48 protein-coding genes, 2 pseudogenes and 2 riboswitches (2 of these 52 running past the window's edge) are annotated in these 57332 nt (G+C 68.0%); of the genes and pseudogenes, 28 read left to right on the forward strand and 22 right to left on the reverse strand.

Going from position 1 to position 57332, the window contains the following annotated elements; all coding sequences use genetic code 11:
* Positions 1–277, forward strand: partial view of a YqiJ family protein gene (locus CDO81_RS20495; RefSeq protein WP_088485101.1) — the 3' portion only. The gene continues 350 nt to the left of window position 1, outside the view; the window shows 277 of its 627 coding nt (coding positions 351–627); the start codon falls outside the window, past its left edge; its stop codon occupies positions 275–277.
* 20 nt (positions 278–297) lie between these two features.
* Entirely contained in the window at positions 298–2001 is a 1704-nt protein-coding gene (locus tag CDO81_RS20500; RefSeq protein WP_088485102.1) for a flotillin family protein, read from the forward strand.
* A gap of 6 nt (positions 2002–2007) precedes the next feature.
* Here CDO81_RS20500 and CDO81_RS28435 read toward each other — a convergent pair whose 3' ends face one another.
* From CDO81_RS28435 to CDO81_RS20515, 3 genes are read right to left on the reverse strand one after another with little or no spacing between them, the layout of a single operon-like run.
* Positions 2008–3219: a hypothetical protein gene (locus tag CDO81_RS28435; protein WP_193466524.1), complete on the reverse strand. Its 1212-nt coding sequence runs from the start codon at positions 3217–3219 to the stop codon at positions 2008–2010.
* Between the two features lie 16 nt (positions 3220–3235).
* Positions 3236–3757, reverse strand: coding sequence for a hypothetical protein (locus CDO81_RS20510; RefSeq protein ID WP_088485104.1), 522 nt, complete (start codon positions 3755–3757; stop codon positions 3236–3238).
* A complete protein-coding gene (locus tag CDO81_RS20515) occupies positions 3754–4353 on the reverse strand; it encodes an RNA polymerase sigma factor (RefSeq protein ID WP_088485105.1) in 600 nt (199 codons plus the stop codon). Before CDO81_RS20515 ends, CDO81_RS20510 begins: the two co-directional genes overlap by 4 nt.
* A gap of 205 nt (positions 4354–4558) precedes the next feature.
* On the opposite strand from CDO81_RS20515, the gene CDO81_RS20520 reads away from it, so the two are divergent.
* The 5 genes from CDO81_RS20520 to CDO81_RS28530 all read left to right on the forward strand — a co-directional run bounded on the left by CDO81_RS20520 (position 4559) and on the right by CDO81_RS28530 (position 9709).
* Positions 4559–4834: a TFIIB-type zinc ribbon-containing protein gene (locus tag CDO81_RS20520; RefSeq protein WP_088485106.1), complete on the forward strand. Its 276-nt coding sequence runs from the start codon at positions 4559–4561 to the stop codon at positions 4832–4834.
* 31 nt (positions 4835–4865) lie between these two features.
* Positions 4866–5738 carry a protease HtpX gene (gene htpX, locus CDO81_RS20525; protein WP_088485107.1) on the forward strand — a complete coding sequence of 291 codons (873 nt, stop codon included), beginning with the start codon at positions 4866–4868 and terminating at the stop codon, positions 5736–5738.
* 67 nt (positions 5739–5805) lie between these two features.
* Positions 5806–6957, forward strand: coding sequence for a methionine aminotransferase (locus tag CDO81_RS20530; protein ID WP_088485108.1), 1152 nt, complete (start codon positions 5806–5808; stop codon positions 6955–6957).
* Positions 6958–7076: 119 nt separating this feature from the next.
* Positions 7077–8936 (forward strand): dihydroxy-acid dehydratase, encoded by a 1860-nt coding sequence (ilvD, locus tag CDO81_RS20535; RefSeq protein WP_088485109.1) that lies wholly within the window; start codon positions 7077–7079, stop codon positions 8934–8936.
* 377 nt (positions 8937–9313) lie between these two features.
* Positions 9314–9709 (forward strand): CAP domain-containing protein, encoded by a 396-nt coding sequence (locus CDO81_RS28530; protein WP_241517080.1) that lies wholly within the window; start codon positions 9314–9316, stop codon positions 9707–9709.
* A 3-nt stretch (positions 9710–9712) separates the two neighbouring features.
* Here CDO81_RS28530 and CDO81_RS20545 read toward each other — a convergent pair whose 3' ends face one another.
* Positions 9713–10561: a helix-turn-helix domain-containing protein gene (locus tag CDO81_RS20545; RefSeq protein ID WP_088485111.1), complete on the reverse strand. Its 849-nt coding sequence runs from the start codon at positions 10559–10561 to the stop codon at positions 9713–9715.
* A 13-nt stretch (positions 10562–10574) separates the two neighbouring features.
* Entirely contained in the window at positions 10575–11033 is a 459-nt protein-coding gene (locus CDO81_RS20550; protein WP_158218362.1) for a cupin domain-containing protein, read from the reverse strand.
* Positions 11034–11231: 198 nt separating this feature from the next.
* On the opposite strand from CDO81_RS20550, the gene CDO81_RS20555 reads away from it, so the two are divergent.
* Both CDO81_RS20555 and CDO81_RS20560 read left to right on the forward strand, forming a co-directional pair.
* The gene (locus tag CDO81_RS20555) at positions 11232–13370 is read left to right on the forward strand and encodes a prolyl oligopeptidase family serine peptidase (RefSeq protein ID WP_158218363.1); all 2139 of its coding nucleotides are present in this window, start codon (positions 11232–11234) and stop codon (positions 13368–13370) included.
* 58 nt (positions 13371–13428) lie between these two features.
* Positions 13429–14238 (forward strand): S1 family peptidase, encoded by an 810-nt coding sequence (locus CDO81_RS20560; RefSeq protein ID WP_088485113.1) that lies wholly within the window; start codon positions 13429–13431, stop codon positions 14236–14238.
* Between the two features lie 4 nt (positions 14239–14242).
* Here the strand turns inward: CDO81_RS20560 and CDO81_RS20565 are convergent, their stop codons facing one another.
* The 6 genes from CDO81_RS20565 to CDO81_RS20590 form a co-directional block, all read right to left on the reverse strand.
* Complete coding sequence (locus CDO81_RS20565) at positions 14243–15505, reverse strand: Zn-dependent hydrolase (RefSeq protein ID WP_088485114.1); 1263 nt, start codon at positions 15503–15505, stop codon at positions 14243–14245.
* Between the two features lie 118 nt (positions 15506–15623).
* Complete coding sequence (hydA, locus tag CDO81_RS20570) at positions 15624–17075, reverse strand: dihydropyrimidinase (RefSeq protein WP_088485115.1); 1452 nt, start codon at positions 17073–17075, stop codon at positions 15624–15626.
* On the reverse strand, positions 17072–18538 hold the full coding sequence (locus CDO81_RS20575) for an NCS1 family nucleobase:cation symporter-1 (protein WP_088485116.1): 1467 nt from the start codon (positions 18536–18538) through the stop codon (positions 17072–17074). Before CDO81_RS20575 ends, hydA begins: the two co-directional genes overlap by 4 nt.
* A 119-nt stretch (positions 18539–18657) precedes the next feature.
* A complete protein-coding gene (locus tag CDO81_RS20580) occupies positions 18658–20157 on the reverse strand; it encodes a CoA-acylating methylmalonate-semialdehyde dehydrogenase (RefSeq protein ID WP_088485117.1) in 1500 nt (499 codons plus the stop codon).
* 124 nt (positions 20158–20281) lie between these two features.
* Complete coding sequence (gene preA / locus CDO81_RS20585) at positions 20282–21589, reverse strand: NAD-dependent dihydropyrimidine dehydrogenase subunit PreA (protein WP_088485118.1); 1308 nt, start codon at positions 21587–21589, stop codon at positions 20282–20284.
* Positions 21582–22958, reverse strand: a complete 1377-nt coding sequence (locus CDO81_RS20590; protein WP_088485119.1) for an NAD(P)-dependent oxidoreductase — start codon at positions 22956–22958, stop codon at positions 21582–21584. The genes preA and CDO81_RS20590 overlap by 8 nt, the downstream gene beginning before the upstream one ends.
* Before the next feature lie 100 nt (positions 22959–23058).
* Between CDO81_RS20590 and CDO81_RS20595 the strand changes: the two genes are divergently transcribed.
* On the forward strand, positions 23059–23691 hold the full coding sequence (locus CDO81_RS20595; protein ID WP_241517081.1) for a TetR/AcrR family transcriptional regulator: 633 nt from the start codon (positions 23059–23061) through the stop codon (positions 23689–23691).
* 7 nt (positions 23692–23698) lie between these two features.
* Here CDO81_RS20595 and CDO81_RS20600 read toward each other — a convergent pair whose 3' ends face one another.
* Positions 23699–24907, reverse strand: coding sequence for an HD-GYP domain-containing protein (locus CDO81_RS20600; RefSeq protein ID WP_088485121.1), 1209 nt, complete (start codon positions 24905–24907; stop codon positions 23699–23701).
* Positions 24908–24982: 75 nt separating this feature from the next.
* A riboswitch (S-adenosyl-L-homocysteine riboswitch) is annotated at positions 24983–25049 on the forward strand.
* 22 nt (positions 25050–25071) lie between these two features.
* On the opposite strand from CDO81_RS20600, the gene metH reads away from it, so the two are divergent.
* Positions 25072–27768 (forward strand): methionine synthase, encoded by a 2697-nt coding sequence (metH, locus tag CDO81_RS20605; protein ID WP_088485122.1) that lies wholly within the window; start codon positions 25072–25074, stop codon positions 27766–27768.
* On the opposite strand, the gene CDO81_RS20610 is transcribed toward metH, so the two are convergent.
* Complete coding sequence (locus tag CDO81_RS20610) at positions 27765–30272, reverse strand: sensor histidine kinase (protein WP_158218364.1); 2508 nt, start codon at positions 30270–30272, stop codon at positions 27765–27767. The two genes, metH and CDO81_RS20610, sit on opposite strands and share 4 nt — an antisense overlap.
* Positions 30273–30520: 248 nt before the next feature.
* Here CDO81_RS20610 and CDO81_RS29165 point away from each other — a divergent pair, with 248 nt between their 5' ends.
* Positions 30521–31141 carry a glycine zipper 2TM domain-containing protein gene (locus CDO81_RS29165; RefSeq protein WP_088485124.1) on the forward strand — a complete coding sequence of 207 codons (621 nt, stop codon included), beginning with the start codon at positions 30521–30523 and terminating at the stop codon, positions 31139–31141.
* A gap of 103 nt (positions 31142–31244) precedes the next feature.
* On the forward strand, positions 31245–34421 hold the full coding sequence (locus CDO81_RS20620; RefSeq protein WP_088485125.1) for an EAL domain-containing protein: 3177 nt from the start codon (positions 31245–31247) through the stop codon (positions 34419–34421).
* Positions 34422–34425: 4 nt separating this feature from the next.
* Here CDO81_RS20620 and CDO81_RS20625 read toward each other — a convergent pair.
* A pseudogene (locus CDO81_RS20625) lies at positions 34426–35733 on the reverse strand (YifB family Mg chelatase-like AAA ATPase); the annotation flags it as partial.
* Positions 35734–35738: 5 nt separating this feature from the next.
* On the opposite strand from CDO81_RS20625, the gene CDO81_RS20630 reads away from it, so the two are divergent.
* The 5 genes from CDO81_RS20630 to CDO81_RS20650 all read left to right on the forward strand — a co-directional run bounded on the left by CDO81_RS20630 (position 35739) and on the right by CDO81_RS20650 (position 41129).
* On the forward strand, positions 35739–36617 hold the full coding sequence (locus CDO81_RS20630) for a TnsA endonuclease N-terminal domain-containing protein (protein ID WP_088485285.1): 879 nt from the start codon (positions 35739–35741) through the stop codon (positions 36615–36617).
* Positions 36577–38547, forward strand: coding sequence for a Mu transposase C-terminal domain-containing protein (locus CDO81_RS20635; RefSeq protein ID WP_144397331.1), 1971 nt, complete (start codon positions 36577–36579; stop codon positions 38545–38547). Before CDO81_RS20630 ends, CDO81_RS20635 begins: the two co-directional genes overlap by 41 nt.
* 156 nt (positions 38548–38703) lie before the next feature.
* The gene (locus CDO81_RS20640) at positions 38704–39549 is read left to right on the forward strand and encodes a TniB family NTP-binding protein (RefSeq protein ID WP_158218366.1); all 846 of its coding nucleotides are present in this window, start codon (positions 38704–38706) and stop codon (positions 39547–39549) included.
* Positions 39550–39637: 88 nt separating this feature from the next.
* Positions 39638–40819 carry a TniQ family protein gene (locus CDO81_RS20645; protein WP_088485129.1) on the forward strand — a complete coding sequence of 394 codons (1182 nt, stop codon included), beginning with the start codon at positions 39638–39640 and terminating at the stop codon, positions 40817–40819.
* Between the two features lie 85 nt (positions 40820–40904).
* Entirely contained in the window at positions 40905–41129 is a 225-nt protein-coding gene (locus tag CDO81_RS20650) for a hypothetical protein (RefSeq protein WP_088485130.1), read from the forward strand.
* A 185-nt stretch (positions 41130–41314) separates the two neighbouring features.
* Here the strand turns inward: CDO81_RS20650 and CDO81_RS20655 are convergent, their stop codons facing one another.
* Complete coding sequence (locus CDO81_RS20655; protein ID WP_088485131.1) at positions 41315–42415, reverse strand: nickel/cobalt efflux protein RcnA; 1101 nt, start codon at positions 42413–42415, stop codon at positions 41315–41317.
* Positions 42416–42500: 85 nt separating this feature from the next.
* Between CDO81_RS20655 and CDO81_RS20660 the strand changes: the two genes are divergently transcribed.
* Complete coding sequence (locus CDO81_RS20660; RefSeq protein WP_088485132.1) at positions 42501–42782, forward strand: metal/formaldehyde-sensitive transcriptional repressor; 282 nt, start codon at positions 42501–42503, stop codon at positions 42780–42782.
* A gap of 58 nt (positions 42783–42840) precedes the next feature.
* Positions 42841–43011: riboswitch (yybP-ykoY riboswitch) on the forward strand.
* Positions 43012–43015: 4 nt separating this feature from the next.
* Positions 43016–43593: pseudogene (locus CDO81_RS20665) on the forward strand (TMEM165/GDT1 family protein).
* 65 nt (positions 43594–43658) lie between these two features.
* Here CDO81_RS20665 and CDO81_RS20670 read toward each other — a convergent pair.
* Entirely contained in the window at positions 43659–43928 is a 270-nt protein-coding gene (locus CDO81_RS20670; protein ID WP_088485133.1) for a metal-sensing transcriptional repressor, read from the reverse strand.
* A gap of 313 nt (positions 43929–44241) precedes the next feature.
* Here CDO81_RS20670 and CDO81_RS28215 point away from each other — a divergent pair, with 313 nt between their 5' ends.
* From CDO81_RS28215 to CDO81_RS20690, 6 genes are all read left to right on the forward strand, one after another.
* Complete coding sequence (locus CDO81_RS28215; protein WP_158218367.1) at positions 44242–44412, forward strand: hypothetical protein; 171 nt, start codon at positions 44242–44244, stop codon at positions 44410–44412.
* A gap of 172 nt (positions 44413–44584) precedes the next feature.
* The gene (locus CDO81_RS28220; RefSeq protein WP_158218368.1) at positions 44585–44722 is read left to right on the forward strand and encodes a hypothetical protein; all 138 of its coding nucleotides are present in this window, start codon (positions 44585–44587) and stop codon (positions 44720–44722) included.
* Between the two features lie 22 nt (positions 44723–44744).
* The gene (locus CDO81_RS20675) at positions 44745–46418 is read left to right on the forward strand and encodes an Nramp family divalent metal transporter (RefSeq protein WP_088485134.1); all 1674 of its coding nucleotides are present in this window, start codon (positions 44745–44747) and stop codon (positions 46416–46418) included.
* Between the two features lie 83 nt (positions 46419–46501).
* Positions 46502–47902: a carbohydrate porin gene (locus tag CDO81_RS20680; protein WP_088485135.1), complete on the forward strand. Its 1401-nt coding sequence runs from the start codon at positions 46502–46504 to the stop codon at positions 47900–47902.
* A gap of 3 nt (positions 47903–47905) precedes the next feature.
* Positions 47906–48622 (forward strand): MgtC/SapB family protein, encoded by a 717-nt coding sequence (locus CDO81_RS20685; RefSeq protein WP_088485136.1) that lies wholly within the window; start codon positions 47906–47908, stop codon positions 48620–48622.
* 40 nt (positions 48623–48662) lie between these two features.
* Positions 48663–49610, forward strand: a complete 948-nt coding sequence (locus tag CDO81_RS20690) for a cation diffusion facilitator family transporter (protein WP_088485137.1) — start codon at positions 48663–48665, stop codon at positions 49608–49610.
* 93 nt (positions 49611–49703) lie between these two features.
* On the opposite strand, the gene CDO81_RS20695 is transcribed toward CDO81_RS20690, so the two are convergent.
* Both CDO81_RS20695 and CDO81_RS20700 read right to left on the reverse strand, forming a co-directional pair.
* The gene (locus CDO81_RS20695) at positions 49704–50216 is read right to left on the reverse strand and encodes a thermonuclease family protein (protein WP_088485138.1); all 513 of its coding nucleotides are present in this window, start codon (positions 50214–50216) and stop codon (positions 49704–49706) included.
* 139 nt (positions 50217–50355) lie between these two features.
* Positions 50356–51321, reverse strand: coding sequence for a site-specific integrase (locus tag CDO81_RS20700; RefSeq protein ID WP_144397332.1), 966 nt, complete (start codon positions 51319–51321; stop codon positions 50356–50358).
* Positions 51322–51394: 73 nt separating this feature from the next.
* On the opposite strand from CDO81_RS20700, the gene CDO81_RS20705 reads away from it, so the two are divergent.
* Positions 51395–52558, forward strand: a complete 1164-nt coding sequence (locus CDO81_RS20705) for a hypothetical protein (protein WP_088485140.1) — start codon at positions 51395–51397, stop codon at positions 52556–52558.
* A gap of 8 nt (positions 52559–52566) precedes the next feature.
* Here CDO81_RS20705 and CDO81_RS20710 read toward each other — a convergent pair whose 3' ends face one another.
* From CDO81_RS20710 to CDO81_RS20720, 3 genes are read right to left on the reverse strand one after another with little or no spacing between them, the layout of a single operon-like run.
* Positions 52567–53481 (reverse strand): hypothetical protein, encoded by a 915-nt coding sequence (locus tag CDO81_RS20710; protein ID WP_088485141.1) that lies wholly within the window; start codon positions 53479–53481, stop codon positions 52567–52569.
* Between the two features lie 10 nt (positions 53482–53491).
* Positions 53492–55486 (reverse strand): ORC-CDC6 family AAA ATPase, encoded by a 1995-nt coding sequence (locus CDO81_RS20715; protein ID WP_088485142.1) that lies wholly within the window; start codon positions 55484–55486, stop codon positions 53492–53494.
* A gap of 10 nt (positions 55487–55496) precedes the next feature.
* Positions 55497–56408, reverse strand: a complete 912-nt coding sequence (locus CDO81_RS20720) for a phosphoribosyltransferase-like protein (protein ID WP_088485143.1) — start codon at positions 56406–56408, stop codon at positions 55497–55499.
* Between the two features lie 232 nt (positions 56409–56640).
* Between CDO81_RS20720 and CDO81_RS20725 the strand changes: the two genes are divergently transcribed.
* The gene (locus tag CDO81_RS20725; RefSeq protein WP_144397333.1) at positions 56641–57096 is read left to right on the forward strand and encodes a hypothetical protein; all 456 of its coding nucleotides are present in this window, start codon (positions 56641–56643) and stop codon (positions 57094–57096) included.
* An 89-nt stretch (positions 57097–57185) separates the two neighbouring features.
* On the opposite strand, the gene CDO81_RS20730 is transcribed toward CDO81_RS20725, so the two are convergent.
* Positions 57186–57332, reverse strand: partial view of a DEAD/DEAH box helicase gene (locus tag CDO81_RS20730; RefSeq protein WP_088485145.1) — the 3' portion only. 2448 nt of this gene lie beyond the right edge of the window; the window shows 147 of its 2595 coding nt (coding positions 2449–2595); its start codon lies beyond the right edge, outside the window; the stop codon is at positions 57186–57188.

Below are 57332 nucleotides of genomic sequence, written 5' to 3' on the forward strand. Positions count from 1 at the left end.
GGGGAGCCTCGTGGCCCACATCATTCCGCGTGACGAGACCACGGCGGTGAGCGAGCAGTCGCTCGTCGGCCGTGGGGGCGTGGTGAGTGCCGGTGCGGCCCGGCGTGGCCTGGCCGCCCAGGCCCGGGTGCGCGACGCCCATGGCCGGATGCACTACCTGATGGTTGAGCCTGACTTCGACGAAGAGGTGTTCGAAGAAGGCGCGCAGATCCTTATCGTGCGCAAGCAGGGTGCGTTCTACCGCTGCATTGCGAACCCGCATCCGCATCTGATCTGAACCGAGGGAGAACGGAACACATGGAAAACATCATCGAGATCACCGGTATCGCCGGCATTGCACTGCTCGGCCTGCTGACGATCGGCTTCGTGTTTGCGCGGCTGTACAAGCGCAGCACCAAGGAGACCGCCTTCGTGCGCACCGGCCTGGGCGGCCAGAAGGTCATCATGGACGGCGGCGCCATCGTGCTGCCGGTCTTCCACGAGCGGGTGCTCGTGAACATGAACACGCTCAAGCTCGAAGTGCAGCGCCGCGAGCGCGAAAGCCTCATCACCAAGGACCGCATGCGCGTGGACGTGACGGCGGCCTTCTTCGTGCGTGTGAAGCAGACCGAGGAGGCCGTGAGCACCGCGGCGCAAACGCTCGGCGCCCGCACCATGAGCCCGAACGAGCTCAAGGCGCTGGTGGAAGACAAGTTCGTCGACAGCCTGCGCGCCACCGCCGCCACCATGACCATCCAGGAGCTGCAGGACAAGCGCCGCGACTTCGTGCAGGCGGTGCAGAACGCCGTGGCCGAAGACCTGGAGAAGAACGGCTTGGAGCTGGAGTCGGTGTCCCTCACCAGCCTGGACCAGACCGACAAGCAGTTCTTCAACCCCAACAACGCCTTTGACGCCGAAGGCCTGACCCGTCTGACCGAGCAGACCGAGGCGCGCCGCAAGCAGCGCAACGACGTCGAGCAGGACACCGAGGTGCAGGTGCGCACCAAGAACCTCGAAGCCTCGCGCCTGAAGCTCACCATCGAGAAGGACCAGGAGTTCGCCACGCTGGCCCAGAAGCGAGAGGTGGAAGTGGCCCGCGCCGAGCAGGTGGCGTTGATCGCTGCGCAGCAGGCCGAGCGCAACCGCGAGGCCGAGACGGTCAAGATCGAAGCCGAGCGGCAGGTGGGGCAGCGTCGCATCGAGGCCGAGCGCGAGATCAAGGCCGCCGAGATCGAGAAGAACCTCGTCATCCAGACGCGCGAGATCGAGCAGGAGCGCCAGGCCGAGCTCAAGCGCGCCGAGCAGCGCAAGCAGGTAGAGATCGCCCGCCAGGACACGCAGATCGCCATCGCCACCAAGTCGCGCGAGCAGTCGGAGGCCGATGCGGCTGCCAACCTGGCGCGCGCCGAAGCCGTGAAGGCCGAGGAAACGGTCAACACCGCCCGTCAGGTGGCGGTCGCCGAGCGTGAGAAGGCCATCCAGCTGATCGAGGCGACCAAGGACGCCGAGCAGAACGCGATCGCGGTCAAGGTCTCGGCCTCCGCCGAGAAGGAAGCCGCCATCGACCGTGCCGAGGCCCTGACCATCGAAGCCAAGGCCAAGCAGGCCGCCGCCCTGGCCGAAGCCGAAGGCCGCCGTGCGATCAACGAGGCCCTCAACACGCTGTCGGCCGCACAGATCGACCTGCAGGTGCGCACCCAGCTGCTGCAGCAGCTGCCGGCCATCCTGGCGCAGGCCGTCAAGCCGATGGAGCAGATCGACTCCATCCGCATCGTGCAAGTCAACGGCATGCCCGGCCAGGGCAGCGCCGAGGGCGGTGCTGCGACGGGTGGTGCCACCTTCCCCGAGCAGGTGATGAACTCGGCCCTGCAGTACCAGGTGGCCAAGCCCATCGTCGATGCCGTCATGCATGACGCCGGCTTGTCCAACCAGGGCATCACCGGCCTGGCGCAGAACCTCGCGACGATGTTCAAGCCGGCCACCCCGACGGTGGCGACACCGGCCGAATCACCGGCCGAATAAGGTCGTTCAGGACGCGGCCGGTGCGCTTGCCGCCGGCCGCGCGCTGCGGCGTGCGCCATCGCTGTAGTCAGCCGGCGGCTTCATCAGCGCCGGGTCGGGCTCGCCGCGGCGGATCTTTTCTAGCCGGTAGGTCTGCTCGCCCAGGCGCGGGTCGGCCTCGCGGCTTTGCACCGTCAGCATCAGCTCGGGGCTGCGCCAGACCTCACGCGTCGTGACCAGCGGCTTCTCGTTGCCGATGCGGCCGGCTTCGATCGTCCAGGTCGTGCGCTCCCCGGTGACCTTGACGCCGTCGATTTCGCGCGGCGCGAGCGCGGTGGTCGTGCCGCCCTCACGGGGCAGCACCAACGTGGGCAGCACGGGCAGCGGCGGCGCGGGCGGGGCTGGCAGGGCCATCGGGGCGGGGGGCGCCGGCGGCGCAGGCGGCGCGGCCATGGCCGGCATGGGCGGCAGATCGGGCAGCTCGCTGGCGCGGTAGACCCGCAGCTCGCGGCGCCGCTCCACGGCGCTGGCGCCGGGGGCGGCCGGCACGACCACCTCGCGCTCGATGACGATGCCCGGCTCACCCTGGCGGGCGGCTCCGGCCGCCTGACGGGCCCGCACCCGCTCGGCATCTGCGCTGCGCGCCTGCTCCGCCACGCGGGCGCCCCATTCCTTCCAACGCGCTGCCTGCTCCTTCATGCGCTCGCTCCAGTCGCGCATCGAAGCCTGCCAGGCGGCGTGGGCTTCGGCGTCGGCGCTGGCGGCCGTCCAGTTCACGCTGCCGCGCAGGCGCATCAGGCGCTTGTCGTCGGGGTAGAGCACCCAGGCCTGCCGGGCCACCGGGTCGTTCAGGTAGACGATGCGCGGGCCGCCTTCGCGCTGGATTTCGCGGCGGGTGCGGCCTTCGCCGTCGCGGCAGATCTGGCTCTGCGCGCGGCGCACGATGCGGTTGCCATCAGCCAGCGGCTGGATGTTCTCGTGCACCGCCGTTGCGCAATAGGGCGCGCCTTTGACGACGCGTTCGCCCTCCAGCTCGCGACCCGCAAAGGACAGGGCGGTGTCGGCCAGGGCGATCCGCACCGGCAGGTCGGCCAGCGCGGTCTGCACCTGTCGCTCGATGTCCCGACCGAGGTCACTGTCGGGTGCGGGGCTGGCGGCCCCGAGGCCGGGCAGGCCGGCGCAAGCCATCAGGGCCAGGCCGGCGCGAAGGTGAGAGAGGGGCAGGACGGGCAGGGTCATGGTGGGCTCCATGGGGTCAGTTCAGGATGCGGACGGCCAGCACCTGGCCGCTCGGGTTCACCAGCAGTTCGGCGCGAACGGTTTCATCCGCGCGGCTGGCGTCAAACGGGAGGCCCAGCCAGGCCAGACGCTCTCGCGGGAGCTCGGCGGGCTGCAGCCAGACGGGGGTCGGACGGTCACCCGCCAGCGCCGCGCGGAACTCGGCCTCGGGCACCACGGGGATGAAGCCGCTGCCCGGGCCATCGGCAGGGGCCGCGTGGGCGGTTTGGCTGCCGGGCGGGTCCAGCAGCAGCAGGGTGGTCAGCAGCACCGCGGCCGCCGCGCCAAGGGCGCCGCTGCCCCAAGCCAGGCGCCGGAACCAGCGAGGCTCGCCCGCGGGCTCTTCGTCCTGTGCGGTGGCCGTGCGCGCCGGGCGGGGCTTCAGCTGGCGCGTCAGCTCGGCCAGCAAAGCGGCTTCCCGGGCGGCATCGGGGTGCAAGCGGGCGAACTCGGTGCGAGCGGGGCGCAGCCAGCCCGGGGTGTCGTCAGGTGAAGTCATGGTCGTTCTCCCTCGCCCAGCGCTTCAGCCAGCCGTTGGCGGGCGCGGTGCAGGCGGGTGCGCAGCACGTCCACGCTGATGCCTGCGATCGCGGCGGCTTCGGCGTAGGAGCGTTCCTGCAGGTCCACAAGGGTCAGCGCCTCGCGCTGGGGCCAGTTCAGGCTGCGGATGGCCGCCCACAGACCCTGCTGGCGCTGGGCCTGCTGCAGGCGGGCGTCGCTGCCGGGGCTGGCGGCGGCGGGGTCGTCGTGGTCGAGGGCGTCGTCCAGCGGCACATGGCGGCGGGTGTCACGCCACTGGCTCAGCACCTGGTGGCGCGCCATGCCGGCGAGGTAAGCGCCCAGCGATCCGCGGCTTGCGTCGAAGCCCTGGGCCCCCCGGAGCAGCTGGGTGAAGGCTTCCTGAACGGCGTCGAGGGCTGCCGCCTCATCGCCGGCCAGCGCCAGCGCATAGCGGTACACGGCGCCACTCTCGCGCCGGTACAGCTGCGCGAGCGCCTCGGCGTCGCCGCTGGACAGGCGGGCCAGCAGCGCGTGGTCGTCGTGCATGGCCGCGGGGGCCGGCGCCACGAAACCCAGGCGGTGGAGCCAGGTCATGAGGCGGGAGGGGTCGAGGGGCGCATGCCTCTATTGGGCGCAGCAGCCCCCCGTCGTTACTCAGGACAAACCCGTCGTCACTTTCGGCATGGGCTGCGGGGCGCCAGCTTCAGGGTCTTGGAAGTCTCACTCCCGATTTGGTTGCTGGGACGGGGCGCGATGAGTCCTTAAGTTACGCGGGTCTTCCACTGCTGGAGTTGTTGCCATGAAGTGTCCTGCCTGCCCCGACGCCACCCTGGCCATGACCGAACGCCAGGGCGTCGAGATCGACTACTGCCCCAATTGCCGCGGCGTGTGGCTCGACCGGGGTGAGCTCGACAAGCTCATCGAGCGCTCGGCCACTGCTGCCGTGCCCGCTGCGGCGCCGCCGGCCACCGTGCCGCCGCAGCGCCGGCCGGACTTCGTCGATTCCGACTACGGCAAGCACGGCCACCATCCCGGCTACCGCCGCAAGTCGTGGCTGAGCGACATCTTCGACTGACCTCGTCTTCGACCCCCAAGGAGTTTTCGCGATGAAGCGCGTGTTGTTGTTCCTGATGACCAACCTGGGCGTCATGCTGGTGCTCGGCGTGGCCGTGCATTTGCTGGGCCTGAACCAGTTCCTGACCGCCAACGGCTTGAGCGTGGGCGGTCTGCTGGCCTTCGCCTTCGTGATGGGCTTTGGCGGCGCGTTCATCTCGCTGCTGATCAGCAAGCCCATGGCCAAGTGGACGTCGGGCGTGCAAGTCATCGACGGCTCGCCCGACCCCACCCACCGCTGGCTCGTCACCACCGTGGCGCGCTTCTCGGCCGCGGCCGGCATCCGCGCGCCGGAGGTCGGCATCTACGAAGGGCCGCCGAACGCCTTCGCCACCGGCGCGTTCAAGAACTCGGCGCTGGTGGCCGTCTCGACGGGCCTGCTGCAGTCGATGACCCGCGAGGAGGTCGAGGCGGTCATTGGCCACGAGGTGGCCCACGTGGCCAATGGCGACATGGTCACGATGACGCTCATCCAGGGCGTCATGAACACCTTCGTCGTGTTCCTGTCGCGTGTGATCGGCTATGTGGTGGACAAGCTCGTGTTGCGCAACAACCAGGACGGCCCGGGTGTGGGCTACTACGTGACCACGGTGGTGCTGGACCTGCTGCTGGGCGTGGTGGCGGCGATGGTGGTGGCCTGGTTCTCGCGCCAGCGGGAGTTCCGTGCCGATGCCGACGCAGCCCGCCTCATGGGGCGCAAGCAGCCCATGATCAACGCGCTGGCCCGCCTGCATGGCCTGGACCCCGGTGAGATGCCCCAGGCCTTGAAAGCCATGGGCATCAGCGCACGGCCGAATGGCTGGATGGCCTGGTTCTCCAGCCACCCGCCGATGGAGGCTCGCATCGCGCGTCTGCAGCAGGCCTGAGCATCACCTGACGCCAGGGCTCCCGCCACAATCGGGAGCCTTCTTGCGTTGATGCCCGCGCCCGCCCATGCCTGCTCTGCCCACCAAGCTGCCCCACACCGGCACCACCATCTTCACCGTCATGTCGGCCCTGGCCGCCGAGCATGGCGCGGTCAACCTGGGCCAGGGATTTCCAGACTTTGGCGCCGACCCGGCGCTGCTGCAGGCCTTGACCGACGCGATGGCCGCCGGCCACAACCAGTACCCACCCATGACCGGCGTGCCGGCCCTGCGCCAGGCAGTCGCGGCCAAGCTCAACAGCCTCTACGGCGCCCACTACGACGCCGATCGCGACATCACCATCACGGCCGGCGGCACCCAGGGCCTCATCACCGCATTGCACGCCTGCGTCGGCGCGGGTGACGAGGTGCTCATCATCGAGCCGGCCTACGACAGCTACGACCCCGCCATCCGCCTGGCCGGTGCCGTGCCGGTGGGCGTGCCGATGACGGCGGACTACCGCATCGATTGGGCGGCCGTGCAGGCCGCCATCACACCGCGCACCCGCGCGCTGGTGTTGAATACGCCGCACAACCCCAGCGGCCGCGTGGCCACGGCCGACGATCTGCAGGCGCTCGCGGCCATCGCCGAGCAGCACGACCTCTTCATCGTCAGTGACGAGGTCTACGAGCACATGGTCTTCGACGGCGCCCAGCACGAGAGCGTGGCCCGCCATCCGGCCCTGCGCGAACGCAGCTTCCTGGTCAGCAGCTTCGGCAAGACCTTCCATGTGACCGGCTGGAAGGTGGGCTTCGTGGCCGCGCCACCGGCGCTCTCGGCCGCCTTCCGGCGCCTGCACCAGTACACGGTGTTCACGGTGCACACGCCCAGCCAGCATGCGCTGGCGGCCTACCTCGCCGACCCCGCGCCCTGGCAGGCCTTAAGCAACTTCTACCAGGCCAAGCGCGACACCTTCCGCACTGCGCTCGCCGCCACCCCGCTGAAGCTGCTGCCCTGCGAGGGCACCTATTTCCAGACGGTGGACTACTCGGCGGTGTCGGACTTGCCCGAGCTGGACTTCGCCCGCTGGCTCACCACCGAGGTCGGCGTGGCCGCCATCCCGCTGGCCGGCTTCTACCAGCGGCCGCAGGAGCGGCGGCATGTGCGCTTCTGCTTTGCCAAGCGCGAGGACACGCTGGCCGAGGCGGCGCGGCGGCTGGTGGCTGGATTGGGCCGCTGAGCATTCGGCATGGCGCAACCGAGCTTTCGGCGCGCCCTGCGAGAGTCCCCTGTGGCAAGACACCGGCAGCGACGTGGCTGAAAATCGGCGCTCCCGTTTCGCACCGCACAGGCCCCGCCATGCCCACCTACCGCTCCAAGACCACCACCGCCGGCCGCAACATGGCGGGTGCTCGCGCGCTCTGGCGTGCCACCGGCATGAAGGACGATGACTTCTCCAAGCCCATCATCGCCATCGCCAACTCCTTCACCCAGTTCGTGCCCGGCCATGTGCACCTGAAGGACCTGGGCCAGCTCGTGGCCCGCGAGATCGAGTCGGTGGGCGGCGTGGCCAAGGAGTTCAACACCATCGCGGTGGATGACGGCATTGCCATGGGCCATGACGGCATGCTGTATTCGCTGCCCAGCCGCGACATCATTGCGGACTCGGTCGAGTACATGGTCAATGCCCACTGCGCCGACGCGCTGGTGTGCATCTCCAACTGCGACAAGATCACCCCCGGCATGCTGATGGCCGCGATGCGGCTCAACATCCCGGTGGTGTTCGTCTCCGGCGGCCCGATGGAAGCCGGCAAGGTGCGCCTGGCCGTGCCCGAGACGGCCACCGTGAAGTTCAAGAAGCTGGACCTGATCGACGCGATGGTCATGGCCGCCGACGACAAGGTCAGCGACGCCGACGTCGCCGAGGTCGAGCGCTCGGCCTGCCCCACGTGCGGCAGCTGCTCGGGCATGTTCACGGCCAACTCCATGAACTGCCTGACCGAGGCGCTGGGCCTGTCGCTGCCGGGCAATGGCACGGTGCTGGCCACGCATGCCGACCGCGAGCAGCTCTTCAAGCGGGCCGGCCGGCTGATCGTCGAGCTGGCCAAGCGCCACTACGAGGGCGAGGACTACAGCATCCTGCCGCGCGCCATCGGCAAGAAGGCCTTCGAGAACGCGATGACGCTGGACATCGCGATGGGCGGCTCCACCAACACCATCCTGCACATCCTGGCCGCGGCCCAGGAGGCGGGCATCGATTTCGACATGACCGACATCGACCGCCTCTCGCGCAGCGTGCCGCAGCTGTGCAAGGTGGCGCCCAACACCAACAAGTATCACATCGAGGACGTGCACCGCGCCGGCGGCATCATGGCCATCCTGGGCGAGCTGGCCCGGGCTGGCCGGCTGCATCTGGATGCGCCCACCGTGCATGCGCCCACCATGGGTGAGGCGCTGGCCAAGTGGGACGTGACCGTGTCCACCGACGAGGCCGTGAAGACCTTCTACCTCGCCGGCCCGGCCGGCATCCCGACCCAGGTGGCCTTCAGCCAGGCCACGCGCTGGCCCAGCCTCGACCTCGACCGCGCCGAGGGCTGCATCCGTTCCTATGAGCACGCCTTCAGCAAGGAAGGGGGCCTGGCGGTGCTGCGCGGCAACATCGCGCTGGATGGCTGCGTCGTGAAGACCGCCGGTGTGGACGACAGCCTGCTGGTGTTCGAAGGGCCGGCGCATGTCGTGGAGAGCCAGGACGAAGCCGTGGCCAACATCCTGGACGACAAGGTCAAGGCGGGCGACGTGGTGGTGGTGCGCTACGAAGGCCCCAAGGGCGGCCCCGGCATGCAGGAGATGCTCTACCCGACCAGCTACATCAAGAGCAAGGGCCTGGGCAAGGCCTGCGCGCTGCTGACCGACGGCCGCTTCTCGGGCGGTACCTCGGGCCTGTCCATTGGCCACTGCTCGCCGGAAGCCGCGGCCGGAGGCGCCATCGGCCTGGTGAAGAACGGCGACCGCATCCGCATCGACATCCCCAACCGCACGATCAACGTGCTGGTGAGCGACGAGGAACTGGCCCGCCGCCGCGCCGAGCAGGACGCCAAGGGCTGGAAGCCGGCCGAGGCCCGGCCCCGCAAGGTCAGCGCGGCGCTCAAGGCCTACGCGCTGCTCGCCACCTCGGCTGACAAGGGCGCGGTGCGCGACCTGAGCCAGCTCGAGGGCTGACATTCCGATACGTGTGAAGTGACTCGCTCGCGCACCATGCGCGGATGAGCATTTCCCGTATCTCCTGGAGCGGCGCCGGCCTGGCCGTGCTGCTCAGCGCTTGTGGGGGTGGCGGCGGCGGTGGCGGTGGCGACAGCACGACGCCGACCCCGGTCGCCGCAGCGCCAGTCCCGGCGCCGACGCCAGCACCGGCCCCGGCGCCCTCTCCGGCCCCTTCGCCCGCGCCTTCCCCCGCGCCAGCTCCGGCCCCCACGCCTGCGCCCACACCCTCGCCGGCACCCAGTCCGGCCCCCGCGCCGGCCCCTGCCCCGGCGCCGGTCGCCGGCACCCGCGCCACCTGCCAACTGACGAATTTCCAGTCGGAGTTGTTAACGCTTGTGAACCGCTACCGCGCGGCGGGCGCCAGCTGCGGCAGCGAGGGCAACTTCGCGCCAGCGGCGGCCCTGCGCTGGCAGGACAGCATCGCCCAGGCGGCGCTCAAGCACAGCGACGACATGCAGTCGGGCAACTTCTTCAGCCACACCGGCAGCGACGGCAGCAGCGCCGGCCAGCGCATGAGCGCCGCGGGCTACAGCTGGCGCGCCTGGGGCGAGAACATCGCTGCCGGGCAGTCCAGCGTGTCGTCGGTGGTGGCCGGCTGGATGAACAGCCCCGGCCACTGCGCCAACCTGATGAACCCCGGCTTCACCGACATCGGCGTGGCCTGCGTGAAGGGCGGCAGCGGCAACACCTACGGCACCTACTGGACCATGGACCTCGGCACGCCGCGCTGAGGCTTACCGCCCGGGCTCGCTCGACTCGCAGAACCCGAACCGCCGCTCCGGCGCCTGCATCTCCAGCTGCCGGAAGGCTGACGGCGTCATGCCGGTGAACTCGCGGAAGTCGCGCGCGAGGTGCTGGTGATCGTGGTAGCCGGCGTCCAGGGCCAGGTCCAGCCAGCGGGCCTGGGGGGCGAGGTTGGCCAGGCGCACCAGGCGGTCGAAGCGGGCGACGCGGCCGAACAGGCGCGGGCTCACGCCGGTGCGGGCGGCGAACTGTCGGCGCAGCTGGCGCACGTCCAGCCCGTGCGTGCGCGCGAGGGTGTCCAGGCCGGGGCCGTCGCCGGCCAGCAGCCTGCGCGCGACAACGTCGGCGGCGGCCTCGGGTCGGCGGGGTGCCTGCGCCCGTGCCATCAGCCAGGCCTCGGCCTGCGCGATGAGCTGGCCGGCGTCGTCCAGTTGCGCGAGGCGCTCCACCAGCGCGCGGAAGTCGGCCGGGAACAGGGCCTCGGCGTCCAGCCAGTCGTCGGTGAGCGTGTCCAGCGGCAGGCCGGTCAGCCGGTAGAGCGCGCCGGGCTCGAACTCGATCTGGTAGACGGCGAAATCGTGCCCGCCCTGGCGCAGCGTGGCCGCCGTCGGCTGGCCGATCAGCACGGCCCGTGCCTTGCGCCGTTGGGGCCCGCCGGCCACGAGAGCCACATGCTCGGCATCACGCAGGTAGAAAGCCAGCGCGGCAGCCGGCCGTGGCCAATAGGGCTTCACCGGCACAACGAGGCCGCTGTCGAAGCGCAGCCGGATCACCTGATGCTGCCGCACCCAGCCGCGCAAGGGCGGCGAGGGTGGCGTGAAGTGGAAGAGGGGCAGCATGCAGCGGGTGGCGTCAGTCCGCCAGCGGTGGGCCGACGATGGCCATGCCGTGGTCGGCGAACAAAGTGTGCGCCACTTCGGGCGTCGGCGGGCCGGGCAGTTGTGACAGGGCGACGAAGAAGTCCTCCATGCGCCCGGCCGGCGTGTAGAGGAAGCGCAGCCGGCCGGTCGTGCTGAGCTGGCGAAAGGTGTGGGGCACGCCGCGTGGCAGGAAGAGGCTGTCACCGGCGCGCAGCAGGTGCTGTTCGTCGCCGCACTGGAAGCGGTACTCGCCCTCGTCGACGATGAAGACTTCGTCCTGGTCAGGGTGCAGGTGCAGCGGCGGGCCACCCGGGGCCTCACCGTGCCACGCCATCACGCTCAGCGCCTGGCCGGTGCAGGCGGCCGGCAGCTGCAGCTGCCAGGTGTCGGGGCCGACTGCCAGCGGCGTGGTGGCGCGGTGAAGTGCGGCGGTGGGGGTGGGGTGGCGCATGGCAAGGTCCGTGGATGTGATGTCGCCAGCATGGCCAGATCGTGCCCGCCGCGCTGGCATGAATCGGACATGCCCGTCCTCCATCGGTGGGCCCTGCCACCCGAGGTGCGGGGGCGGCGGCCCGCGACGAGGGGAGGGCGCGGCTTAAGCTGCCAAGGCCCTGAGGTTCCGTGGGTGCCTGCACCAAGGAGTTCGTTCGTGAGAAAGCTGCTTCCCGGGTTGAGCCTGACCCTTGCCGTGTTGCTGTCCCCTGGTGTGCGTGCAGCCGAGGCCGGACCGCCTGCCGCGCCAGTCGAGGTGGTGACCGACGACTACTTCGGCACGCCGGTCGCCGACCCCTACCGCTGGATGGAGTCCGGCAAGGACGAGCGTTGGATGCCCTGGCTGCAGGCCCAGGCCGGGCATACCGAGACGGTGCTGTCGCGGCTGCCGGGGCGGGCGGGGCTGTTGAAGTCCATCCAGGCGCTGTCGGGCGAACAGACGGCCTACCGCATGGTCAGGCGCGTGGGCCAGACGGTCTTCATCCAGCGCCGCGATGCCGGGGCGGAAGACGCGCGGCTGTATGTGCGTACCGGCCGCGCGGCCGAGCGCCTGCTGCTGGACCCGGCCGCGGTCGACGGCAAGCCGCAATCGCTGGACTGGTGGCATGTGTCGCCGAATGGCCGCCTCGTGGCGGTGGGGCTTTCGCAGCGAGGGACGGAGGCGTCGGTACTGCGCGTGCTCGACGTCGCCACGGGCCGGTGGCTGGCCACTCACATCCCGGCCACCGATTTCGGCCAGGTCTCCTGGCTGCCCGACTCCAGCGGCTTTGCCTACCTGCGCTTCGTCGGTGAGCAGGGCACGCCCACCTACTACCTGAACAACGAGATGCGCCTGCATCGCCTGGGCAGCGCCGGCCCGGACCGCTTGCTGCTGCCGCGCGACAAGCCGCCTGTGCCGTTGCAGCCGCACGAGTTCGCGGCGATCCGCTTCGATGGCCAGTCGCCCATGGCGCTGCTGGTGATCTTCGACGGCCGGCGTGAGTCGCAGGTCTACGTGACCGGCCGCGACGCGCTGCTAGCCGGCCGGGCCCGCTGGACGAAGGTGGGCGGCTTCGAGGCGCAGCTCGAAGGCGCTGCGCTGCGCGGCGACGAGCTCTGGCTGCTCTCCACGCGCGACGCGCCCAAGGGGCGACTCCTGCTGACCTCGGCCCGCCGCCCTGACCTGGCGACGGCGCGCGCCATCGAACTGCCCGGCCAGCCGGTGGTCGAAAGCTTCACGATGACCGCCAGCGGGCCGCTGGTGCAGACCATCGAAGGCAGTCAGATGGGCCTGTGGCGTGTGAGTGCTGCGGGCGAGCCCCGACGCGTGGCGCTGCCCTTCCCGGGCTCGGTCATGGTCCTGAGCACCGTGCCGGGCCGTGACGAGGCCTATCTGTCGCTCGCCGGCTGGCTGCAGGCGCCGGCGGTGCATGAGCTGGATGCGCGCGGCACCGTGCATCCGACCGGCATGTCCAGCCAGCCGGCGGGCTACGACGCGACCCGCTACGAGGCCCGTACCTCGACCGCCACAGCGGCGGACGGGACCCGCATTCCCTACACGGTGCTGTCGCTCAAGGGCCGCGCTGCACAGGGCCCCGGCCCGCTGCTGCTGGAGGCCTATGGCGCCTACGGTTACGCCGTGATGCCGACCTTCCAGACCGCCCTGATGCCCCTGCTGGACCGTGGCGCCCGCTACGTGATGGCCCATGTGCGCGGCGGGGGTGAGTTCGGCCGCGACTGGCACTACGGTGGCCGCGGGCCCACCAAGGCCAACACCTGGAACGATGCGATCGCCGTGGCCGAGGCCCTGGTGCGCACCGGCGAGACGACGTCGTCACAGATGAACCTGCTGGGCACCTCGGCCGGGGGTGTGATGGTGGGTCAGGCGGTGAACGCGCGGCCCGAGTTGTTTGCAGGCGCCGTCGCCAATGTGGGCTTCATGAATCCGCTGCGTTATGTCTCGGAACAGAACAACGCCGACATACCGGAGTGGGGCGGGCCCGTCGCCGATGCGGCGACCTTCAAGACCATGTTCGACCTGGACCCCTACCAGCACATCAAGCCGGGCGTTGCCTACCCGGCCACGCTGGTGGTCAGTGGCCTGGCCGACCCGCGTGCCGCCACCTTCCACAGCGCCAAATACGCCGCGCGCCTGGCCGCGGCCACGTCCAGTGGGCAGCCGGTGCTGCTGCGCATCGACTTCGGCGCCGGCCACGGCATGGGGTCCACCCGCACGCAGCGGGATGCGATGTGGGCGGACATCTACAGCTTCGTGCTGTGGCGGGCCGGCGTGGCCGACTTCCAGCCGCCACGTTGAAGGAAAGGGCCTGCGCCTTGCAGTAGGCTCGTCAGCCTCGCTCATCTGACCGCCTGCCATGCCTGCCTTTCCCGATTCCCGCCCTGGTCTGCTGTCGCGACGCCACCTGCTGCTCGGAGCTGCGGCGCTGGCCGCGATGGGCAGTGGACGACCGGCGAGCGCCGGCAGCCTGCCCGAGCTGATCACGCGCGCCAAGCGCTCGGTGGTCGTGGTCGGCAGCTATGGCCTGATGGACAACCCGCGTTTCGGCTTTCGTGCGGCAGGCTTTGCCGTTGGTGACGGGCTGCAGGTGCTGACCAGCGCCCACGTCGTGCCGTCTGACACGCCGGAGCGCATCGACCGCAGCATCGCGGTGCAGGTGTGGCAGGGCGACGACCAATGGCAGTTGCGCAGCGCCCGACTGCTGGGGCGCGACCTGCGCAACGACCTCGCGCTGTTGCAGATCGACGGGCCGGCGCTGCCGGCCTTGAGTCTGGCCGAACAGGATGCGCCGGAGGGCACGTCCATCGCGCTGATGGGATTCCCGATCGGCAGTGCGCTGGGCTACACCCTGACCACGCATCGGGGCATCGTGTCGGCCTGGACCTCGATCGCCTCGCCCGCCCAGAGCCCGTCCGGGCTGAGCGCGCGCGCCGTGCGCCAGCTGCGCGATGGGGCCTTCAAGGTCATGCAGCTCGACGCCATCGCCTACCCGGGCAACAGCGGAGGCCCGGTGTTCGACATCGACAGCGGCACCGTGGTGGGCGTGCTGCAGGGCGGCATCGTCAAGAGCACCAAGGAGGCAGCGCTGAGCGCGCCGACAGGCATCACCTACGCCGTGCCGGCCAGCGCTGCGGCGGCGTTGCTGGCGGAGTACGTCAAGCGCTGACCCGTCAGCCGTGCCCGGCCACGCCGAGCATGGCCTGCAGCAGCACGTTGCAGCCGGCCTCGATGTGCTCGGGCTTGGCGTCTTCGATCTCGTTGTGGCTGATGCCGTCCTTGCACGGGATGAAGATCATGCCGGCGGGCGCCAGGCGGGCCATGTAGACGGCGTCATGGCCCGCGCCGGAGACGGCGGGCATGTTGCTGTAGCCCAGCGCGTCGGCCGCCTTCTGCACCGCGGCGATGCAGTCGGGATGGAAGGGCTGGGCCGGATAGGCGCTGACGGGCGTGATCTCGATGGACAAGCCCGACTCGGCCGCAAGCTGGGCGGCCACCGCGCGGATGTCCGCATCCATGGCCTCGCACAGCGCGTCGGTCGCGTTGCGCAGGTCGATGCTGAACTTGACGCGGCCCGGGATGACGTTGCGGCTGTTGGGGTGGACCTGCACCATGCCGACCGTGCCGCGCCCGTGCGGCGGGTGGCGGTGCGCGCACGCCACCACCTCCTGCATCAGCTTGGTGGCCACCTGCAGCGCGTCGCGGCGCAAGGCCATGGGCGTGGGGCCGGCGTGGGCTTCCATGCCGGTCACGACGCAGTCGTACCAGCGGATGCCCAGCACGCCGGTCACCACGCCAATCGTCTTGTCGTGGTCCTCCAGCACCGGGCCCTGCTCGATGTGGGTCTCGAAATAGGCGCCGATGGGGTGGTCGCCCGGCACCTGCTCGCCGATGTAGCCGATGCGTTCGAGTTCGCCCTTGACCGTCTTGCCCTCGGTGTCGGTCGCGGCATAGGCATGCTCCAGCGTGAAGGCCTTGGCGAACACGCCGGAGCCCATCATCACGGGCACGAAGCGCGAGCCCTCTTCGTTCGTCCAGAAGGCCACCTCGATGGGTGCCTCGGTCTCGATGCCGTGGTCGTTGAGCGTGCGCACGACCTCGATGCCGGCCAGCACGCCGTAGTTGCCATCGAACTTGCCGCCGGTGGGCTGGGTGTCGATGTGGCTGCCCGTCATGACGGGGGGCAGGCTGTTGTTGCGCCCCGGACGGCGCATGAAGGCATTGCCGATCTGGTCGATGGTCACCGTCATGCCCGCCTCGCGCGCCCAGCGGGTGACGAGGTCGCGGCCCTGCTTGTCGAGGTCGGTGAGCGTGAGGCGGCAGACGCCTCCCTTGTCGGTGGCGCCAACCTGGGCGAGTTCCATCAGCGAGGCCCAGAGGCGCTGGCCGTTGATGCGGAGTTGGGAGATGTTGGGCTTGGCGACGGCGGTGTCCATGGGGCGGTCCTTGGTCAATACAAAGCCACAGAGGCTCAGAGGCACAGAGAGATCCCGATGCCGCAAATCCTCTGAGCCTCTCTGGGTCTCTGTGCCTCTGTGGCTGTGTTCTCGGGCTTCAGCGTGCAACCGCCGTCGGCGCGAGGTCGTGGGCGCGTTTCGCTGCGGCGTCGAACTGCGGGCCGTACGGCGGGCGCTTGAGATAGCGGCCCGTGCCCGCTTCGGCACGAAGGTCGCCGCGGGCGAACACGACCCGGCCTTGCGAGATCGTGTGGCTCGGCACGCCCCGCACCGTGCGGCCCTCGAAGATGTTGAAGTCGTTCTTCGAGAACTGCGTCTTGGCGCTCAAGGTCTTGGTGCCGGCCGGGTCCCACAGCACGAGGTCGGCGTCCGCGCCTTCGGCGATGACGCCCTTGCGCGGGTACATGTTGAAGAGCTTGGCCGCGTTGGCCGAGGTGATGGCGACGAACTCGCTGGGCGTCAGCCGCCCGGAGTTGACGCCGGCATCCCACAGCACCGCCATGCGCTCCTCGACGCCGCCACAGCCGTTGGGGATCTTGGCGAAGTTGTCCTTGCCCACGGCCTTCTGCGCGGCGCAGAAGGTGCAGTGGTCGGTGGCGGTGGTGTGCAGCTGGCCGCTCTGCAGGCCGCGCCACAGGAACTCCTGGTGGATCTTGGGGCGGAAGGGCGGGCTCATCACATAGGCCGCGGCGGTGGCGAAGTCTGGGTCGCGGTAGACGCTGTCGTCGATCAGCAGATGGCCGGCCAGCACCTCGCCGTACACGCGCTGGCCGCGGGCCCGGGCGCGGGCAATCGCCTCGGCGCTCTCGATGCAGCTCACGTGCACGATGTAGATGGGCACGCCCAGCACGTCGGCAATCGCAATCGCGCGGTTGGCCGCCTCACCTTCCACCATCGGCGGGCGGGAGAGCGGGTGGCCTTCCGGGCCGGTGATGCCCATCTTCGCGACCTCGGCCTGCAGCAGGTAGACGAGCTCGCCGTTCTCGGCATGCACGGTCGGCATGGCGCCGAGTTCGAGCGCACGCTTGAAGCTGTTCACCAGCGTCTCGTCGTCGCACATGATGGCGTTCTTGTAGGCCATGAAGTGCTTGAAGCTGTTGACACCCTCCTCGCGCACCAGCGTGCCCATGTCGTCGCTGACGCTCTGGTCCCACCAGGTCACGGCCACATGGAAGGCGTAGTCGGCGGCCGCCTTCTCGGCCCAGCCGCGCCAGGTGCGGTAGGCGTCCATCAGCGGCTGCTGCGGGTTGGGGATGACGAAGTCGATGATGCTGGTCGTGCCACCGGCGAGCGCGGCGGCCGTGCCGGTGAAGAAGTCGTCCTGCGTGACCGTGCCCATGAAGGGCAGCTGCATGTGGGTGTGCGGGTCGATGCCGCCGGGCAGCAGGTACTGGCCGGTGCCGTCGAGGGTGGTGGTGCCGGCGGGTGCTTCCTTCACGGCGCGCTCGCCCAGGGCGGCGATGCGGCCGTCGACGCAGAGCACGTCGGTGCGGGACTCGGCGTCGGGATTGACGACGATGGCGCCGCGGATCAGGAGGGGGGAACTCATGGGGCAGTCCTTGCGAGTTGGGGTTGCGCCTTGCCAGCCATCAGCACGCCGTAGACCACGGCGGCGAGGGCCAGCCCGGCAAACCAGGCGTAGGTGTAGATGGCCTTGAACGCCGCGCCGACCTCCGGGAAGGCGGCGGGGAAGGCGGCGTTCAGGAATCCGGGGACGTTGGGCGCGACGCCCAACGCGAAGGCAACCAGGGCGGCGAGGTTCCAGCCGCCGCGGTAGCTGTAGCGGCCGCCCTCGACGTAGAGCTCGTCCACCACCAGCGCCGTCTTGCGCAGCAGGTAGTAGTCGACGATGAGGATGCCCGCCACCGGCCCGAGCAGGGCCGAGTAGCCGATCAGCCAGGTGAAGATGTAGCCCTCGGTCGAGGCCAGGATCTTCCACGGCATCATCACGATGGCGATGGCGCAGGTCAGGATGCCGCCGAGCTTGTAGCTGATTCGGTTGGGCGCCAGCGCGGAGAAGTCGTAGGCCGGGCCGACGAGGTTGGCCGCCAGGTTCACGCTGACCGTGTCGATCAGCAGCACGATGAGCGCGATGAGCACGGCCGCGCCGGTCATGCGGCTGGCGAGGTCCACCGGGTCCCACAGCGCCTTGCCGTAGATGACGACGGTGGCCGAGGTGACGAACACCGCGAGCGCCGCCAGCAGCCCCATCGGGCCGGGCAGGCCGAGCGCCTGGCCGACGAGCTGGTCGCGCTGGCTCTTGGCGAAACGGGTGAAGTCGGGGATGTTGAGGGCGAGCGTCGCCCAGAAGCCCACCATCGCGGTGAGGGACGGCCAGAACACGGTCGAGAACTGGCCGGCCTTCTTGCCACCTTCGACGAACTGCGAGGGCTGCTCAAGGATGGGCCCGAAGCCGCCGGCCTTGTCCCAGGCCCACCACAGCAGCACGAAGCAGATGACGATCTTGATCGGGGCGGTGTAGGTCTCGAGCTTGCGGATGGCGTCGATGCCGTGCACGACGAACCAGAACTGCAGCGCCCAGAACAGCAGGAAGCAGCCGAACTGTGCGGCGCTGATGCCCAGGCCCGGCAGCGCGTCACCGCCGAGCGGGTGGCCCAGCAGCACGCCGGCCAGCGTGAAGATCATCTGCCCGCCGAACCAGGTCTGGATGCCGTACCAGCCACAGGCCACGAGCGCCCGCAGCAGCGCCGGCAGCTTGGCCCCCTGGGTGCCGAACGAGGCCCGCGCCAGCACCGCGTACGGGATGCCGTACTTGGCGCCGGCATGGCCGATCAGCAGCATGGGCACCAGCACGATCAGGTTGCCCAGGAACACCGTGCCCACCGCCTGGCTCCAGCTCATGCCCGACTCGATCAGGCTGGCCGCCAGCGTGTAGGCCGGGATGCACATCACCATGCCGACCCACAGCGCTGCGAAGTGGTACCAGCGCCAGGTTCGCTGGGCAGCCGTGGTCGGGATCAGATCAGGGTTGCTCAGCGTCGGGTCGGTCATCAGCAGCTCCGGTCAGAAAGGCAATTGCCACAGAGACACAGAGTCACAGAGACCGCACCACGTTGAAGGTCGACCGACCTTCTCTGTGGCGCTGTGCCTCTGTGGCTGTGTTCATGCGTTCACGTGTTCTGCGGGAAAGCAAATTGCGGGCCCTTCGGGGTCGAATCGGGCCAGCGCTGCATCACCGCCTTGTGCTTCGTGTAGAAGCGCACCGCCTCCGGCCCGTAGGCGTGGTGGTCGCCGAAGAGGCTGCGCTTCCAGCCGCCAAAACTGTTGAAGGCCATGGGCACCGGCAGGGGCACGTTCACGCCCACCATGCCGACCTGGATGTGGTGCACGAACTCGCGCGCCACGTGGCCGTCGCGGGTGAAGATGGCCACGCCGTTGGCGTATTCGTTGGCTTCGATCAGCGCGATGGCCGCGGCCAAGTCGGGCACGCGCACCACGCACAGCACCGGGCCGAAGATCTCCTCGGTGTAGCAGCTCATGTCGGCGCTGACGCCGTCCAGGATGGTGCCGCCGACGAAGAAGCCGTCTTCATGTCCGGGCACCCGCAGGCCGCGACCGTCGACCACGGCCTGGGCGCCGGCCTCAATGCCTTCGCCGATCAGCCGCTCCACGCGTTGCTGCGAGGCGCGCGTGATCAGCGGCCCCATCTCGGCGCCGGCCTGGTGGCCTTCACCGATCTTGAGCGCCTTGACCTTGGGCGCGAGCGCGGCGACGAGCTTGTCGCCCACATCGCCCACCGCCACGGCCACGGAGATGGCCATGCAGCGCTCGCCGGCCGAGCCATAGGCCGCGCCCATCAGCGCATCGACCGCGCCGTCGAGGTCGGCATCGGGCATCACGACCATGTGGTTCTTGGCGCCGCCCAGAGCTTGCACGCGCTTGCCGTGGGCCGAGCCGACCTTGTAGATGTGCTCGGCCACCGGCGTGGAGCCGACGAAGCTGACCGCGGCGATGCCGGGGTGCGCCAGGATGGCGTCGACGATGTCCTTGTCGCCCTGGATGACGCTGAACACGCCGTCCGGCAGGCCGGCTTCCTTCAGCCACTGGGCCATCAGCAGCGAGGCCGACGGGTCCCGCTCACTGGGCTTCAGGATGAAGGCATTGCCGCAGCCGATGGCGATGGGGTACATCCACATCGGCACCATGGCGGGGAAGTTGAACGGCGTGATGCCGGCCACCACGCCCAGCGGCTGGCGCATGCTCCAGGCGTCCATTCCGCGGGCGATCTGCTCGGTGTACTCGCCCTTGAGCAGCTGCGGCATGCCCGTCGCGAACTCCACCACCTCGATGCCGCGGGCCACTTCGCCAAGGGCGTCGGGCACGGTCTTGCCGTGCTCGCGCACGATGGCCTCGGCAAGCTGGTCCTTGCGGTCCTGCAGCAGGGTCAGGAACTTGAACAGCACACGCGAGCGGGCCAGCGGCGGCGTCTGGCTCCAGGCCTTGGCGGCCTGGGTGGCCGACGCGACCGCCGCGTCCAGGTCGGCCACGCTGCCCAGCAGCAGCGTGCCCTGCACGGCGCCGGTGGCGGGGTTGTGGATGTCCTGGCGGCGCTCGCCGGTGCCACGGCTGATGCTGCCGTTGATCCAGTGACCGACTTCGTAGTGACTCATGGGGTGACCTCGTAGCGCCCAGGAACACAGCCACAGAGGCACAGAGACACAGAGGAGGTGATGCTCCTGGCGCCTGGGTGCTTTGTCTGTGCCTCTGTGTCTCTGTGGCTGTGTTGCATGGATTTCAAGCGCAACCCGCTCTCATCGGGTTGTTCGGATGCGTCGTCCAGTTGGCGTAGGACCCGTCCATCACCCGTCCGGTGCGGGCATCGGTCTCACCAGGCTGGAGCGCGCGCATCGAGATGGTGCCAGGGACCGGGCAGATCGACACGCAGAGGTTGCATCCGACACACTCGGCTTCGTTGACATGGAAGTGCCGCTTGCCATCTTTCGTGGCAAAGATGGCCTGGTGCGAGGTGTCTTCGCACACCACGTGGCAGCGGCCGCACTGGATGCAGCTGTCCTGGTCAATGACCGCTTTCTGGACGTGGTTGAGGTTGAGCTGGTTCCAGTTCTTGACCGTGGGAACCGCCATGCCCTGAAAGGCCTTCAGGTTGGCGTAACCCTTCTCGTCCATGAAATTGCTCAGGCCCGAGCACATGTCCTGCACGATCTTGAAGCCATAGACCATGGCCGCGGTGCACACCTGCACGGTGCCGCAGCCCATCGCGATGAACTCGGCCGCGTCGCGCCAGGTGCTGATGCCGCCGATGCCGCTGATCGGCAGGCCGGCGGTGGTGGCGTCGCGGGCGATCTCGGCCACCATGTTCAGCGCGATCGGCTTGACCGCCGGGCCGCAGTAACCGCCGTGCGAGCCCCAGCCGTCGGTCACCGGGCTCATGGTCATGCGGTCCAGGTCCACGCCCATCACGGAGTTGATGGTGTTGATGAGGCTCACCGCATCCGCACCGCCCGCCTTGGCGGCACGCGCGGGAAAGCGCACATCGGTGATGTTGGGCGTGAGCTTCACGATGACGGGCATCTTCGTGTGCTTCTTGCACCACTCGGTGACCTGCTGGATGTACTCCGGCACCTGGCCCACCGCGGAGCCCATGCCGCGCTCGCTCATGCCATGCGGGCAGCCGAAGTTCAGCTCCACGCCGTCGGCGCCGGTGTCGGCCACGCGTTCGAGGATGGCCTTCCAGCTCGGTTCGTTCACCGGCACCATCAGCGAGACGATCATGGCCCGGTCGGGGAAGTCGCGCTTCACGCGCTTGATCTCGTCGAGGTTGACCTGGAGCGGCCGGTCGCTGATCAGCTCGATGTTGTTGAAGCCGATGACGCGGCGGTCCTGGCTCCACAGCGTGGCGTAGCGCGGGCCGTTGACGTTGACCACGGGCGGGTCTTCGCCGAGCGTCTTCCAGACCACACCGCCCCAGCCAGCCTCGAAGGCGCGGCGCACGTTGATCTCCTTGTCGGTCGGCGGGGCCGAAGCGAGCCAGAACGGGTTGGGGCTCTTGATGCCCAGGAAGTCGGTGCTCAGGTCAGCCATGGCTGGCCTCCTTGTCGAAGTGACGGGCAACGCCCAGGCCCAGGGCGCGGTCGATGGCTTGTGCGGCGCGCTTGCCGTGCTCCACGGCTTCCACGGTCAGATCGCGGCCGCCGGCGCGGCAGTCGCCGCCGGCCCAGACGCGCGGCAGGCTGGTCTGGCCATCGTCGTCGGTCTGGATGCGGCCATGGCTCAGCGCCAGCGTGCTGCCGGCGGCGTCGGCACGGTAGGTCTGGCCGATGGCGCGCAGCACCAGGTCGGCCTCGATGACAAACTGCTCGCCGGTGTCCACCAGCCGGCCTTGCTCCAGGCGCGTGGCGGCAAAGCGCATGCCGCGCAGCACGCCGCCCTCGGCCTCCACGGCCACCGGGCGCGCCCAGCAGCGGATCGTCACGCCGTGCGTCTGCGCCCAGTGCTGCTCGTGCAGCGACGCCGACAGGCTCTCCGGCCCGCGGCGGTAGACCATGGTGACTTGCTCGGCACCGAGCAGCTTGCTCTGCACAGCGGCATCCACGGCCGTCATGCCGCCCCCGATGACCACCACGCGCCGGCCCACGGGCACGATCTCCGGCGCGCTCTGGCGTAGCTCGGCGATGAAGTCCACCGCATCGCGCAGGCCGGGCAGCTCGGGCTCGGCGATGCCCAGCGCATTCACGCCCTGCAGGCCCAGGCCGAGGAAGACGGCGTCATGCGTGGCCAGCAGGCCGTCGAGCGTGATGTCGCGGCCGAGTCGACAGTTCAGCCGTGGCGTGATGCCGCCGATGGACAGCAGCCAGTCGATCTCGCGCTGGGCAAAGCCCCCCGCAACCTTGTAGGTGGCCAGCCCGTATTCGTTGAGGCCGCCGAGCTTGGGCGCGGCGTCGAAGAGGGTCACGTCATGCCCACGCCAGGCCAGGCCGTGCGCGGCAGCCAGGCCTGCTGGGCCAGCGCCCACGACGGCCACGCGCCGGCCGGTGGGCTGCGCGCGCTCGAACAGCGGCTTGCCGGGCTTGGCGAAGTAGCCCTCCACGGCAAAGCGCTGCAGCAGCCCGATCTCGACCGGCTTGCTTTCGTTGGTGTTGCGCACGCAGGCCTGCTCGCACAACACTTCGGTCGGGCAGACCCGCGCGCACATGCCGCCCAGCGGGTTGGCCGTCAGGATGGCATCGGCCGCGCCGCGCACGTTGTCCTGCGCCACCCGCTGGATGAAGGCCGGGATGTCAATGCCCGTGGGGCAGGCCGTCTGGCAGGGCGCGTCGAAGCAGTAGTAGCAGCGCTCGGCCTCGATGAGCGCCTGCGTACGGTTCAGCGGCGGGTGCGCATCGGCGAAGTTGCTCGCGTAGTCGGCGGGTGCGAGCCGGCCGGATTTCAGGTCTGCAGAGTCCACGGGCATCTCCGGGTGGAAAACAGCCAAACATTACTAGCCAGTAAAACTTGACCGAAGCGTAAAAACCCGCAGGGCCCGTTTGGTGCACGACGTCAAAATGCGGTGCATGACCGACATCGCCACCGTGACGCGCATTCCCCGCGCCGCCACCCTGCGCAAGCAGGAGGCCATCCTGGCCGAGGCTGAACGCCAGTTCGCCCGCTTTGGTTTCGAGGGCGTGAGCCTGGACAGCATCGCGGCCGTGCTCGACATGTCGCGCCAGAACCTGCTCTACCACTGGCCCAGCAAGGAAGAGCTCTACCGCGCCGTGCTGGACAGCGTCATGGACGAATGGATGGCCTGCATGACGGCCATCACCGAAGCCAGCGAGCCGCAGGCGGCGCTCAATGCCTACGTGGAGGTCAAGCTGCGCTTCAGCCGCGACCGCGCCACGGGCAACGCGGTGTTCACGCGCGAGATCATGGCCGGCGCGCCGCGCTACCAGGACGTGCTCAAGGCCCGCGTGATGCCCCTGCTGCATGCCGACGTCGAGCGCTTCGAGCGCTGGGCCGACGAGGGCCTGATCCGCCGCGTCGACTTCATGCACCTGATGTTCCTGATCTGGTCGTCCACCCAGGCCTACGCCGACCTCGCGCCGCAGTTCGCCCTCTACATGGGTAAGCCGCGCCTGGAGGACGCCGACTTCGAGGCCGCGCGCCAGCTCATCACCAGCCTGATCTGGCGCAGCCTCGAACTCTGAGGCGTCTTCAGAGCTTGAGCAGCGCTTCCAGGTTGACGCGCAGCTTGAGCTCCGCCGGTGCCAGGCTGGCCGCGATGGCTTGTGATGCCAGGCGCGTGTCGCGCACCACCGGGGCACTCAGCGGGCTGCCGCTCTTGCCGAGCAGGGCGGCCACCAGCGGCTCGTTGGCGCTGAAGCCGCGCTTGAACACCAGGCCGACTTCGCCGTTGGCGAGTCGCACGATGGTGCCGGGCGGGTAGAGGCCCACCACCTTGATGAGCGCGGCGCCGGCTTCGTCGGGCTGTTGCTGCTCATCCAGGAACACCGCGCGGGCGGCCTTGGCGCCGCTCAGGGCCGGACGGCTGCGGCGCGGGGCGAGGCGGGCGCCGAAGATGTCGATGCGGCGCAGCAGGCGGGCCAGGGTCTCGCCCGCGCTGCGACCGGTCAACGGGCCGGGGCCGGCTTCATGGTGCAGGCGCACGGCCGTGAGCCAGGCCTGGTCCTGGATGCCGAGCTCGGCCAGGCGCGTGGCGGCGCGGTCGCCGTGGGCGGCCATGGCCTGGCGCTGCGCCGGTGTGGCGGCGTCGGCCTGGCTGGCCATGCGGTCGTGGGCCGCGGTGGCGCCGTAGTTCATGGTGAGTGCTGCGCCGTGCAGGGCTTCGCGCAGGGCGGGCGGCAAGTGCAGCTGTTGGGCAACCAGATCGGCCAGCAGCAGGGTCAGCAGTGCATGGCGGGCGCTGTAGTCGGTGAACTCCTGGCTGGTCTCGAAGATCAGCAGCAGCAGCGTCGCATCCGGGTGTGCATGCAATCGCTTGAGGGCCGCGTCCCGCAGGCCGGCCAGCCGCGCCGGGAAATCCGCCGGCTGGTTCTCGCGCAGCAGGTTGTGGGTGTGCAGCAGCAGGTCCGACCAGGCCTCCCGCGGCCCGAGTTCGATCTTGGGCGGGCTGCCGGGCTGTGTCTCCATCCGGAAGCTGGAGTCGGCCTTGGCGATGTCGGCCAGCGGCACATCCTTCAGCACCAGGGTGTCCAGGCGATGCGCACGGGCGCGCTGGTACTCCATCGTCTGCTCGGCGCTGACCCAGGCGCCGCCATCGATGAGGCTGCGCACCAGCGGCGAGTCGCGCAGCGTCTGGCCGCGGGCGAACAGCAGCTGGCCGCCGGCATCGAACAGGTCGTAGGGCAGCGTCATGCCCAGCCGCAGGGTCCGGGCGGGGAGAGGGATGAGTTCAGAGGCCATGGATCCGGGCATTGTTCGGCAGGAACGACAGGTCCTTGAGCACCGGCGAAGGCCGGCTGCGTAGAATTCCCGGCTTCATCCGAGGAGCGCTGCGAGGTTTTCCCCAGGCTCGGATTGTGATCTCCAACGGCGCTCATCGATCTCCCGCCCGTGGACCGCCATCGATGACCCTCACGCCGCCCCCCCTGAAGCTTTCCGGCCTGGAACCCGTTGCCATCGGCGCCGGGTCGCTGTTCGTCAACATCGGCGAGCGCACCAATGTCACCGGCTCCAAGGCCTTCGCGCGCATGATCCTGGCCGGCCAGTTCGAAGAGGCGTTGGCGGTGGCCCGCCAGCAGGTCGAGAACGGTGCCCAGGTCATCGACATCAACATGGACGAGGCCATGCTGGACAGCCAGGCCGCCATGGTGCGCTTCCTGAACCTGATCGCCGGCGAGCCTGAGATCGCGCGCGTGCCGATCATGATCGACTCGTCGAAGTGGTCGGTCATCGAGGCGGGCCTGAAGTGCATCCAGGGCAAGGGCATCGTCAACTCGATCTCGCTGAAGGAGGGCGAGGCTGAGTTCAAGCGCCAGGCCACCCTCGTGCGCCGCTACGGCGCAGCCGCCGTGGTGATGGCCTTCGATGAACAAGGCCAGGCCGACACCTTCGCCCGCAAGACCGAGATCTGCGAGCGGGCCTACCGCATCCTCGTGGACGAGGTGGATTTCCCGCCCGAGGACATCATCTTCGACCCCAACATCTTCGCGATCGCCACCGGCATCGAGGAGCATGACAACTACGCGGTCGACTTCATCGAGGCCACCCGCTGGATCAAGCAGAACCTGCCCGGCGCCAAGGTCTCGGGCGGCGTGTCCAACGTGTCGTTCAGCTTCCGCGGCAACGAGCCGGTGCGCGAGGCCATTCACACCGTCTTCCTCTACCACGCCATCCAGGCGGGCATGGACATGGGCATCGTCAACGCCGGCATGATCGGCGTCTACGACGACCTCGACCCCGAACTGCGCGAGCGCGTGGAAGACGTGGTGCTCAACCGCCGCCCTGACGCTGGCGAGCGACTCATCGAAATCGCCGACCGGGCCAAGAGCGCCGGCAAGGACGACTCCGCCCGCCTGGCCTGGCGCGCGGGCGACGTCAACGCCCGCCTCACGCATGCGCTGGTGCACGGCATCACCGACTTCATCACCGAGGACACCGAGGAAGCCTGGCAGGCCATCAAGGCCACCGGTGGGCGCCCGCTGCACGTCATCGAGGGCCCGCTGATGGCCGGCATGAACGTCGTGGGCGACCTCTTCGGCGCCGGCAAGATGTTCCTGCCCCAGGTGGTCAAGAGTGCCCGCGTGATGAAGCAGGCCGTGGCCCATCTGCTGCCCTACATCGAGGAAGAAAAGCGTCTGCTGATCGAGGGCGGCGGCGACGCCAAGCCCAAGGGCAAGATCGTCATCGCCACCGTGAAGGGCGATGTGCACGACATCGGCAAGAACATCGTGACCGTCGTCCTGCAGTGCAACAACTACGAGGTCGTCAACATGGGCGTCATGGTGCCGGCCCAGGACATCCTCAAGAAGGCCAAGGAAGAGGGCGCCGACATCATCGGCCTGTCGGGCCTGATCACGCCGAGCCTGGAGGAGATGCAGCACGTCGCCGCCGAGATGCAGCGCGACGACTACTTCGCCGCCCGCAAGACGCCGCTGCTCATCGGCGGCGCCACCACGAGCCGGGTGCACACGGCGGTCAAGATCTCTCCGCACTACGAGGGGCCGGTGGTCTACGTGCCCGACGCCTCGCGGGCGGTCGGCGTGTGCAGCGAGTTGCTCAGCGACGAGCGCGCGGCGGCCTACATCGCCGAGCTCAAGGCCGACATCGAGAAGACCCGTGCCCTGCATGCCGGCAAGAAGCAGACGCCGCTGGTGAGCCTGGCCGAGGCCCGTGCCAACGGGGCGCCGCTGGACCTCGCCCGCGTGCCGCCCGCGCCCAAGTTCACCGGCCGCCGGGTGCTGAAGAACCTGGACCTGGCTGAACTGGCCCGCTACATCGACTGGGGCCCGTTCTTCCAGACCTGGGACCTGGCCGGCCCCTTCCCAGCCATCCTCGACGACGAGATCGTCGGCAGCGAGGCGCGCAAGGTCTACGCCGATGCGCAGGCCATGCTGAAGAAGATCATCGACGGCCGCTGGCTGCAGGCGCATGCGGTGTTCGGCCTGTACCCGGCGGCACGCGCGGGCGATGACGACATCGCCATCCACAGCGAGCCGCCGATGGTGTGGCGTGGCCTGCGCATGCAGAGCGAGCGGCCGGTGGTGGACGGTGTGAAGCGACCCAACCGCTGCCTGTCGGACTTCGTCGCCGAGCAGGGCGACCACATCGGCTTGTTCGCCGTCACGGCGGGCCTGGGCGTGGACAAGAAGGAAGCCGAGTTCCTGGCCACGCACGACGACTACGCCGCCATCATGCTCAAGGCCCTGGCCGACCGCCTGGCCGAGGCGGCCGCCGAATGGCTGCATGAGCGCGTGCGCCGCGAGTTCTGGGGCTACGCGGCCGACGAGTCCTTGAGCAACGAGGAGCTGGTCGCCGAGAAGTACAGCGGCATCCGTCCCGCGCCGGGCTATCCGGCCTGCCCGGACCACCTCGCCAAGCGTGACCTCTTCCGCGTGCTCGCGCCCGACGAGATCGGCATGGGCCTGACCGAGAGCATGGCCATGACGCCGGCGGCCAGCGTGAGCGGCTTCTACCTCGCCCACCCCGATGCGGCCTACTTCAACGTCGGCCGCATCGGTGACGACCAACTCACCGACTGGGCGGCCCGCTGTGGCCTGAGCGAGGCCGACGCCCGCCGGGCCCTCGCGCCGTTGCTGGGTTAGGCGGCGCTGCCCTCAGCCGGCGCGGTTGCGCGCGCGATGGTCTCGAACAGGCGTCGCTTGGGCAGCGGCTTGTAGGCCAGCAGCACGCCCATCTCAGCCGCGCGCGAGGCGGCCCGACCGGCCAGGTCGCCGGTCAGCAGGATGGCGGGCGTGTGCTGCCAGCCCGGCTGTTCGCGCAGGCGGCCGATGGCGTCCAGCCCGTTGGCGCCCGCAAGGTGCAGGTCCGAGATGACCAGGTCGGGTTGCGGCAACTCGCCCGCGTCGATGGCCGCCTGCAGCGCGCTCGGCGAGGCGTAGTCGTGCAGCGTGTGGCCCGCCGCCGCCAACAGCTTGCACATGGCGCCGCGGATCGCGCCATCGTCTTCCATCACCACGATGTGCAGCGACCGGCTGGGGAGCTCCGGTGCGGGTTCCACGGCCAGATCGTCCGGCGCGCGAGGCAGCAGCACGCTGAAGGTCGACCCCTGGCCCACGGTCGACTCCAGCTGGATGGACAGCCCCAGCAGCCGCGCGGCCCGCGCAACGACCGACAGCCCGATGCCCAAGCCCTGCTCCGATTCGCGCAGGGCGTCCAGCCGCACGAATTCGCTGAAGATGTCCTGCCGCTTCTCCGGCGGGATGCCGACCCCGGTGTCCTCGATCTCGACGCGCAGACCGTCCGGCGTCGCCTGGCAGCGCACGAACACCCGGCCGCGCTGCGTGTACTTGATGGCGTTGGAGGTCAGGTTGAACAGCATGCGCCGCAGCAGGTGCCGGTCGGTCAGCGCCCACAGGTTCTCGGCGGCGTCGACCTGCAGCATCAGGCCCTTGCGTTCGGCCACGCGCGTGAACTGGGCCTGCACCTCCAGCAGCAGTTCGCCCATCGGCACCGGCGCGATGCGCGGCTCGTAGCGGTCGGACTCCAGCTGCGTCATGTCGATCAGCACATCGAGCATGTCGGCCAGCACCGCACCGGCACGCCGCAGCTCCTGCAGGGAGCCGCCCGCGCTGGGCGCGTCGGCATGTGCGAGCACCTCGCTGAGCAGCCCGATGGCGTGCGCCGGTTGCCGCAGGTCGTGGCAAGCCGCCGCCAGCATGCGGCTGCGTGAGGCATTCAGGCTGGTCAGCCGGTCATTGGCCTGGGCCAGTTCGGCCGAGGTCAGCGCCAGCCGGCGGCGCTGCTGGGTCTGGATGCGCAGCAGCACCGCCACGATGAGCAGTGCCACGGCCAGGATGCCGAGCCCTGCGCCCATGAAGAGCCGGCGTTGCTCCTCGATGGCCTGGCGCGAGCGCAGTTCTTCGTTCTCGCGGCGCTGTTCGGTCACCTGGTAGCGCGACTCGATCTCGGCCCGCGCCACCTCGTTGGCTTCGCCGACCCGCCGCAGTGAGGCACGCCGGTACTGCAGGGCGGCGCGATGCGCGTCCTCGAAGTCGCCCACCAGCGCGTAGGCACTGGCGATCGAGCTCCACAGACTCTCTTCGATGGCCGCCGAGCCAGTGGCAATCGGCCCCTTGGCGTGCACCTCCAACGCGCGGATGGCCGGGATCGCTTGCGGGTCGCGCGCAGCCGCACGGCAGAGCACCACCAGCCGCTCCATCGAAATGCGGGCGCCGGCAATGTCCGGCACGCCGAGCGGCCCCCGAACCTCCGGTGCGCACAAGCTGCCCTTGGGCGAGCTGCGGTAAGCAAGCGCGAGGGCCAGGGCGAGCTCCGACGCGCGCGCCACGCGGTAGGCCACCAGCGGCGTGGCGTCCATGCCGTCCCGGGCGAGCGCGCGCTGCTGTTCAAGCAGCCGCTGCAGACCCTCATCACGCCGGCCGGCGCGGGCCAGCGCGTTGGCCTCCCATTCCACGAAGGCCATCGCGGCCCAGGGCAGCCGCCGCGCATTCATGTCGGCCTGGGCCTCACGCGCCATGTCCGTCACACGGCGCAGTTCGTCGGTCGAGGCGGCGGCATACAAGGCGGCATGCGTCTCCAGGATGCGCGTCTCGATGAGCTGCATCTCATCCATCGACCGCTCCTTCGCCTGCACCAGCTCCGCAGTTGCCGCCGAGGACTGGGCTTCTTCCAGGCGTGCGACCGCCAGCGACAGATGGGCTTCGGCGACCAGCACGGGGGACGAGTCCGCCAGCCGCAGGGCCTGAGCGGCGTGTTCTGCCGCCTTGGCCAGGTCGCGATTCGCCGTCTCATAACGGACCAGGCCGGTAAGGGCGGAGACCTGCGCGGCGTTGTCCTTCGGCTCACTCGGCAGCGTGACGTCGGCGGCCACGGCGTCATACACCGACTTCAGGTCCGCCACCAGGACACGGCTGGCGGTGAGCTTGAGGTACCAGCCGCCCCACAGCTTCATGGCGGTGCGGTCGCCTGCGCGTTGCGCCTGCTGGAACTGGGTGCGCGTCGTCGCGATCTCGCGGGGCAGGTCCTGGTAGGCCGCCGCGCGGCGTTCGGAAAACCAGGCTGCAGCGTCGAAGGGGGCTTCGGAGGCGGCCAGCGCAAGCCCGTGCAGGCACGTCAGCGCCGTCACCAAGACCATGCGAAACCGAAGCCGCATTTCCATTCCCGCCCCCGTCCAAAGTCCGTCGTGCCGCGCGTGGCCATCGAGGCCGAAGCCCGCAGCCCTATGGTTAGCCCGCTAGATCTGGCGCCTAGCTCGAACGAGGGGACTGCCTTGCGTCGGCCCTCGCTGGTCATTTGATGCGACCTTGTCCTACATTGTGGATGACCTGGGTCGGCCATGCTCACGCTCATCTCGACAAAACCACAAAGGCTGCCATGTCCTCCAGCCCCGCCACCGTCAAGTCCGTTCAGATCGTCGCCGGCGTCGCCGTGGTGATGGCCCTGCTGGGCGGCGCCTATGCCGTGGGCCGCTCGCAGCAGGCCGTGACCGCCCCGACGGTGGAACCCGTCACGGCGCAGGCGCCTGTCGAACCTGAAGTGCCCGCGCCGACCAAGGCCCAAGTGCAGCCCCAGCCGCAAACGCAGCGCCTGGCGAGTGCCCAGCCGGTGCGCGAGACCTCGCGTGCGCCCGTCGCGGAGAGCCGTGAGGCGGCGCCGGCCCTGTGCAACGGCTGCGCCCGCGTGACCGACATCCACACCGAAACCCGGCGCGGCCAGTCCAGCGGCGTGGGCGCGGTGGGTGGCGCGGTGGTGGGCGGCCTGCTCGGCAACATGGTGGGTGGCGGCAACGGCCGCAAGCTCGCGACCGTCGCGGGTGCCGTGGGCGGCGGCTACGCCGGCAACGAGATCGAGAAGAACCAGAAGAGCTATACCGTCTGGGTCATCCAGATGCGTGAGGCCGATGGCCGCCTGCGCCGCTTCGAGCGCAGTGCTGACCCGGGTCTGCGGGTGGGCGACGAAGTGCTGCTGACCGAGCAGGGCTTCACGCGCCGCTGAGTTGCGAGGGGGCTGAGCGCCCCCTTGGCCGTTTCACGGCCTGAAATTTGCTTGTCTCCCCCGACTGCGGCGCCCCTCGGCGCTGCACGTCTGGGGAGGCAAAGTGTCGAAGTTCGTCCGCTGGTTGGGCCGTTTGAGCGTGGGGCGCAAGCTCTCGCTGATCTATCTGCTCGACCTCAGCGCCGTCATCTACGTGTCGGGCATCCTCATTCACGAGAAGCTCGATGCGATCGATTTCACTCGCAAGGAAGTCGTCGGCGCCGCCTACACCGAGGCTGTCCGCCAGCACCTGATGGGCGCGCTGCTCGGCCAGCCGCTGGCGAGCGGGCCGGGCTCGCCGCTGGCTGAAGCGCGTGCCGCTCACGACGATGCCCTGAAGGCCACCGAGCAGGCGGCGGCGATGCAGGTGCAACTGGACGCCCTGGCCGCCGTCCACGAGCCGTCCAGCGCACGGTTGCCCCAGCCAGCGCTCGCCACCCGCGCCCGCGAGCTGCTGACCACGGTGGCCAACCAGTCCAACCTCATCCTCGACCCGGACCTGGACAGCTACTACGTCATGTCCCTGGTGTCCTTGCGCTACCCGGAGCTGCTGCAGGGCATGCACGAGGCGCAGGCCCTGGCGACCGGGGCGCCGGGTGCAGCCCGGCAGGTGGACCTGCTGACGGTGGCCGGTCGGCTGACGGCCGTGGTGCAGGGCATCGAATCGGACTTCCTGCAGGCGCGCAAGGCCGGCGATGCTGCGCTGGAGGCGGCGCTGGCCGCACGTCATCGCGCACTCATCGACGCCATCCAGGCGCAGGAGGGACTGCTGCGGGCGCTGGCCAAGGGCGGGGATGACCCGGGCCGGGATATGGCCACCAGTGCCGCCCTGACGGACGCCTTCGCCCACGGCCAGCAGGCCCTGGACCAGGCCTGGGCCGACGGCCTGCAGCAGATGCAGCGCCTGCTCGCGCAGCGCGTCGATGGGCTCTACCGCAAGATGGCCTTGCACCTGGGCACGGCGCTGGCCTTGCTGCTGGCCATCCTGTCGCTGGTCTACCTGGTGGCCAGCCAGATCGCCCGGCCCCTGCGCGACCTGGCGACCGTCGCCGAGGCGGTGCGCCAGACGTCGGACTACACCCGCCGCGCCCAGTGGCACAGCAGCGACGAGATCGGGCGCCTGTTCAATGCCTTCAATGCCATGCTGGCCCAGCTGGATGAAGACCGGCTCGTGCAGCAGGAGCTGGCGGCCACGGCGCGTGCGGCCGATGCCCAGAAGGCGCTGCTGGAGGCGTCGCCCATTCCGTTGATGGTCACGTCCGTGCCCGACCATCACATCCTGCACTTGAATGAACCCGCACGGCCCTGGCTGGGCGACATCAGCCGCGATCCCTGGCGCCAGGCCTTGGAGCCGGGGGTGCGGGCGCGCTTCTTCCAGCGCCTGGCCGACCGTGGCGCGGTGGACGAGTTCGAGGTGCGCTGGCGCAGCGGGCGCGACACGGCCTGGGCGGTGCTGTCGGCGCGGCGGCTGGAGTTCCAGGGCCAGGACGCGGTGCTCACGGCCTTCACGCCCATCAATGTGCTCAAGGTGATGGAGCAGCGGCTGGAGCTCTGGGCCAAGGTGTTCGAGGCGTCATCCGAGGGCATCACCATCATGGATGCCCAGCGGCGCATCGTCAGCGTGAACGCGGCGTTCTGCCGGCACACCGGCTACGAGTTCTACGAAGTGGTGGGCGAAGCGCTGGATGCGCTCATCGACGGGCCCGGGCCCGTCTGGGACGTGGGCAGCGACGGCTGGCAGGGCGAGGTGCAGCTGCGCCGCCAGTCGGGCGACACCTTCCCGGCGTGGCTGATGGTGTCGGCCGTGCGAGAGGGCGGCGGCGGTGAGGCGGCGCACTACATCGGCATCGCCATCGACATCACCGATCGCAAGGCCAAGGAGGAGCGCATCCGTTTCCTGGCCCAGCATGACGTGCTGACCGAACTGCCCAATCGGGCGCTGTGCCAGATCCGCCTCGGCGAAGCGCTGGCCGAGGCGCGCCGCACCGGTGAGCGGCTGGCGGTGCTGTTCATCGACCTGGACCGCTTCAAGCTCGTCAACGACACGCTGGGCCATCACATCGGCGACGGGCTGCTGCGCACGGTGGCGCGCCGGCTGCAGCTGGCCGTGCGCGGGGAAGACACCGTCAGCCGGCTCGGCGGGGACGAGTTCGTCATCGTGCTGCGCAACGTGGGCAGCCGCGAGGAGCTGGATGTGCTGGTGCATCAGCGCCTCATCCCGGCGGTGCGTGCGCCGATGGTGGTCGAGGGGCATTCCCTGCATGCCTCCTGCAGCGTGGGCGGCGCGCTCTTTCCCGAAGATGCGCTGGAGCAGGACGAGCTGATGCGCCGGGCCGATGCCGCCATGTACGAGGCCAAGGCCGCCGGGCGGGACACCGCGCGCTATTTCTCGGTGGAGACCGACCAGCGCATCTCGGCCCGCCAGGCCATGGAGGCGCAGCTTCGGCAGGCCGTGGCCAACGGCGAGTTCACGTTGGCCTTCCAGCCGCGGTTGTGCGCGCACACCTCCCGGCTGCTGGGCGCCGAGGCCCTGCTGCGCTGGGACAACCCGGTGCTGGGCGCCGTGCCGCCGGCGGAATTCATCGGCCTGGCCGAGGAAACCGGGCTCATCCAGGCCATCGGCGCCTGGGTGCTGCAGCGGGCCTGTCAGCAGTGGCGGGCCATGACCGAGATCGAGCCGGCGCTGGACGGGCTGCATCTGTCGGTCAACCTGTCCGTCGCGCAGCTCGCCGACACGCTGCTGGTGCCGCAAGTGCAGTCCGCATTGACACGGGCCGGCTTGCCGCCTGCTTGTCTTGAGCTGGAGCTGACCGAGTCTCACCTGATGGACAACCCGGAGCAGGCTCAGCAGCAGCTCGCGGCATTGAAAGCGCTCGGCGTGCTGGTGTCCATCGACGATTTCGGCACCGGCTATTCGAGCTTTGCCTACCTCAAGCGCTTCGACCTGGACAAGCTCAAGATCGACCAGTCCTTCGTGCGCGGCATGCTGGACGACGAGGCCGCGCGGGCCATCGTGCAGGCCATCATCGGCCTGGGCCACACGCTGCACCTGAGCGTGGTGGCCGAGGGGGTGGAGACCCTGGCCGCGGCCCACGCGCTGGCGGCGCTGGGATGCGACGAGCTGCAGGGCTACGGCTTCGGCCGGCCGATGGCGCAGGATGACTTCCTGCGCTGGGTGCAGGGCTGGTCGGCCGGGCACGAGCGGCGTCGGCACCGGCCCGAGGCATCGGCCGCCGCCTGAAGCTTCAGGCCGCCGCGGGCAGCCCTCGGCGCATCTGGATGGCCTCCGCCACGTGGGCCGTGGCCAGGGTGTCGCTGCCGGCGAGGTCGGCCACGGTGCGGGCCACGCGCAGTACGCGGTGAAAGCTGCGTGCTGACCAGCCGAGCTTCTCGGCCGACCGGTCCAGCAACGTGCGCGCTGCGGGCTGCAACTCGGCATGGGCCGCCAGGTCCTGCGCGGCCAGTTGCGCATTGGCCACGCCCTGCCGTGCCAGCGCCCGCTCGCGAGCCTTGGCCACGCGCGCAGCCACCGCCGCGCTGGCTTCGCCCGTGGCCAGGTCTTGAAGCTCGCGCGGGGGGATGACCGGCACGTCGATGACGAGGTCGAGCCGGTCCAGGAATGGGCCGCTGAGCCGGCCCTGGTAGCGGGCGATCTGGTCAGGCGTGCAGCGGCAGGCGCGCAACGGGTTGCCGAGATGGCCGCAAGGGCAGGGGTTCATGGCCGCCACGAGCTGGAAGCGCGCGGGAAACTCGGCCTGCCGGGCCGCGCGGGAGATCAGGATGCGGCCGGTCTCCAGAGGCTCGCGCAAGGCTTCCAGTGCGGCACGCTGGAACTCGGGCAGTTCGTCCAGGAACAGCACGCCATGCAGGGCCAGCGAGATCTCGCCCGGCCGCGGCGGCGAGCCGCCGCCCACCAGGGCCACGCTCGAGGCCGAGTGATGCGGTGCCCGGAACGGCCGCTGGCCCCAGCGGGCGAGGTCGAACTGGCCCGCGAGGCTCAGCACGGCCGCGGAGGCGAGGGCGTCGTCATCCCCCAGGGGCGGCAGCAGGCCGGGCAGGCGCTGGGCGAGCATGGATTTGCCCGTGCCCGGCGGCCCGGTCATCAGCAGCGAATGGCCACCCGCAGCAGCCACCTCCAGCGCGCGCTTCGGGCCGGCCTGGCCTTTGATGTCGGCCAGGTCCGGCAACCCGGCCTGGGCCTGGCGGGGCAGGGCGGTGGCGCGCGGCAGGGCTTCGCCGTCGGGCTGCAGTGCGGCCACGACGTCGAGCAGGTGCCGGGCCTGGCGCACCACCAGGCCTTCCACCAGGGCCGCTTCGCTGGCGCTGGCGGGTGGCAGCAGCAGTTCCTGCGCGCCGCCTGCCTGCCGCAAGGCCAGGGCCATGGCCAGCGCGCCGCGCACCGGGCGCAGTTCGCCCGCCAGGGACAGCTCCCCGGCGCATTCAAACGTGGCCAGCCGGGCGGCGTCGATCTGGCCGTTGGCCGCGAGCAGGCCCAAGGCCATGGGCAGGTCGAACCGGCCACCTTTGACAGGAGGGTTTATATTTGCGAAGTTATCAGATGAATATTCGCGAGGCCGCAATTCAGGAGCTCCGGCTGAGGCGCCAACGCCTGGTGCAGGCGCTCGCGTCCTCGGACGGTGCGGTTCCCCGGAACAAGATTGGCGCATCGATCTTCCCGATGGTTCGTCAGCCGTCCACGTCCAACCGTGGAACGAAGGGGCACGTTCACTGTTTCAAGGCCGGCGGCCACGTCCCCCATGAGTCCGACGTCGAACGCAAGTTCTACAAGCTCATGGAGTGGGACTACTCGGTTGAGACCTTCGTTGTACAGCCGTTCAAGGTGCCCTACCGACTCGGCAACGGCAGGATAAGCCACTACACGCCTGACTGCTTCGCGATCTCCAGCGACGTCTTCCTCGATGACGGACCGAAGTACGCGCCGACCGCGTTCGAGATCAAGACCAAGGAGCAGCTCGCAGAAGAATGGTCAGATCTCAAGCCCAAGCTCCGGGCGGCGCGCTCGTTCCTCAGTGAATCTGGCTTCCGCTTTCGGATCCTGACGGAGGACCGCATCCATCCGCAGTTCTTGGAGAACGTGGAGTTCCTCCTGGGCTATCGCGGGCCGCGATTCATGATTCGGTCGGCGAAGGATCGCGAGATCGTCGATCGGCTCATCTGGGCGGTGAAGCGTTCGAACGACGACTTCACTCCCCGCGAGCTGCTGCACCGGGTCAAGGATGTCGCTACGCGCGGTGACGTGATCCCCTGGATGTGGAATCTCTATGCGGACTACGTCTTCCAGTGCGATCTGCTCGTCCCACTGACGCTGGATACGGTGTCGTGGCGAGTCGGCGACGCCGGCAGCGGCATGTTGAACTTGGGCGGGCCTGACAACCGTGCTGATTGGCGCCAACCGGACAATGACTGGCGTCGTTGAGATCCGGCCCGGCGCCCTCGTCTCCTTGGCCGACGGTGAGGCCTACATCATCGTCAAGCTTCGGACGGCCGACATGGTGCTCATCGAGCATCGTGAGAGCTTCAAGCGCAAGTCGGTTGCGCTCGCCGATCTCCGTCCAGTCGCCTCCGCCGACGACGACTCACATGACGTGCCACCCGAGCAGGTCAATGACGAGCGGTGGGAGGCCGCCCGGGACAAGGCCACGGCGGTTGAACGGGTGTTCGAGCTCGGCGGCGGAGAGGCCGTCGTGAAGAAGGTGGCCGAGGAGTTTGAAGTCCACCCTTCAACGCTCTATCGCTGGATCGACAACTTCTCGAGGTCCGGCCGAGTCATTGACCTTTACCGCAAGTCTCGCAATGACGCCGGCAAGACCCGACTTAGCATGCGCGCAGAGGCCTTGATGCGCAGTGTCATCCGAACGTTCCATCGCACGCAGGAGCGGCCGTCACCGGCACAAAGCCACCGAGAACTCGATCGACGCTGCAAGCTCAAAGGCCTGCCGACGCCCTCCATGGACACCTTCAGGGGCCGGCTGCTGATGTGCGAGCAGCGCGAGTTGTCCCGAGGGCGTGGGCAAATCCGGCGGTCGAACAAGCAGCGCCTGAACAAGGCAAGCCTGGAGGGCGGCAACTTTCCCTATGCCTTCGTGCAGATCGATCACACGCGGGTCGACATCCAGCTGGTCGACGGCGAGTACCGAATTCCCATCGGCCGACCCTGGATCACCGTCGCCATCGATGTTTTCAGCCGGATGTGCGTCGGCTACTACATCAGCTTCGATCCGCCGGGCATGCTGGGCACGGGGTTGTGCCTCACGCATGCGATCCGGAACAAGCAGGAGTGGATGGCCAAGCTGGGCGTCGATTACGACTATCCGTGCCAGGGCCTGCCGCGCGTCGTGCACGCCGACAACGCCAAGGAGTTCCGTGGCAATTCCCTGCAAGCGGTCTGCGATGTGCACCATATCGACCTGCGCTTTCGGAAGAAGCGCAAGCCGCAGCATGGCGCCTACATCGAGCGCTACATGGGCACGCTGATGTCGGAGATCCATGCTCTGCCCGGCACGACCTTCTCAAATGTCGTCGAGAGGGAAGAGTACGACTCGGAAGGCAAGGCCGTTTTTTCGCTGCCGGCCTTCGAGCGCTGGCTCGCCCACCTGATCCTAGGGGACTATCACAACCGACCGCACTCCGGCCTCAATGACACGCCGCCGCTTATCGTGTTCAAGCGTGGCCTCACCGGCGAGAGCGGCCTGCCGACGGGATCGCTACGAATCGAGGCGGACGAGCGTCGGCTTTACCTGGACTTCCTGCCCCAGTTCGAACGCACCATCCAGCAGTACGGTGTCCAGGTCGACGACATCCACTACTCGCACGACGTGCTGCGGCGATGGGTCGGAGCCCGTGATCCCAGCAACCCGCGGCGGGCCAGGCAGTTCCTCTTCAAGCGGGACCCGCGAGACATCGCGGTCATCTATTTCAAAGATCCGGAGACCGACCAGTACTACCCGATCCCGTATCGCACGCTCTCCAACCCCCACATGAGCATCTGGGAGCTCGATCGGGTGAAGCGCTACCTCAAGGAGATGGGCCGTAGCGAGGTCGACGAGCAGACCATCATGGCGGCGCGCAACGATATGGTGGCCGTGCGCGAAAGCGAGTCGGCCTTGACGGCGGCGGTCAAGCGCGGCCGCTACACCCGCGACCAGCGGGACGCCGTTCGTCGCAGAGAATCGCCGCAGCCGGAGTTCGGTCCGCAGGCGGTAGGTCACCCAGGCGACCTGCCAGAGCCGGCCAGCCCCACCCCGGCAGATGGGGATGCCACTCCCGGGTTGGGCGGCGCTGGAGCCAGTACTTCGGCTCCCGCAGGCCGGGCGGCGAAGCCCTTTGACGAGATCGAAGACTATTGATGCGACCGGCGTGGGGGTGCGATGGGCAATGGAGGCGAAGAGCCCAAGGAGCTCTTTGGGCAGGCGTTTGGCCGACGTCCGGACGCGGGGAACAGCCCTGCACCGCAGGAGCCGGCGGAGCCTGAGGCGCTCGATCTCGAGACCCGGCTCAGGCTGTTGAAGCGGCCCTTCTGGATCGGCTACGACCGCGCCGTCCAGATCCGCGCGCGCATCGAGGACCTGCTCGACACGCCCTACTCGGACCGCGTCACCAGCTGCGCGGTGATCGCGCCCTCGTACAACGGCAAGACCAGCATCCTGCGCAACGTGCAGCGCCGGCACAACGTGCTGCCTCCCGACTACCAGCAAAGTCCCTCGCGCCCGGAGATCAAGATTCCGGTGTTCTTCATGCAGGCGCCGCCGGTCCCGGACGAAGACCGCCTCTTGGACGCCGTGCTGAGACTGCTCTGCATACAGGGCTCGCCCCGCGAGCCGACCGAGCACAAGATCTCCCGCATCCAGGCGGTGTTCGTCGGGCTCGGCGTGAAGCTGCTGGCCATCGACGAATTCGGCTTCTACCAAGCGGGCAGCCATGACCGTCAGAAGAAGGCGCTCAACGGCCTCAAGTACCTGGGCAACTATCTCCAGATACCGATGGTCATTGCTGCGGTGGAAGAAGGCTTGAACGTGCTCTCGGCCAACGAGGAGATCGCGAACCGCTTCCCCGCCGAACATCTACCGAGATGGAAAGCCAACGACCAGAACACACTGAGCCTGCTGGCCTCGTTTGAGTCGAAGCTGGGCCTGCGCAAGCCGTCCAACCTCGGTACCGAAGGCATGGCCAAGCTCATCATCGCCAACACGGGCGGCATCCTCGGACACATGCACGACCTGGTGCGTGAACTGGCCAAGAAGGCTCTGCGCTCGGGCGCGGAGCAGATCGTCGAGGCCGACCTGAAGCCGGAGGGACTCAAGCAGATCCGGTGGGTCATTCCAAGCCTGCGTCACCAGCGCCCGGTGTAGCGGCGTGGCGGCCGAGCAGCAAGAGCTCTGGCCTGGGCAGATCTACGGTGAGGCACTGAGACGCCGGGCACTACCGGTCACTCGCAGCATGATCGCGGGCGAGGCGTTCAGCTCGTGGTTCATCCGCCTGGCCGATGCCCATGGCATGTCAGTACAGCAACTGGGCTTTTGGCTCATGGGCCGGGGCCGCCAGGTCTTCGCCGAGGATGTCGACCGGGGTGCCTGGGAGCATCTGCTGGACACGGTGGCGGTCGCCGCGGGCCAGCCGCTGGGAACCCTGGCTGCGGGCACCTTGCGATCCTACGAAGGGGTCCTCTGGGGAGAGCTTCCCAGGCAAGGCACGGCACGATGGGTGCTGCCGATCATCAAGCGATGCACGCTGCGCGACGGCTATGGGGTCCAGTACTGCCCGCTGTGTCTGGCCACGGATGAGGCGCCGCACCTTCGCTTGGTGTGGCGGCTGGCCTTCACCGTCGCGTGCCCGGAACACGGCTGCCTGCTGCTGGACCGGTGCGACCGCTGCAATTCACCCGTGGCGCCGCATCGCTGGCGGACCGGCGCGCTTCGCGAACTGGGCAGCTCGGGCATCGTGCGGTGTCAGGCTTGCGGCGCCGACCGCCGGCGCTCTCGCATTGGGGGGGCCGGACCGCCGTTGATTGCCGCGCAAGCTCGCCTGACCGATGCGCTTCAGAAGGGCCACACCGCCCTCGAGGGTCAGTCCGTGCATGGCCTGTCCTTCTTTGCCGGCGCGGCCATGATCTGGTCCTTGCTGGACGATCCTCGTGACGCCCTGGCGGTATGGGATGAACTCGAGCTTGACGTGCCCACCTTCGTCCAAAGCACGGCGGAGCGCTACGGCAGCTTTGAGCGGCGAAGCGTCTTCGAGCGGGCCCAGTTGCTGGAAGCGTTCGAACGCCTGCTCTGCCGGGGCGTGGATGACTTCATTCGAGGGCTGTCGCTGCGCGGGTTCTCCAGCCGCAGTCTGCTGCGCTTCAGCACGTCGGTGCGAGCCCCCGCTCCCTTCTGGTACTGGAGCATCGTGCGTGACCACCTGGACCGGACGATGTACACGGCGAGCGATGGTGAGTTGGACGAGGCGATACGCCACCAGCTGCGCATCGATGGCGGGTGCTTCGCCCGCGCCAGCGAAGTCTGCCGGTTGCTCGGAATGGCGACCAGCAGCAGTGCGCGAGTTGGCAGGCGCATGAGGGAACTGGGGGTGCCTTGCTACCGTGCGTCGCCGCAAGACACAGGATGCACCCTCGGGTGACGACCTCAGGGACGGCACCGATGCGGACTCCGGTGGCAAACTGAGCCCATAGGCGAAGTGCCAGCCGACCTCTGGAACAACACCCATGAAACGCATCCGCGTCGCGAAGGGCAAGCACGTCATGATCTCTGCCGAATTGGCCGAGAAGGCTGAGCGGGTGTTCGGCCGCGGCTTGTCGCACGAGGTAGTGCGGACATTGGCGACGCTGGAGCCCAAGAGCCGTTCGACGCTCATGGCAGGTAGTGCCAAGCCGCTCGCGCTGGCCAGGTCGCAGGCTCGAACGAAGAAGAAGGCTTCCAGCGACTCCTAGACGTCTTGCTCGGAGCGGAAGCGCTCGTGCCAGGCAAAGCTCGGTCGCTTTCTTGTCGGTGCGTGGGTGGCAGTCCACAGCAGCCCCTTAAGCAGGCTCGATGCGCGGGCCCAGGCGTCCTCGCCGGTCAGACTTCCTCGCGCAGCCGGTCGGCAAGCGCCAGTGAGGGCTTCTTTCCCCCCAGGTCACACGAGATGGCGGGCGCCTTCAAAGCCAATGTACAGGCCGACCACGAGAATCAGCGCGCCAGAGAAGTAAGGTGCCTTGCGCGCGAACTCCCCGAACCCGCTCCAGCGCTTCGATACGTGCTTCACGCTGAGTGCAGCCATCGCACCGGAGACCACCATCGTCAGCGCCAGCCCGACACTGAAACACAGCACCAGCGCGGCCCCGAGCGTGAATTGCTTCAGCTGCAGACAAAGCAACAGGACCGTGATCGAGGCCGGGCACGGAATGAGGCCGCCGGTGAGACCGAAGATGATGATCTGCGTCGTCGTGACCTCGCGGTTCGCAAAGCGCCGCTTGATGTCGTTGGCGTGGGCACGCTCGTGCGCGTCCTGGTACTCCAGGTCACCTACCTCCAGCCCTTCGTGATGGTGGTCGTGTTCATGCTCGGTGAACGCCAGGTCATAGTCGTGCCGATGGCCTTCGTCTCCCAGGCTTAGCCGCGCTTCGAATTCATGCGGCTCGGGAATCTCGTCGACGGACTCCAGATAGCCCTTGCCCTCTGTGAAGCGGAAGGTTTGACGAGCACCGTCAGGACGGGTCGTCGTGACCTCAACCTCGCCCGCCGACCAGCGGTGGCCGTTCTCGATGTGCAGGCGAAAGCGTGGCGGCACGCCGGTCTCAAAGACTTCCAGCCGGACCGTACCGTGACCCGTATCGACCCGCTTCAGCTCGTCATGGTCATGATGGTGGTCATGGTCATGGCTGTGCCCATGACTGCGCTGATCGCGCCAAGTACGCCACAGCATCCAGGCGGCAACGCCGACGATGAGCACGGCGGAGGCGACCTGGAAGTACGGCTCCGTGGCCTCAGCGTTCCAGTTGCGGCCGAAGTAGAGGCCGGCGAGCGCGACCAGCCAGACGACGGCGGTGTGGGACAGCGTCGCCGACAGCCCCAACAGAACGGCCTGCGTGAGCGTACCGCGGATGGCCACGATGAAGGCGGCCATCATCGTCTTTGAATGACCGGGCTCCAGGCCATGAAGAGCGCCGAGCAAGATGGCGCTGGGCACGAAGAGCCAGGCGTTGCCTTGCTGCAGTAAGGATGCGAAGTCGGTCATGAAATACGGTTGTTGATGAGTTCGTTTGGTACCCCACCCCAGTACCTTTGCGTACTCTACCCCAGTACCCTGATAAAGTCAGCCCATGTCCCACACAGTCACCGGTCAAAAGAGTCTTCTTGCACGCGTGCGCCGCATCAAAGGCCAGGCTGACGGCCTCGAACGCCTCATCGAGGCAGGGCAGGACTTGGACTGCGGCAAGGTGCTGCAGCAGATCGCCGCCATCCGAGGCGCGGTTGCCGGTTTGATGGCCGAAGTGCTGGAAGGCCACCTGCGCGACCATGTGGCGGCAGAGCACATCACGCCCGAGCAGCGTCAGGAAGAAATCGAAGAAGTCGTCTCTGTGCTTCGCACCTACCTGAAGTAGCCCTGATCGCATAGCGATGGCGAAGCACCACGTGCGATCGCCCTCGTCGAGCGATAATCCAACCGTCATTGGGGAGTAGCCGCTCTTCGCCCGAAGAGGCTGACGTCAACACCTGGCCCGCAGGCCATGGCGTCAGCAGTTTCTCGACCTGGCAAGACCTTTGACCACTTCGCCTCCGCACTGGCCGGGGAAGCGACGTGGTCATTCGTCTTGGGACCGGCCGTGGAACGTTTGTGGAAGCACTCCTCGTCTCGACTGGTGTCGTCGCTCTCGCCGAGATTGGCGACAAAACCCAACTCCTCGCCTTCATCCTGGCCGCTCGCTTCAAGAAGCCGTGGCCCATCATCGCCGGCATCCTGTGCGCCACCATCGTGAATCACGGCGTCGCCGGCGCCTTGGGCGCTTGGATCACCTCAGCAGTCTCTCCCGCGATCCTCCGCTGGGTGCTGGGTGCCTCGTTCATCGGCATGGCCATCTGGACCTGATTCCCGACAAGATCGAGGAAGAAGAGACGCAGGTCGCGAAGCGCTTCGGCGTCTTCGGGGCCACGTTGATTACCTTCTTCCTCGCCGAGATGGGCGACAAGACGCAGATCGCCACCGTGGCCTTGGCGGCTCACTATGCCAACCCAGTTTGGGTGGTCATCGGAACCACGCTGGGGATGCTCTTGGCCGACGTGCCGGCCGTGTTCATCGGCGACAAGCTCGCCAACAGAATTCCGATGAAGCTGGTGCACTCCATCGCTGCGGCGATCTTCGCCGTGCTGGGCGTTGCAACGCTTCTGGGTGCGGGATCAGGCTTTGGCTTCTGAAGTGGTCCCCAGGCGCCCTTGAGTGCAAGCGCGGTTTCTGGACAGGCGTCGATGCCGAAGTACCCTCAGAGGTACTTCGAGATGGCCTTGAATTCCTGGATGGCGTCACGGGCGCTTTGCTTGCCCTCGTGCACGGCCTTGTCCAGGCAATGGTCGATATGGTCGTGAACCAGTGCCCGCTTGGCATTGGTGATCGCACTCTCCACGGCCTGCAGCTGCTGGGCGATGTCGAGGCAGCTGCGCTCTTCCTCAAGCATGGTGACGATGCTCTTCAGATGCCCCTGGGCCCGCTTGAGGCGCTTCAGCACCTCGGAATGAGTAGTGTGAATCGTCATGATTCGCATCCTATCCGGGGGGATAGGAATTTTCGTTGACAAGGGTGATTTCGCAGTGCAACAATTTTGGCATTCCCACTTCGGAGCCCAGTGCGTGGACAGTGCCAGTTGTTGCAGCGATTCCGTGCGTGCCGTGATGGCCGCCGCCTGCCAGGCCATCTGACGCCCGCTCCGGGCTGCTGGCCTCGCAGGCCGTAGCCCTCTACTTCTTCAGTTCGCGAATCGCCCCATGGCGATACCGTGGCCTATTGGCCAGGGCATCCCATGGTCGCTCACCGTCCGCAGCACGCCTCCAACGTCCAGGAGAGCAGTGATGCGCAAATCCATTCCCACCGATCCCGTGCGCACGCCGTCGTGCCCGGTCACGACGCAGCTCCATCGCCAGGCCCGCCATCCCAGCCTTGCCGAGCGCGTGGCCGCTCTGGACCGCCTCACGGCCTGGCCCACTCTGCGGCTGCGCTGCGCCTTGCGCCAGCCGGCCTGAACCGCTTCCACCCAACGACAGGAGCTGCCATGGACCCCGACCCTAGTTGGCGCCACTGCGCGCCACCTCACCCCGCACTTTCCACTTGTACTCAAAACCCGGCACCGCCGCGGAGGACTGGTCTCGCCTGAGCGCGACGACGGTGTCTCCGCACCTGCCGCAGGAGATACCGATGACCCTCAAGTTCCGTTCGCTGGCAGCAGCCATCTTCATGGGCCGACTGCTCCGGCGCGCTCTTCGCCCCGCAATCCAGCACCCTCGGCATCAGGCTTTCGGCTTGCTCGTCGCCGGCCCCGGTGCAGAGCGCTGAATGCGCCGCGAGGAGGATTCCCATGAATTCCACAAACCTGCTCAACGCCGCGCCTGTGCCGCCGCACGCCGGCGCAGCCCTGGATACAGCGCACGTCGGCGACATCCGAGGTGCGCTCGGAACCATCAAGCTTGGTGACGCCGGCCACGAGCGTGGCCTGTTTCGGCGCCTCAAGACGCTGCTGGCCATCCTGGGGCCGGGCCTCATCGTGATGGTCGGCGACAACGACGCGGGAGCGTTCTCGACCTATGCACAGGCGGGGCAGAACTACGGCACCACCTTGCTCTGGACGCTCGCGCTGCTGATCCCGGTGCTCTATGTGAACCAGGAGATGGTGCTGCGCCTGGGCGCGGTGACCGGGGTGGGCCACGCGCGACTGATCCTCGAGCGCTTCGGCAAGTTCTGGGGCGCCTTCAGCGTCATCGACTTGTTCCTGCTGAATGCGTTGACCATCGTCACCGAGTTCATCGGCATCGCGCTCGGCCTGGACTATCTGGGCATTCCCCGGCTCCCGGGAGTTGGCATTGCCGCGGTGTTGGTCATGATGGCGGCCAGCACGGGCGACTTCCGTCGATTCGAACGCTTCGCGCTGATCCTGGTGCTGGGCAGCCTCTTGTTGTTGCCGCTGTTCGTCATGGTGCATCCCCCGATGGGACAGGTGGTGCACGACTTCAGCACCGTGCAGATGCCGAAGGACGGCAAGCTCAGCGACGTGATGTTGCTCATCATCGGCATCGTCGGCACGACGATCGCGCCATGGCAGTTGTTTTTCCAGCAGAGCTATGTGATCGACAAGCGCATCACGCCGCGCTTCATCCGCTACGAACGCCTCGACCTTTGGCTGGGCATCGTGCTGGTGGTGCTGGGGGCGGTTGCCTTGATCAGTCTCGTGGCCCATTGCTTTGCCGGAAAGCCGGAATTCGGCCAATTCACCGACGCGCTGGGCGTCGCCCGTGGCCTGGCCCAGTACCACGGCCATGGGGCCGGAACGCTGTTCGCGCTGGCGTTGATCGACGCCAGCGTGATCGGCGCGGCGGCGGTGTCGCTGTCCACCGCCTACGCGGTGGGCGACGTGCTGTCGGTAAACCACTCCCTGCATCGCAAGCCCCGCGAGGCCAAGGGCTTCTATCTCGTTTACTGCGGGCTGATCGTGCTGGCAGCGGCCCTGGTGCTGCTGCCTGGCGTCCCGCTCGGGCTGCTGACCAACGCGGTGCAGACCTTGGCCGGCGTGCTGCTGCCCAGCGCATCGGTCTTTCTGCTACTGCTGTGCAATGACCGCCAGGTGCTGGGCCCGTGGGTCAATGGCCGCTGGACCAACGCCTTCACCTCGGCCGTGGTGGCGGTGCTGGTGATCCTGTCGACCGTGCTGACGGCCGCAGTGATCTTCCCCGACATCGGCGAGAACCAGATCGTCGCGATCCTGGTCGGCGGGGGCGTGCTGGCCACGCTGATCGGCTTGGCGACCTTGGCGATGCGAGCCTATCGCGCGGCGGTCAGGCCTCGGTCGCAGCACCATGGGCGGGAGTTCAACCCACGGCAGATGGAGCAGTGGCGCATGCCGCCCTTGCATCTGCTGGAGCCGGCCCAGCTCACGTCATCGACGCGGCTCTGGATGGGTGTGCTGCGCTTGTATCTGGTGCTGGCGGTCGCGATGGTTGCCGTGCGCGTCCTGCAACTGGCCTTTGCCCAGGCCTGACCCACGCATTCATCGGTGATTCGCGTCCGGCGGGGGCTCCCAATCCCGCCGTGCTTCGCCACACAAATATTTGAAATGAAGAAATGATGATCAAACTTCTGTCCAATATGACGTCGCGCCGGTCCGGCGCTCTTGCTTGGCTGGTCGCCGCGCTTGTCGGCGGTGGCTTGACGATGCAGGCTCAGGCGCAGACTCAGGAGGCAACGCGCGCCCCAGCGGCCCTGGCCACAGATGGCGCAAGCCAGGAAGACTGGAACTGGCATGTGCAGGCGACCAACACCACCCAGCGGCACGGCGCCTTCAACTCGCCCTACGTAGGCCCCAACAGCTTGCTGCCGCACGAAAGTGCCAAGGAGACGGTGGACGCAACGCTCTTCCTCGGCCTGCGGCTCTGGAAAGGCGGCGAGTTCTATATCAACCCAGAGCTCGACCAAGGCTACGGCTTGACCGGCACCCTGGGCGTTGCGGGCTTCACCAGCGGCGATGCCTACAAGGTCGGCCACGACAGCGCCTACGGCCGCCTGCACCGCGCATTCCTGCGCCAGACCATCCCACTAGGCACCGCGGCCAGCGAGGTCGAGTCCGGTGCCAACCAATTGGCAGGCAGCCGCCCAGATGAGCGGCTCACGCTGACGCTGGGCAAGATTTCGGTCGTCGACCTGTTCGACAGCAACAGCTACGCCCATGATCCGCGGGCGGACTTCCTGAACTGGTCGATCATCGACGGGGGCGCATTCGACTACGCCGCCGATTCCTGGGGCTTCAGCTCGGGCGCAACCGCCGAATGGGTGCGGGGCGACTGGTCGCTGCGAGCCGGCTTCTATGCCATGTCCAAGGTGCCGAACGGCGAAACATTGGACGGGAAGTTCGGTCAGCGCCAGTGGCTGATCGAGGCCGAGCGCCGCTACAGCTGGATGGGGCGCCCGGGCGCCGTGCGCCTGCTGGGCTTCGCCACCGAGGCACGCATGGCGGGCTATGCCGACGTGCTGGACCAGGCCCAGGCCACCGGGCAGATGCCCACGGACCTGGCGCCGCTGCGCAGGTTCCAGCGCAAACATGGCCTGGCGTTCAACGCCGAGCAGGAGGTGGCCCAGGGCATCGGCGCCTTCGTTCGCTACAGCTGGAACGATGGTCGCACCGAGGCCTATGACTTCACCGACATCAACCGCTCGATCGCGGCAGGCCTGCAGGTCAAGGGCGGTCTTTGGCAGCAACCGGAGCACACGCTGGGCGTGGCCCTGGCGTCAAACGGCTTGTCGAGCCCGGCCCGGCAGTTCTTCGCGGCTGGTGGAGTGGGCATCCTGGTCGGGGACGGCATGCTTGCGCACTATGCGAACGAGCGGATCCTGGAGGCCTACTACAAGGTCCCGCTGGGCCGCTGGCTGTCCGTGACCGGCGACTACCAGCATGTGCGCAACCCGGCCTACAACGCGGACCGCGGGCCGGTCTCGGTCTTTGCATTGCGTCTGCATGCGGAGTACTGATCGATGCAAGCCCTGCACAACCTGAATCTCGGGTCGTTGCTGGACACTTTGTTCAGCGTGAGTGCCGCCTTTGCCTTGGGTGGGCTCATCGGCCTGGAGCGCCAATGGCGCCAGCGCACGGCGGGGCTGCGCACCAATGCGCTGGTGGCTGTGGCCTCGGCCGTCTTTGTGGACATGGCGCAGCGGCTCGGGGGCAATGACGCCGCCGTGCATGTGGTGGCCTATGTCGTCTCCGGCGTTGGCTTCCTGGGCGCCGGCGCCATCATGAAGGAAGGCGCCAATGTCATCGGCCTGAACACAGCGGCGACGCTGTGGGGCTCGGCCGCCGTCGGCGCCTGCGCGGGGGCTGACCTGCTCGGCGAAGCCGTCGTGGCTGCGCTCTTCGTGCTCGCCAGCAATACGCTGCTGCGCCCAGTGGTGAACCGCATCAACCGCCGCCCGGTCCAGGAAGAAGCCAGCGAGGCCACCTATGCGGTCTACGTCGTCTGCGAGCGCAGCTGCCAGGCCGAGGTGCACGAACGCCTGATCGAGCTGCTGGAGGAAGCGAGCTATCCCGTCCGGTCGGTGGATCAGCATCCCTTCGGACAAAACGATGCCGAGATCGAGGCCACGCTTTACGCCACCGCGGTCGTACCGGAGCAACTCGACGAGGTCATGGCGCGCCTCGAGGCCGTGCCGGGTGTCGTGCAGGCGTTCTGGAATGCGAGCGCCGAAGAATGATGCGAGTCAACCTCAACGGGAGACCTTTGACGTGAATCCGATGCCCCCCACCCCTGAAGACACCGAAGACAGCGAGCACAGCCCCGCCGAGCGCGCGGCGGCCGCATCCCGGAGCACTTGGGTCAGCGTGGCGGTCAACTTGCTGCTGACCTCCGTGCAAATCACGGCAGGCCTGCTGACCAAGTCCCAAGGTCTAGTGGCCGATGGGGTGCATTCGCTGTCGGACCTCGTCGCCGACTTCGTGGTGCTGCTGGCCAACCGCCACAGCCAGAAGGATGCGGACCAGGATCACCCCTATGGCCACCACCGCTACGAGACGGCGGCCTCCCTGGTACTGGGCCTGCTGCTGCTCGGTGTCGGCGTGGGCATGCTGTGGTCATCGATCACGAAGCTGGAACAGCCCGAGACCATCGCGCAGGTTCACATGGCGGCGCTGTGGGTGGCCCTCGGCGCGCTGACCGCCAAGGAACTGCTGTTCCGCTACATGCTGGCCGTCGCGAAGCGGATCAAGTCCAGCATGCTCGTGGCCAACGCCTGGCATGCGAGGTCGGACGCCGCGTCCTCACTGGTCGTTGGCATCGGCATCATCGGCAACCTGGCGGGCTATCCGATCCTGGATCCCATCGCGGCGGCCATCGTCGGCTTCATGGTGTCGAAGATGGGCTGGGAGTTCGGCTGGGACGCGCTGCACGACCTGATGGACCGAGCGGCGGACGAAGAGGAAGTCGAAGCCATCCGTCGGACGCTGGCGGACACGCCCGGCATTCAGGGCGTGCATGACATCCGCACGCGCAAGATGGGCGACATGGTCGTGGCGGACGCGCATATCGAGGTCGACGCCACCCTGAGCGTGGAGGCGGGACATGAGATCGCCGTTGAAGCACGGCGACGCGTAATGCAGCGCCATCGGGTCCTGAACCTAATGACCCATGTTGATCCTTGGCGTCGGCCGGATAGAGACCACGAGACGACTGAGGCCGTTCCGTAAGCCAGGTGCATTGGAATCTTCTGGGCAAAGCGATTGCCTGCGAAAACCGCCGGTACATCGGCCATCGCCGTCGTCCGCCGATACGCCGCCTCGTCAACGCCCTCGCCGTGCGAGCCGGAACTGCCAGGGCGGCTGCGGCGTTGGCTGTGCCCACAGACCTCGACGGTCACGACGCGCGTGCTGTTCGGCATAGGCATAGGCCTCCCTGTCGCGGGGCTCCTGTTCGCGCGCGAAGGCGAGGTAGTGCCACGCCAGCCCTGCTTCCAGGAGCGCCAAGCTGGAGTCCTTCCCGTCGACCAGGACCTTGCCGACCAGCCGGCCGTATCGGTCGCGCTTGTGGAAGAGGACGACGACCGATTTGTCGAATGTGGCGGCAGCCAGCGCTTGCCGTGCCGCGTGACCGAAGCGCTGGCGCCGCTCCGGGGCATCAATGCCGGCCAAGCGCACCTTGAAGGGATGCCCCGCCGCCAACACGGTCAGAGTGTCCCCGTCGGTGATGCCGACGACCCGGCCTTGCAGCGTGTCGCCCGATGCGGCTGCGTGAATGATTGCCAGCAGGGCGAGTATTGCCAGGCTGCGCACACCAGGTTTCAGTAACAATCTCATTCGGTCGGATCCGCCGGCCCCCGCTTCATCCTCCCTGAGCGGGCATCCGCATCGGATGTTCATCGGCCCGCCTGCGGGCCGCTTTTTTTTGGAAGTCCCAAGCACTAAGTTGGCGAGCCTCTCAAGAGGCATCTCCTGCTCATGCGGCAAGCCGCACGATGGTGGCATCGTGCAGTTGGTTGAGGATCCTTCTGCGTGCCGGCTCCGCAGGAACGCCCGGACCGTGGGGCGGCATGCCGGCCTGGCCGCGGACCACGTCAACGTCGCGTGTTGCGTCCTGGGTGGTCGTCTGCATGTAGACCCTCCTGAGGAGCCGCGTGTTCGACAGGCTGGCGTCGCCCACCTCGCTCTCGTCCCCTGACCGCATCAGTGCCCAAACGGACCAGGGGTGCAGCGCGGCGCCGTCCCTGAGGCTCGCAACCAATGGCGACTTAGGGTTCAGGTCTTGCCCCCGCTCTTCCCGGAAGTCGCGATAGCGGCGCCAGATGCCGCTGAGGGTGGTCGGCAGCATCAGCGGCAATGGTCGCCAACTGCAGTGCAGCTCGCACGACCGACGCTTCGATGGGAGGTGCAGGTTGCCTACCGTGAGCAGGGCAATCTCCCGGGGTACGAGGGCACCCCAGAACCCGAGACCCAGCGCAAGGTTCTGGCGAGCCTCGCGCATGTCCCCTGCCACCAACTCGCCTGTCAGGACGAGGCGCACTCGCTCCGGCAGATCCTCGAGCGTGAATGCCGGCAGCTCAGCAGCGTCAGCGATCTGGCTCACGAGATCATGTTCGGCGGGGTCCCAGTCGATCCAGTGCCGGCGCGCGCAGAACGACAAGAACGATCGCGTGATGCGGGCGGCCTGCAAGGCGCTTCGTGGCTTCAGCGGTTTAGCCTTGGGCTTGAAGAACGTCCGGTCCTCCATCAGGCAGGAAAGGTAGGCGGTCCAGTGGTCGGCTTTCAGCCGGCGGATCGTCGACACGCCTCTGGTTGCACAGAAGGCTGACAGTCGACCGACCTCCCCCTTGTAGGCGGTCCTGGCCGCCTCAGACAAGGTGAGCGTGTCGAGCCACTCAATTTCAGCGTCCGTCAGCGACCGGACTTTTGTGCTGTTTGCCATAACCAAAATTATGTGCATAATTTTGGTTATGCGATACAGGGTTGTGCGATCAAGCAAAGTGCGCCGGGGTCAGGTGCTCACGCCGCCCAATCTGGCCGCGCGGGTGGCGGGCAGCATTCGCCTGAGCGGCGGAGAGTGGTTGGAGCTTGGGGTCGGTTCGGGCCGCCTGCTCGAGGCCAGCCTGGCCGTTGGCGGCCCCGACCACTACGTCGGCGTCGAACTGGACCGCAAGCTTGCATCACAGTGCGTGGCCCGGGCACATCCCGCGGTCGAGCTGCACATGGCCGACGTACTGCAACCCGACGCGCTCAAAGCCGCCCTGGGTGAACGCCGGTTCCGTGTGGCCATGGGCAATCCGCCCTTTGGCATTGGCGAGGTGTCCCAGGCCACGCAGGCGCGGCTGAAGGAGCTCTATCCGCAGGTCGTGCAGATCAAGGACTGGGCGAGACTGGACCTGTACTTCCTTCTCGAGTCGCTGTCACGCCTGGAGCGTCCCGGCGAAATTGCCTTCATCGTCGCGGCCCCCATCGTCCAGGATCCGTCCTTGGCTACGTTTCGCAAGACGCTCATCGAAAGCGCCTCCGAAATCGAATGTCACGAGCTTCCCGTACTCACCTTCGACTACCGCGCCGAAGTGCAGTCCTTCCTGCTGGTGGCCCGGTTCGGCAGGACCCGCGGCGCCCGCGTGACGCTCGGCCGCTTGGAAGGCCCGGAGTTCGCGCTGGCGTGCTCGCGCACCGTGAGCGCAGCTGATGCGGTTCACCGCATGGATCTCGCGCATCACGAGTTCCAGGACTTCTCGCAGGCGCTGGCCCGCCGCCCTGGCTTCACGACGCTCGAGCAGCTCGGCGCGCGCGTGGTGCGGGGGAGCCGCACTCGGAACCAGTTCGAGGCACTGGGCATTCCGCATTTCCATACCAGCGACTTCCCCGCTGCCAACGGCGGCGTCGCCTTCGGTGGGGAGCCGCTGGCGGGTTTCCAGACCGCTGAAGCCGGCAACATCCTGGTTCCCCGCGTGGGCACCAGGTGCATCGACCGGGCCGCTTATGTCGCAAAGGGCAGTCGGCCCATCACGGAGGCGGTCTACCGCGTCGTGGTCCCCTCGCGGGCGCGGGCCAGCGTCTTTGACTGGATGGGGGGCGACGAGGGCAAGGCCTGGCGCCGCAGCGCCGCCCACGGTTCGTGCGCGAAGCATCTGACCGTTGCCGCGCTGATGACGATGCCCGTGCCGGGCTGACGCTGGCCCTACTCCACTTCGAACCAGTGCGTGCGGTGCACGCCCCGAGTCCGTCCCGCCTTGCGTTCCGGATGGTCATAGACCACGCGCATGCGGTCCATCTCCACGCAATAGAGCGCGGCGCCGATGGCTGTCGGCTTGGTACCGAACGGCGCCACCGCGAGCCGATTGCAGGGGCTGCCGTCGAGGCCACGGTCCACCTCCTGCAAGAGCAAGTAGGCACCACGCGGATTGTTCGCACCGCTGAACCGGACGCTGGGGCTGAACTGGTCGATCAAGCGCGTGTTGGCCATCAGTGCATCCATGTCCCAGGTCGCCTGGTACGGCGGCGTCCCGAAGACGACCGTCACGTCGGTGTAGAAGTGACCGTCGTCATCGTTGAGGACGCGCAGCAGCCGGGCTCCTTCGAATCCCAGGAACGCCACGAGGTGCGCCTTGTTGCCGCCGGACAGCAAAGGGGTGAAGGCGGGAATCGCGTTCTTGGCGCGAAAGCCCAGACTGAGATCGAAGGCTGAGCCGGGCGCCGGCGACTCGCCGGCCGGTCGACGAACGTACTCAGCCGGCTCGGTGTAGATGAACACGCAGCGCGCCGGCTGGAACGACAACCTGCGGTAGGCACGCAGGATGAGCGCGATCTCGGGAAACTCCATCGTCGTCGCATCGATGACGATGCTGGTGGCCGGGAAGTGGCGCACTACGTCCTGGAGGTCGTCCCCGCGGAACGAGATGCCATCCACCTTCAGTTCAAAGCGCAGCGGGTCGTACTGCACCAAGGCAGATCGGCGGGCCAGGCTGCGTGACAGTGGTGCGGAAAACTTGCTGCGGTCGTCCAGGTCCTCTCGACCATAGAAGGCAATATCGAATTGCCCCTGGCCTGCCGGCAGGGCCGCCGGGTCGACGACGTCTTGACGGATGAATTTCATCGGCCGGCCCTCAGAAGAGTTGCCCGGTGGTGCCAGGCGACTCCTGTTCCGGCGTGACGATCTCCTTGAGCAGGGACTCGAAGACCAGGGAGGAATGGCACAGGATCGCGTTGACCTGGCTGGCCTTGAGGGTGACCTTGCGTCGCTTGCGGTAGCTGATGCTGAAGTGAGGCGCGAAGATGCGGTTCAGCACCCAGTCCGACTGGGCGATGTCGTGGTCTGACTTGCTCTTGGTGTCCGGCTCTTCGTACAGCACCGACCAGGTCCGGGCTTCCTTCAGGAGCTGGATGGCGGCATCCGACAGGCCGGCCTTGTCCGACTGGTCGATGGAGAAGTGGTTGATCTCCGGCTCGCTCTGGGCGGGGCGGCGGTTGAACGCCTCGAACAGGGCTCCCAGGCGGCGCACCATCTCCCGCAGCTTCTCGCCGTGCAGGCCGAGCTGGGGCACGTCCTCGAACATCGCATCGGAGACCTGGCTCGCCGCAAGCGCCTGGAACTCATGGCTGACGGGCTCGATGTCCTGGCGTTCGGAGCGCTGGAAGGCCAGCAGCAAGGTGACATGGCACAGCTCCTGAAAATAGCGCAGGCTGGGACGGGCCAGTTCGCAGAAGCGGTAGAAGCCGGCGTACAGCAGGTTTGCCCGTTGCGGCAGGCCGGCGTACAGATGGAAGAGGCACCCATAGAGGTTGTTGTCGACCCAGCCCCCCGACTTGTAGAACGGGTCGTCCCCCGCCTTGTCCGCCTTGTCCGACTTGAGGGCCCGAAACGCCTTGATGATGGGCGCCGGATCGCCGGACCGGTTCATTAGCGCGCCCATCACCACGCTGGCGCGCGCCTTGGCCGGATCGACCAGCGAGGCGGCGGTGACCGTCCCGCGCAGACCATGCTTGCCAAGACCCTTGTCGATCATTTCCGTGAGTCGCCGCTTGAGCGGTTCGTCTTCCATGACGTGCTTGGCGATTTCTGTCGACGTGAGGCTGGGCAGCAGCTCACGGACACGACCGACGACGGCGTTGCGGTATCGCTCGGACAGGCGGTAAGTTAGGTGTGACTGGTCGTGCAGTCGCTCGGGGTCGAACTCGCGGCAGTCGAAGTTCACGCCCTGCAGATGCAGGCGCAGCAGGAACAGTTCAGCGGCGAGCAACTGGAACTCGCCCTCTTCGGACAGCTCCTGCTCAAGGTCGATCTTGCGCAGGTCGTGCAGCTCCACGATGCGCTCGTCGCTGCTGGTCTTGAAGTCGGTGACGGCATCGCGTTTGTGCGCGATGTGGACGGCCAGGCGCAAGCTGGGGTGCTTGATGGCATCGCAGACGATCATCCGCTGTTGCTCGCCCAGGTTTTCGAACTCATCGATGAAGGCGCGGAATGACAAGTCCGCCAGCCTCGGCAGTTTCTTGGCCATGTCCTCTGCCAATCGCGGCAGAACGCTCGCGAAGGACAGGAAGATTGGCGCGGTGCAGCGCTTTGGGTTGCGCACCCACAGCTCTAGTTCGGCCAGCTTCTCTTCCACGAAGGCGCCGAGCTGGCCGACTACTGACACTTCCCGGGAGAACTGGAGGGACAGCGCCGGGCTGAGCTTGAGGTCCCGCGCGTCGAGCGGACCGGCCGAGAGGTCTGCCCGCGCGATGTTCTCCACGGCCTGATGCGCCTCTGACAGCAACTGCAACGCCACATAGTGGGAGAAAGCCAGCCGCGCCTCTTCCTCGCCCAGCCAGGCCGGCGTCATCAGCGAGCAGAACCCCGTATCCGGCCGGAGGTACAGGCCGACGCTTTTCAGCACCTCGTCGTCGATGTTGCGCTTGCGTGGGCTGAAGGTCGTGCTATGGCAGAAGTGCCGGATGAACATCGTCTTCCCGCAGCCACGGCCACCGAGGATTCGAACGGATTTGGTGTCGGCGAAGATGCTGATGCGGCCGAAGAATGGCGGGACGATGAACTGGTCGGAGACGTCAGCCGGTAGCTGCTCGGCACGGTTCTTGAGGAAGGCCTCTGCAAGGATGGACACGATGCTCTCCTCAGCGATCGAACAGGGGCTGCCAGCGGGCGGTCTTGATCGACAGCAGCGGCATGGAGTTGTTGGGGACGGCGTGCTCGAAGGCCACGACCAGGTCGAGCGAATGGCGGGTCTTGACCGGAAGGCCGTTGCGCTTGCACAGGTCCGCGACATGCGAGCGGACATCCGCGACGAGGTTGACCGAATCCGCCCCCCAGAGGGTGGCGTCGGCTTCGGCCGGCCTGAAGAACCGGTGCCCGGCGCTCAGCGTTTCGACCGGGTGGATTTCGAGCCAGTCCAGCGCCTTGGCGATCTTCTTCGTGCCCTCGTCGAAGGCCATCAGAGGGCAGTAGATCAGCGCCCGCTTCCCTACGTGGCTGGCCAGCCTGTAGTGCTCGGCGAAGGTCACGAACTGCCGGCCGGTGCCCACCATGTCGTCGACGAAGACCAGCGCCTTGACGGTGTCGGGCAGCTCGTCGATGTTCTCTGGTCGGCAAAGCAGTTTCTTGGACACGCCCAAGTGGCGCCTGAACTGCCGGATGACGACGGCGCCGCTCTTGCCGGGCGTTTCCTCGAAGGTACCGTCTACCGCGACGAAGCGCAGCGGGCAGGACTCGTCGCCTTCCTGAAGCACCCTGTCGAACTCGTTCAGGTCGGGGTAGACCAGCCCGGCAGCCGCTCGAAGCACCCGGGGCAGCTCGCAGTGAACCAGGTGCTGGAAGGAGCTGCGCACCATGGCATCGGACCGGTAGGTTAGGCCCGCAAGGATGTGCGCCGCCAGGTACTTGTCTTCCGGCGACGTGAAGTTCGCCAGCCAGGCGTTCAACCGGATCTGGTCGATGCCCGTGATGATGCCTTTGTGCAGCAGCAGCCGGAATCGGTGGTCGATCTCACCGAAATATCCGTGCCGATCCTCGGGGACGTTGAACGCCACTCTTTGCTCCCTGCTTCGGATGTGCGCGGAGTGTCACACGGCCAGGGGCTACGAGAGCGGCAGTCGCACCCGGGAAAGTTTCCAGGTGGCTGTACCGGACGTAGTCGATGTCGTCGGAAGTGGCCTACGGCATCTCAAGTCAGCGGCCAGCCTTATGAGATGCGACGGGGACCGGCGTCGACCGTCCACCAATGCCGGCCGCCGCAACGCTCCGCTCGGTACCATCAGCGTCATGTCGACGTTGACCAAGATTCCACGCGTCGCTTCGGAAACCCGCTACCGAGGGCCCAAGCCGAGGTATGTCTCTGCCGCCGAGACTCGTCGGTTGTTGGCCCGAGGTTCCGCCAAGCTGGCGGAGCGGCTGCGGGCAGATGACATGGTGACCCCCATGGCCGCCGCTCAAGCAGCCGACGTGACGATGGCGACCGTCAGGACCTGGATCGACGATGGACGCGCCATCGCGGTGTCGGTGTCCCGAAGCACACGCCGCCTGCCTCGGTGGCAATTCGAGCCTGCAATCTGGGAGGCGCTGCCGCAACTCTCGAAGGCGCTGAATTCCCGCGATTCGTGGATGCTGCTGAGCTTCTTGGAGACCCCGCTTGGCGGCCTGGGCGGGCTGACACCCAGGCAGGCCCTTGAGCAGGGCCAGTCTCAGCGGGTGTTGGCGCTCGCGATCGAGGAAGCCTGAAGCTGGCCGGCGCGCATGCGCCGGCCTTCACGAGCTGCGCCAAGGCGCGGCACAGGTTGCCACCACACCGCCGCGCGACATGCTGGCGTCTAGTCGACCTTGTGCAGATGGTCGCGTGCCGGCCGACCGGCGAGCCAAGCGAACAGGCCGGGCGCATCCAGCCGAGCAGCGGCAAGTGCTTCAGCGGCCTGTGCCCTCCAGACAAGATCACCGGGCTCCTGGAAGGTCCGGCGAAG

This window comes from Roseateles puraquae (assembly GCF_002205845.1).
In the GTDB taxonomy this organism is placed as follows: domain Bacteria; phylum Pseudomonadota; class Gammaproteobacteria; order Burkholderiales; family Burkholderiaceae_C; genus Pelomonas; species Pelomonas puraquae.

Coding starts and splice junctions, on each gene's coding strand:
- CDO81_RS20530 (WP_088485108.1), top strand. CDS start 5,806: ATGCCTGCTCTGCCCACCAAGCTGCCCCACACCGGCACCACCATCTTC.
- CDO81_RS20595 (WP_241517081.1), top strand. CDS start 23,059: ATGACCGACATCGCCACCGTGACGCGCATTCCCCGCGCCGCCACCCTG.
- CDO81_RS20515 (WP_088485105.1), bottom strand. CDS start 4,353: ATGACCTGGCTCCACCGCCTGGGTTTCGTGGCGCCGGCCCCCGCGGCC.
- CDO81_RS28220 (WP_158218368.1), top strand. CDS start 44,585: ATGACCCTCAAGTTCCGTTCGCTGGCAGCAGCCATCTTCATGGGCCGA.
- metH (WP_088485122.1), top strand. CDS start 25,072: ATGACCCTCACGCCGCCCCCCCTGAAGCTTTCCGGCCTGGAACCCGTT.
- CDO81_RS20650 (WP_088485130.1), top strand. CDS start 40,905: ATGAAACGCATCCGCGTCGCGAAGGGCAAGCACGTCATGATCTCTGCC.
- CDO81_RS20685 (WP_088485136.1), top strand. CDS start 47,906: ATGCAAGCCCTGCACAACCTGAATCTCGGGTCGTTGCTGGACACTTTG.
- CDO81_RS20655 (WP_088485131.1), bottom strand. CDS start 42,415: ATGACCGACTTCGCATCCTTACTGCAGCAAGGCAACGCCTGGCTCTTC.
- CDO81_RS20675 (WP_088485134.1), top strand. CDS start 44,745: ATGAATTCCACAAACCTGCTCAACGCCGCGCCTGTGCCGCCGCACGCC.
- CDO81_RS20695 (WP_088485138.1), bottom strand. CDS start 50,216: ATGAGATTGTTACTGAAACCTGGTGTGCGCAGCCTGGCAATACTCGCC.
- CDO81_RS29165 (WP_088485124.1), top strand. CDS start 30,521: ATGTCCTCCAGCCCCGCCACCGTCAAGTCCGTTCAGATCGTCGCCGGC.
- CDO81_RS20645 (WP_088485129.1), top strand. CDS start 39,638: ATGATCGCGGGCGAGGCGTTCAGCTCGTGGTTCATCCGCCTGGCCGAT.
- CDO81_RS28435 (WP_193466524.1), bottom strand. CDS start 3,219: ATGACCCTGCCCGTCCTGCCCCTCTCTCACCTTCGCGCCGGCCTGGCC.
- CDO81_RS20510 (WP_088485104.1), bottom strand. CDS start 3,757: ATGACTTCACCTGACGACACCCCGGGCTGGCTGCGCCCCGCTCGCACC.
- CDO81_RS20550 (WP_158218362.1), bottom strand. CDS start 11,033: ATGCGCCACCCCACCCCCACCGCCGCACTTCACCGCGCCACCACGCCG.
- CDO81_RS20690 (WP_088485137.1), top strand. CDS start 48,663: ATGCCCCCCACCCCTGAAGACACCGAAGACAGCGAGCACAGCCCCGCC.
- CDO81_RS20670 (WP_088485133.1), bottom strand. CDS start 43,928: ATGACGATTCACACTACTCATTCCGAGGTGCTGAAGCGCCTCAAGCGG.
- ilvD (WP_088485109.1), top strand. CDS start 7,077: ATGCCCACCTACCGCTCCAAGACCACCACCGCCGGCCGCAACATGGCG.
- hydA (WP_088485115.1), bottom strand. CDS start 17,075: ATGAGTTCCCCCCTCCTGATCCGCGGCGCCATCGTCGTCAATCCCGAC.
- CDO81_RS20520 (WP_088485106.1), top strand. CDS start 4,559: ATGAAGTGTCCTGCCTGCCCCGACGCCACCCTGGCCATGACCGAACGC.
- CDO81_RS20580 (WP_088485117.1), bottom strand. CDS start 20,157: ATGAGTCACTACGAAGTCGGTCACTGGATCAACGGCAGCATCAGCCGT.
- CDO81_RS20590 (WP_088485119.1), bottom strand. CDS start 22,958: ATGCCCGTGGACTCTGCAGACCTGAAATCCGGCCGGCTCGCACCCGCC.
- CDO81_RS20710 (WP_088485141.1), bottom strand. CDS start 53,481: ATGAAATTCATCCGTCAAGACGTCGTCGACCCGGCGGCCCTGCCGGCA.
- CDO81_RS20660 (WP_088485132.1), top strand. CDS start 42,501: ATGTCCCACACAGTCACCGGTCAAAAGAGTCTTCTTGCACGCGTGCGC.
- CDO81_RS20700 (WP_144397332.1), bottom strand. CDS start 51,321: ATGGCAAACAGCACAAAAGTCCGGTCGCTGACGGACGCTGAAATTGAG.
- CDO81_RS20600 (WP_088485121.1), bottom strand. CDS start 24,907: ATGGCCTCTGAACTCATCCCTCTCCCCGCCCGGACCCTGCGGCTGGGC.
- CDO81_RS20725 (WP_144397333.1), top strand. CDS start 56,641: ATGTCGACGTTGACCAAGATTCCACGCGTCGCTTCGGAAACCCGCTAC.
- CDO81_RS20630 (WP_088485285.1), top strand. CDS start 35,739: ATGAATATTCGCGAGGCCGCAATTCAGGAGCTCCGGCTGAGGCGCCAA.
- CDO81_RS20575 (WP_088485116.1), bottom strand. CDS start 18,538: ATGACCGACCCGACGCTGAGCAACCCTGATCTGATCCCGACCACGGCT.
- htpX (WP_088485107.1), top strand. CDS start 4,866: ATGAAGCGCGTGTTGTTGTTCCTGATGACCAACCTGGGCGTCATGCTG.
- preA (WP_088485118.1), bottom strand. CDS start 21,589: ATGGCTGACCTGAGCACCGACTTCCTGGGCATCAAGAGCCCCAACCCG.
- CDO81_RS20565 (WP_088485114.1), bottom strand. CDS start 15,505: ATGGACACCGCCGTCGCCAAGCCCAACATCTCCCAACTCCGCATCAAC.
- CDO81_RS28215 (WP_158218367.1), top strand. CDS start 44,242: ATGCGCAAATCCATTCCCACCGATCCCGTGCGCACGCCGTCGTGCCCG.
- CDO81_RS20500 (WP_088485102.1), top strand. CDS start 298: ATGGAAAACATCATCGAGATCACCGGTATCGCCGGCATTGCACTGCTC.
- CDO81_RS20680 (WP_088485135.1), top strand. CDS start 46,502: ATGATGATCAAACTTCTGTCCAATATGACGTCGCGCCGGTCCGGCGCT.
- CDO81_RS20560 (WP_088485113.1), top strand. CDS start 13,429: ATGCCTGCCTTTCCCGATTCCCGCCCTGGTCTGCTGTCGCGACGCCAC.
- CDO81_RS20545 (WP_088485111.1), bottom strand. CDS start 10,561: ATGCTGCCCCTCTTCCACTTCACGCCACCCTCGCCGCCCTTGCGCGGC.